The sequence below is a fragment of the Brevibacterium sp. RIT 803 genome, assembly GCF_016892625.1.
Classification (GTDB): Bacteria; Actinomycetota; Actinomycetes; order Actinomycetales; family Brevibacteriaceae; genus Brevibacterium.
The window spans coordinates 748274-804437 of record NZ_JAFEMW010000001.1; the positions used below are offsets into that span (position 1 = coordinate 748274).

The following is a 56164-nucleotide window of genomic DNA, read 5'->3' on the forward strand; positions in this document are numbered from 1 at the left end:
CTGCGAGCTCCTTGGGCGTGATCCCGAGCTTGTTCGCCGCCTGCAGCATCTTCAGACCATGCTCATCGGTGCCGGTGCTGAAGAACACATCGTGGTTGTCGAGGCGCTTGAAGCGCGCGATCGTATCGGCCGCGATGTACTCATATGCGTGCCCGATGTGGATGGCCCCATTGGGGTAAGCGATAGCTGTCGTCAAGTAATAACCCATAGGTCACTCAGTCTAAGGGACGCCAGCCCGCAGGCGCGCAAGGGTCCGCGGGAGTCGCCCCCTGAGCGCGCACGGGTGGGTACGTTGGGGCGCAGAGGTGGTGCGCAACCGCGGGGTGGTGCGTAGCCGCGGGGTGGCGCGCAGCCGCGGGGTGGGCGGAGTAGGTGCCGTTCTCCAGTCGAAGTCAGGTTGAGTTGGTTGCAACCAGCTCAACCTGACTTCGACTGGCGAGTCCCACATCCGACGCCTCTCCTGCACCTGCAACGACCTCAGATAGCCGTCTTCTTCTGACAACTCTTCTTCAGCTGCGGTGCTTGGGCAAACAGCTTCCGTGAAAAGGTCGCCACGTCGAGGACCTCGTTGAACTTGAAACGGATCACTGTGTATCCCATGGACAGCAGACGGTTGTGCTGGTGGCTCTCCTTATTCATCCGGTCGAATCCGGCAGCGACGTATTTCTGGGTCCCGTCCACATACAGTGCGACCTTGGCAGCTTTGAATAGGAAGTCCAGTCGAGTCAAGGTTCGGTACCCCTCCTTGACGTCGAACTGTTGAATGAAATCGTGTAGCCCCAGCAGGTGCAGATTCAACGACGCACGACTCTCCGCGTAGCTTTCTGACAGCGGCGAGACCAACCCGCACAGAGTCAGTGCGCGCTTCCGCCCGACGGCCATTCGAGCTCTCGCCGGACCGAACAGCTCGGAGACATTCTCGGGCAAGTGGTCCATGAGGTCTGGCGGGTAACCTCTTCGAAAGGCTGCTTCTTCGTCGTCGCCGAGCATCGACGCGCGGAGCACTTGCTCCATAGCAGCAAATCCCCCTGCGGGACCGAGGACACCAATGAGATCGAGTGCAGTTCTGGCCCGGTTCGTCACAGCAACCCCGTCCAGGATCTCCACGTCCCCACCTATGATCCGACGTTGACGGCGAACGAGTTCACCGCTTCTCGAACCGGCCCGCGGATTGATCACAGATATCGGTTGAGAGTCGATCCCGAACATCCCGAGTTGATGAAGTCGCGCAGCCGATACGCCCCAGACCACATCACCATCTCGATACGACGGATAGGTGAGGACCCGTAGGCGATCGAGGTGTTCGAGGTATTTGGGTCTCTGCGAGCGCTCCAGGTACGTGCCCTCTTCGTGATAACGAATCCACTCGTCATTCTCTGCGAAGATCAAGAAGACGCTGTGGGCAGGAACGCCACACCGCCGGACCACCGAGTACACTCCTCGGCATAATTTGAGCAGACAGCAGCCCAGTGACGAACGGATGAGCGTCGTCGTCGCACCTGCGGCTCTGAGATCACGAAAATAGACAACGTTGTACATCACGTCATGGTCAGCTGACGGAACCCACATTCACCAGACCGAAAACGAGCCCTGTGGACGAACTGCATTCGTCCACAGGACACTTACGCCGAGGTCTTTCGTTCCTTCACAGGGCTCCGCACGTAAGTGGCTGATCCCCACCTGAGCAGCTGCACGAACAGTCTGCTAGCTCGACCGCACTGTTTCCAGAGAGACGCGCCAGGATCTCCACAGTCGAAGTCAGATTGAGCTGCTTGCAACCAACTCAATCTGACTTCGACCGTGGAACACGGTGCTCGGATCTATCCACACCCTCGTACGCGCAACTCGGAGGGTCCTCGGGTCTCACTCCCGGTGCAGCCAGGCCTCGTAGATCTCACGTTTGGACAGCCCGAACTGCTTCGCGACCTGCCCCGCGGCATCCTTCGCGCGCACTCCTGACCCCACGAGTTCACCGACAGCCTCGAGGTGATCCTCCGGGGCAGTCTCGACCGCGGTTGCTCCTGCGAGTACGAGGGTCAATTCCCCGCGCAGTCCGTCGGCTGCAAGTTCACGCAGCGAGGACACAGTGCCGCGCAGTGTCTCCTCGTAGGTCTTCGTCAGTTCGCGGCTGATGCTCATCGGTCGATCAGGCCCGATGACCGTGAGAAAGTCACCCATCGTGTCGGCGATACGGTGGGGGCTTTCGAAGAACACCATGGTCCGCTTCTCACCGCGCAGCTCCTCGAGGAGGTTCTTGCGTGCCCCCGATTTGCGCGGCAGGAAGCCTTCGAAGCTGAATCGGTCGCTGGGCAGCCCGGACACTGCCAGCGCCATGAGCACGGCAGAGGGTCCGGGGGTGGAAGTAATCGGAAGTCCGGCCTCCGCGCATGCCTTGACGACACGGTACCCGGGATCGGAAACGGCCGGCATACCCGCGTCGCTGAGCAGGACGACGGTCTGGCCGGAGCGGATGAGTTCGACCAGCTCGGGCGCACGAGACTGTTCGTTGTGGTCGAAGACGCTGATGACACGTTTGGTGTGCGTGAGTTCCAGACGCTGCGTCAGCGACAGAAAACGGCGAGTGTCCTCGGCTGCGATGACATCGGCGCCGGCGATGGCGCGTTGCATGCGCTCACTCGCATCGCCGAGGTTGCCGATAGGAGTCCCGACCAGGACGAGTTTGCCGCCGGCTGAGGCTGAGGCAGGGTGGGAACCCGTTGGGTCGAAGTCATCGGTCACCTCGTCCTGCACAACCGGGGATGAGTCCGCATCCTCGGCGATGTGGTCCTCGGCGATGTGGTCCTCGGCGAGGTGATCGTCGGGGATGTGATCGTCGGGGATGTGATCGTCGGGGATGTGATCGTCGGCGGCGTGGTCATCAGTGGCATCGGCGTCCGGTCTTCCGGACGTCAACCGGCCGCCCCCGCACCGACCATGGCGACTCCGAAGACAAGAACCATGATTCCGACGTAGCCGACCCAGAACAGCACCCACAATGCGGTGCCGACGTAGCCGACCCACAGAGCGGCCACGGCCATACCGTCTCCGCGTTCACCTGACTGCCGAATCTGCTTCCGGGCGATATGGCCCATGATGATTCCGGCGATGCCCGCGAGGAAGATGCTGCTCATCACTCCGAAGATCGAGGCGACGAGGGCAATGATCGCCAGAGTGTTCGTGGGAGGAAGCGGCTGATAGGCGTAGGCCGCCCCTGGTGCCCCACCGGTGTATTGGGCGTTCTGGCCATATGCGGCGTTGGGGTTATAGCTTGCAGCGCCGTAGTTGGCATTCGCATTGTTGTAGCCGCTGCCCGTTGCGGGGCCTGACTGCGGCTGCTGGTAGTACATGTCTGGATTGTTCCAGTTGTTCTGACTGCTCATGGCGCGATCTCCTTGCGTATGCCTACAACGGTACCGAGTCGTTCTCCCGGACAAAAGGTGAGGTTGTTACAGATGCGTCTCAGTTCAGTCAGTAGCTCGCTTCTTCAGCGGCAACGCCCGCCATGATCGCCAGCACCATGACACCGATGTAGAGGCCCCAGAAGATCAGCCAGAATCCAGCACCGAGGTAACCTACCCAGAGTGCGGTCAGCGCCATCGCGTCTCCACGTTCGCCTCGCTGACGTATCTGTCTGCGAGCGATGTGGCCCATGACGATCCCGGCGAGGCCCGCGGGGACAAAGGATGTCATGGTCCCTGCAAGTGACAGCACCATGGCGATGATCGCCACCGTGTTGGTCGGCGCGATCGGTTGGTAGATGTAGGTGATGGGGCCCGCGAACCCTGGGTTGGGTCCGAACCCTGGGTCGGGTCCGAACCCTGGGCTGGGTCCGAACCCTGGTTTGGTTCCGTATGCGACCGACTGTGAGTAGGCGGAATAACCTGGGTAGCCACCGTGTGCCGAATGACTCGAAGCTGCTTTGCTGCCGCTGGCGGACAGTTGCCGAGTGTGCATATCTGGTTCGCTCCTGTTGCTGTGGCTGTTCACGGGATGATCCCTGTGGAAGGGATGCTCCCCTTGCGTCTGACGACAACGCTATCGAGCCGCACAGTTCCGACGAGGGCGAACCTGTTGCAATCCTGCACCACCGGTGTCAGGGCAGAAAATGGATCCTCATGAGCTGCGCCTCCAGAAGTCGGCTCCACAGCACTTGGTTCTCCCGACGAGGATCCTGACGATCCCTCAGTAGCCCATCCCGGCAGCGAGGACTCCAAGACCCAGAACGCCGACGAAGATGACGATCATCAGCAGAGCGAAGCCGATGCCGATGTAACCCATGACCAGCCCTGCGGTGGCCTGGCCTCGTCCGTCTTCGCCGGTTCTCTTGATCTGGCCGCGAGACACATGACCGAAGATGACCGCGAGGATCGGGGCGATCCACAGGAACATCGCCACGATTGAGAACAATATGCCGATGACAGGGACCAAGGAGAGGATGCTGCAGACCAAACCGCCGCCGAGCCCGATGATGCCCATCCACATCGCCCAGCCCGACAGAGTGTTCACTGCCGGCCGCACCATCATCGGTGCTCCGTAGGTCATCGGCTGGCTGTATCCCGTCGGCTGACTGTAGCCGTAGGCGTCCGGCTGGCTGTAGCCATACGTGCCCGGCTGGATGTAGACCGCTGGGCCGGACTGGGTCTGCTGATACGGGTTCGGGTTCGAATACGGGTTCGCGTTCGGGTTCGAGTACTGGCCCTGGTCCTGATACTGGCCCGAGCCGTGCCCTGACTGCGGCTGGGACGCGCCGTACCCATTGTTGAGCTGTTGGGATCCGACCTGTGGTGGATCGCTCGGGCGATAGTTCGGGTTGTATGACACGCTCTTCACCGTTTCATTCGTTTGCCGCCTGTTGGGGACTACCTTAGTCGTGTCAAGGGCCCGAAGGACAATACGCCGACGTCCCCCAACCCGCCGCTCGTGCTGATCTCCCGCCGCACATGAACGACTCACCCTGAGGACCAGATGGGAAGAAGCGTCTCCCCGGACCTTAAACTTGACGATAATGACTCAACCCGAAGATCCCCAGGCGCCGAGGTGGTCCACCGACCCCGCGGATGAGTCCACCGACCCCACACACTCCCACACCGACTCCCCCTCATCCGCAACGACTTCAGTCACCGACTCCCCCTCGTCTGCAGCGGCTTCGGCTGCCACCAAGCTCATCGCCCGGGAACGTCGTGCTGACCGGCGCGAATCGATCCGCGCCAATGCAGCTGCAATCCGCAGGCGCACCTTCAGCGCCGGAATGTGGGCGACGCGCGCGCCGATCTGGATGTGGCCGGCCCTGCTCATCATCACAGCTATCGGTGGTGTACTCCGGCTCTTCAACCTCGACTTCCCCCACCGTCTGATCTTCGACGAAACCTATTACGTCAAGGACGCCTACTCCGTCTTCAAGTTCGGCTACGAACGCTCCTGGCCGGAAAATGCCGATGAATCCTTCAACGCCGGTGACCCGAGCGTCATCGAGTCCACTCCTGAATATGTCGTCCACCCGCCGTTGGGCAAATGGATCATCGGTGCCGGCATCCACCTCTTCGGCGCCGACGATTCCTTCGGCTGGCGGTTCTCCGTCGCCATCGTCGGCACCCTGACGATCTTCCTCATGGGCTTCATCGCGTGGAAGCTCTTCCGCTCCGCGTTCTTCGCCTGCGTGGCCGCTGGCCTGCTCTCGATCGATGGTGAGCACTTCGTGCATTCGCGCACGAGCCTGCTCGACATCATCCTCATGGCCTTCGTCCTCCTTGCCTTCGCCTTCATCGTTATCGACCGAGAGTTCGTCACGATGCGCTTGGCCCGTTTCACAGCGTCGGTCGCTCCCCCGGCAGACTCGTCAAAAGAGCAGGCATCAGACCCAGCATCAGACCAGGCATCAGACCAGGCATCAGAGCGATCTCGCGACCGTCACCCATCGCGAAGCAAGGATCTCATCAATTTCGGGCCCCGCCTCGGCGTGCGTCCCTGGCTCATCGCCGCAGGCATCAGCCTGGGTCTGGCGATGGGAGTGAAATGGTCGGGCCTCTATGCCGTTGCCGCATTCGGGATCCTCGTCGTCGCCTGGGACGTGCATTCGCGCCACCGCGCCGGAACCGTCCACCCCTGGCTGGGCATGCTCATCCGCGACAGCATTCCTGCGTTCATCAAACTCGTGCCCGTGGCGCTGCTGACCTATATCGTCACCTGGTCCGGGTGGATCCGATCCGATGACGCTTGGGACCGGCAGTGGGCGTTCGAGAACGGCGGCTGGTGGAGCGCGCTGCCGGACTGGCTGCTGTGGCTTCCATCTCTGGCCCACTACCACTACACGGCGTATTCGTTCCATGTCGGTCTCGACTCGGAACACCCCTATATGTCGAACCCCTGGGGGTGGATCGTCCAGTGGCGGCCGACCTCCTTCTACTACGAATCCCCTGACCAGGGCAGCATGGGCTGCGCCGTCGAGCATTGTTCTGCGGCGATCACCTCGCTCGGCAATCCGGTCATCTGGGGCCTGGCGCCCATCGCCATCCTCGTCGCGCTGGTCGCGTGGATCATCCGCCGAGATGTTCGCGCCGGAGTCATCCTGGCCGGACTCGCCGCGACGTGGCTGCCCTGGTTCGCCTACCAGGAACGCACCATCTTCACCTTCTACACGATCGTCATGGTGCCCTTCGTCGTCCTCGCGTTCACCTACTGCCTGACGCTGCTGTGGGGCCGAGTCCCCACCGCTGCGACTGCCGCCCCGACTCCGGCAGGTAGCACTGCAGGCTTCTTCGACTCCGCGCCCAAACCGCGGGGTCCCGTCTTCGCCGGTCGCGGCACGCGAATCCCCTGGTCCCTGTTCGGCCGTCGGATGGCCGTGGGCCTCATCCTTGTGGCCGCAATTATGGCATTCGCCTACTTCTGGCCGATCTACACCGGCGAAGTCATTCCCTTCGACGCCTGGAACAACCGCATGTGGAACGTCACCTGGCGCTGACGGCTCGGTTCCGACTCGGGTGACAAACCCGGCCCCACGGCACCTCGACACACACCCGCCACGAAGGCGTCGCCTCGGCGACATTGATCGTTCACCTGGGGGCCACATGCCGTCGTTAGCGTCGAATCATTGTGAACTACCAATCGACTCTGACTCCCCCAGCGCCCACCGATCGCGTGGCCACAGCGCCCGCTGACAACGAAAGCGCAGCACGGCAGCATCGGGCCGTGGCGATCATTCCCGCCCGGGGCGGCTCCAAGGGAATTCCGCTGAAGAACCTGCAGAAGGTCGCCGGGGTCTCGCTTCTGGCGCGCGCGATCAACGCAGCCAACTCAACACAGAGCATCGACCGCGTGGTCGTCTCGACCGATCATGAGGGAATCGCCGCAGAAGCGATTCGCGCCGGCGCCGAGGTGTGCCACCGTCCCGCTGACATCGCCGGTGACACCGCGACCAGCGAATCGGCCCTGATCTACACGCTGGCCAACCTCGGCGAGGAATTCGACACCACCGTGTTCATGCAGTGCACCTCTCCGTTCATCGACTCTGCCTCGATCGACAACGCGGTCGCCGCCGTGCGCGACGGGGAAGCCGACGTCGTGTTCTCCGCCGTCGAGGACCACTCGTTCCTGTGGCGCCTCGATGACGGCAGATCCGCAGTCGCCGTCGGTCACGAAGCCAGCTTCCGGCCCCGCCGCCAGGACCGTGCCAAGCACTACAACGAGACCGGCGCGTTCTACGTCATGCGCACCGACGGCCTGCTTGAGCACGAGCACCGCTTCTTCGGCCGCGTCACGATCGAAGAGGTCCCACCCGAGCACGCCCGCGAAATCGACGACATGTCCGACCTCTCACTGGTCCGCGCGATCGCCTCCACGCAGGAGACCGCGCAGGTCATCGACGTCGACGCCCTCGTCACCGACTTCGACGGAGTCCACACCGACGACGGTGCCTATGTCGACGAGGACGGCAACGAACAGGTCCGCGTCCATCGCGGCGACGGCATGGGAGTCTCACGCCTCGTCAGATCAGGACTGCCTGTCATGATCCTGTCGAAGGAACGCAACCCAGTCGTCACCCGCAGGGCGGAAAAACTTCACGTAGACGTAACCCAGGGCGTCGACAATAAATCGAAGGTCCTGCAGTCGTGGATCGATGAACAGGGCCTCGACGCAACCCGAGTGGCCTACGTCGGAAACGACATCAACGACCTCGAAGCCTTCGACGTCGTCGGCTGGCCCATCGCAGTCGCGGACGCCCACCCCAAGGTGCTCGCAGCGGCTCGAGTGGTCCTCGATCGGCCGGGCGGAAAGGGAGCTGTCCGCGAAGTCTGCGACCTCATCCCCGTGCCTGACCAGGCAACGCAGCAGCTGCCGACGCGGGGCCTGACATCCGTTCTGGACTCCGACTCACACCACACCAATGCTCACCGACCATCCATCCAGCAGCAACAGCCGTTGCTCACGAATCACGCAGCAAGTTTGCGTACCAATCGAAAGCAGGTTTCATGACTGATCAACTCGCCCCCGTGGCCTTCGGAGATCACCTCGTCGGCCCGAATCAGCCCGTGTACATGATCGGCGAAATCGGCATCAACCACAACGGCGACGTCGAGATCGCGAAGCAGCTCATGGATGTCGCCGTCACCGCCGGTGCCCAGGCCGTGAAGTTCCAGAAGCGCAATCCCGATGTGGCTGTGCCCGAACACCAGAAGTCGAAGATGCGCTCGACCCCTTGGGGCGAGATGACCTACCTCGACTACAAGTGGCGCGTCGAGTTCGGCCAGGAAGAGTATGCCGAGATCGACCGCTACGCCAAGGAAGTCGGTCTGCAGTGGTTCGCCTCCCCCTGGGACACTGACTCCGTGGACTTCCTCGAAAACGAGTTCGACGCTCTGACCTACAAGGTCGCCTCCGCTTCGCTGACTGACTTCGAACTCCTCCGTGCGATCGCCGCCACCGGCAAGCCGGTCCTGTGCTCCTCGGGCATGTCCGACTGGGCCACACTTGATGCAGCCGTCGAGGTCTTCAACCGCGACAAGCTGGTGCTCATGCACGCCACCTCGACCTACCCGCTGCCTCCCGAAGAGGTCAACCTCAAGGCCATCCCCGCCATGCGTGAGCGTTACGGTGTGCCTGTGGGCTACTCCGGCCACGAGCTGGGCCTCGAGATCTCCTTCGCCGCCGCAGCACTGGGCGCCGTGACCATCGAACGCCACATCACCATGGACTCCTCGATGTGGGGCTCGGACCAGTCCGCATCAATGGAACCACGCGAGTTCACCTCGCTCGTCAAGGGCGTGCGCGTCCTCGAAACCGCCTTCGGTGACGGCGAGAAGCGCGTCATGCCGGGCGAAGAATCGAAGATCGATTCGCTGCGCAAGGTCAGCGTCTGATCTGACCTGATCCTCGGTTGATCTGATCGCGGTCTGACCTGATCAGCTGACAACGGCCCCATCACCTCGCCGAGGTGGTGGGGCCGTTGTCGTGTTCGCTCGTGTGCATCGAGCTCCTGGTGAATGTGCGTAGCGAGTTCTTTGTCGATGGGAGTGCAGGCCCGGGCGATGATCGCCGGCTCCGTCTTCTGAGGCGCGCCGTTCTTCAGCGTTTGAACGCGCGCTTGATTCTCCGTGCTCGCCACGCCAGCCCATGCGCCGTCTTGTCGATGAGGACCTTCGCTTCGGCGGTAGCTGTACGGTCATTGACCGACCTGAGCTGAGCATCGGACTTCTCGAGCTGCGACCGCAGTCCGGCGGCATCGTCGGCGTGCCGGTTCATCTCCGCAGTCTGAGTGTCGAGTTTCGTGGTCTGGGCATCAAGCTCCGCAGACTGTCGCTCGAGCAGAGTCTCCTTGTGCTTGAGTTGTGCACAGAGCTTCTCACGTTCCGCCTCGAGTGCCCTGCGCTGCGTGGCGGCATCGTCGAGTTTCAGTTTGTGCTCTCGACGGGTCTTCGAGAGTTCTCGCGTCTGAGCGGTGCTGAACTCCTCAGCCTCGGCGACTGCCGCGAGGTGGAACTCCTCGGCTCGGATGTCGGAGTCCGTCCGAGGATCCACGTCTGAGCCCGGGCCCGACGCGGGACGGAGTGCATCGCGGATATCGGCATGATTGACTGCAGTGGTGTCGAAGAGCTTCTGCCGCGTCGATGCGAGGTCGTCTTGCAGGTCATTGCCCTGCGCGTAGGCATGCTCGATCGTATCGACGATCCGTTGGGCCAACGCGTGGACCCGCCGCGTCGCGTCGCCACCGGGACCGTCAGTCCCGGCATCGTCGCCGCTGACAGTGCCGCCGCTGACGCCGGTGCCATCACTGTCTGCGCCCGCACTTTCCGCTGTCATTCCTTCCGGCCCCACCGGCACGACGAATTCCGGGTGCCCGATGTCGTGTGCGAAGTAGCCCAGCTTGGCGTGCAGGTCGAGGGAGATCGGGATCGAGCCGACTCCGAAGGGGATCATCTGCGCGTGCCCGCGACCGCCCAGCACATAGGGGATTGTGGAGAACAGATCGAAGCCGGCGAAGAACCCGACGTCGGAGCCATATAGCCTGACCTCCTCGACTTCGGGCACCTCGGCAACCAACTTCCTCGACACTTCGGCGTCATCGGGGTGGAAGGGAACGCTGAGGATGGTCCACTCCTTGGCCACAAGCATGCGGGCTGCTTCGATCGTGGCTTGGTGGATCACCTCGGCGTCATAGCCGGCAGCCTGCTGGCGCGGATGAACGAGCATCTGGATCGCCAGGACCTTCTGGCTCGGATCGGGGCGTCGGCCAAGCAGAGGTTCGTAGAGCAGACCCGCAATGGACGTCGGGCAGGGTTGGAAGCGGATCCGATCCCCACCGTCGCCCAGGAACCGCGTCATCGACTCGATGCTGCCGGTGTTGCGCAGACCGAAGAACACGGACTGATCGAGGACCTGACTGACATGGGAATGCATCAGCTCGTCGAACTCGGGCTGGCCGGGGAACCGGTTGTCGCCGAGCGCATAGACGATCAACGGCACCTCGATGGCGGCGAGCGCCTCGGCGGAGATCTTCCACTGCCAGCCCGAGAGCCGATTCGGGTTCGTGTCTTGGAGGAACAGCCCGCCACCGCCGATGACAACAGCATCGGCCGATGAATTGATCCGCTCGACCAGGGCCATGTCCACCTCGCGTCGCAGGGCCGCCGCCGAGGTGAAGTCCACCTGACCGACCGACTGCTCCGGGGAATCTGAGCCGGCCGACCCACCAGTGCCCATCACCCGGAAAGCGTCTCTGACCACGGGGAACAGGGCCTTGTCGCCATAGTTTCCCCAGGTCGGGATGTCGAAGTGGAACAGCTTCAAGTCCGGCATCACATCAGGCTATGGGTGGTCGTCAACGTGATCGTGGGCGGCAAGCGAACGCCGGGTGAATTCGCGCTGTCTGAACCGTCAACCTCGGCGCAACCCACCGTTCGCTTAGGAATTCTACGATCAATCGAATGCGAACCACACAACCCGTCCGCACAGGAGAACACGTGCATGCACCAGCGCACGCGACAAGCTCCATGACAGAAGAGCACCACCGCGAAAGGACCCAATGACAGTCCCAGTCGTCAGTGTCATCATCGCTGCGAAGAACGCCGAGGAAACGATCGGCGGGAGCCTGAAGAGCCTGGTCAACCAGCGCTTCACCCGTGACGAACTGGAAGTCATCGTCGTCAACGACGGGTCCACCGATGACACCGCAGGAGTCATTGCCGAATTCGCCGATCACCTCAACCTGGTGACCATCCACAACTCGGAGTCACGCGGAGTCTCCACCGCCCGCAACACCGCGCTGGAAGCTGCCACAGGTGAGACGATCACCTACCTCGACGGCGACGACTGGTACGCCCCTGGCCATCTGCGCTCCCTGACGGATTCGATCACCGGTCTGGGCGTGGACTTCGTCAAGACCAACTACCTCATCGTCAACGGCTTCAAACGCAAACTGCGCACGGCCCCCTGCCTCACCCACAACACGGCACTCAACCCCAGGGATTTCATCCTCCCCCACGATGCCTCGACGATGGTCGACTTCCCCGAGTGCTGGACCGGCATCTACTCCCGGTCCATGGCGCAGCGGGGTCTGCTCGAGTTCAACCCGGCCCTGCGGACCTGCGAGGATCGCCCCTGGACCTGGCGCCACCACCTCGAGACCGACAGCTTCGCCGTCGTCGACACCGCCGGCCTGTGCTATCGCAAGGGCAGCACCACCTCGTTGACGGCGATCTTCGACGAACGTCAGCTCGACTTCATCCCCGCCTTCCGCTCCGTGTTCGCGATGCTTGAGGAGAAGCCGGAGTTCCGTCGCTTCGAACGCAAGGCCGTCCGCAACTTCCTCTCCATCCTCTACTTCCAGATCCACAACCGCGGCTCCTCGATGAATCACGAGGTCAGGTCGAAGCTCAACGTGGGTGCGGTGAACACCTTGCAGGGCGTCGACAACGACATCATCGACCAGGCCCTGCACAACTACGGGGAGCACCGACTGCCCGTGATCGAGTCGATCGTCAGGAGGGCCCGCTGATGACCCAGATCATCCAGATCTCCACCCAGTACCAGCTCGCGAACATCGTTGCCCTGATCCGCGCCGGACGCCTCGGTGAGGCGAAGGAGCGGCGGATCCTCGTCATCGCCAACAACTCCTTCGCCCCTGAACTGACGCCGGCCGCCGATGACATGCCCGGCTCGGCCAGCCTGCTGACTCACTTCGATCTCATCGTCGACTGGAACGCCACCGTCTGGCCCAACCACCCGAAGGCCTTCGGCATCTCCGGCGAACGTGCCCCGCTCATGCAGCGCTCGCTGCGCTCGGGATGGGCGATCGCCGATGACGAGCCCATCGATCTCATCGTCGAGTCCCTGCCCGGTCATCCGGCCGGTGTCCTCACCCAGATCTTCACCACGGCGAGGATCTCGGTGCACTCCGATGGGCTGATGAGCTACGGCCCGATCCGCAATCCGCTGTCCTTGCCGCAGTACCAGCGGCTGTCGGCGATCTACTACACGGATCTCCTGCCGGGCATCACCCCACGTCAACTAGCCGAGCACTCCCCCGATCGCGTGGCACTGCCGGCAGCGGACCTGAAGTCGGTCATCGATGACATGGCCGCCGAGGTGGCTCCTGAGTTGGCGGCGGCGGATCTCACCGATCTGATTCCGGACTCTGCGATGGTCCTCGGCCAGTACCTCGCTCAGATCGACCTCATCACCGCCGAGGAAGAGCTGGATCTGCACCTGCAGATGATCGATGAGGTCAAGGCGCGAGGGCTCTCCACCGTCATCTTCAAACCTCACCCCACCTCGGCGAGGACGACGACCGAGCCCCTGCGCAAGCGCAGTCACGAACTGGGTCTGGAGTTCGTGCTCGCTGACGTGCCGCTGCTGGCCGAGATCGTCATCGCCACCACCCAGCCACAGCTCGTCGTGTCCTGCTACTCGACCGGGCTCGCGACCGCTCGCGCACTCTTCGGGACCGCCACGGCCGCGATCGGCACCTCGATGATGCTGCAGGTACTCACCCCGTACCAGAACAGCAACCGGATTCCCGTGACGATCGTCGATGCCCTGCATACGGGTGGATATGTCCTGCCCGGGGACCTCGCCGAGGTTACCGATGCCCCCGTGCACGCGATGTCCGCCACCGGTCAGATGGGATCCGGCGCCCCGTTCTCGGGGTCGCAGGCGTACGGCACGAAGGACCTGGGTCCGCTCATCGACGCCGTCACCTACTGCATGCAGTCCGAGACCGCTTCCTACCTGCGAGGCAACGCGATCGAGTTCCTCGAATCGGCCCTTGGTGATGAGGACATGAAGTACTTCAAACGCAAGCGCCTGTCGAAGCTGGACCTGCCCGGACAGTTGGAGATTCCACCGCATCGCAAGGGGCTCAGCTCAGCCAAACGGCGTCTACGCACCCAGGCAAAACGCGCTCAGCACACCCTGAAGGCCTACGGGATCTCCATCGATGGCCCAAAGATCGTCCCGAAGGTGAAGTCAACACTGAGCTCGAAGCTGAGTGTGAAACTCAGATCGGAGCCGGACCGATGATGTCCAAGAAGGGTTCGACGAAGAAGGACCCGAAGAAGAAGCAGAGCAAGAAGCAGCCGGATAAGCAGAAGTCAGCTGAGAAGAAGTCAGACCCGAAGGAAGACGAGGTCACCATGACTATCACACAGGATGCGCAAGCCCCCGCACAGAAGACGAAGAAGGCGAAGAAGATTCTGTTCGCTTCGATCGCCTTCGTCGAATCTCCCCTGCAGTTCCTCTCCGCCCTCGAAGCCCACGAACCGGACGAGGACCTGCTGATTCGGGCCCGAGCCAATGCGAAGGGCATGACTTCCTTCCTCGATGCCTTCGACTCCGCCTGGCTGCCGAAGAACATCACCCTCGAACGTGTCGGAGCCAAGCCCGGAGTCCTACGCAAACAGGTCTTCGATCGCATCTACATCGGCGATGCCTGCTCCGGGCAGGTCCATAAGGCACTTGCGCTGGCCTACCTGGAACGTCGCATGCCCGAGGTCGTCATCCTCGACGACGGTCTGGCCACCTACTCGACCATCGAGATCCTCACCGCCAAACGCGGACCCCTCGTGCGTCCGCGGCAGAAGCTCAAGGCCTCGCGCGCGGTCATGTCCGCACACGTCGCGGACCGGCTTCGTGGTCTGGCACCGGCAGGGAAACTGCGCTGGCACACCGCACTGCCGGTGTCGAAGACCATGCGCAAGGCCTTCCTCAAAACAGGTGCGGAGATCACCCGCCATAAGTTCGAACACCTGCAGACCCTGCCCACCGGCGGCAGCCACCCGAGGGACAACCCAGTCATCGGCTCGGCCCTGGTCGCCGACGGACTCATCCACGCCGATGCCTACCGCGCCTGGCTCGAAGAGCTCATGGCCAACGGACCGATCACCTATTACCCGCACCGCCGCGAGACCGACGAGTTCCTGGCCGAACTCGACCGTGACGAGCGCGTGCGCATCAAACACGTTGGTCTGCCGATTGAGCTGCGCCTGGTCAATCTGCCGCCGAATTCCATCATCCGCAGCCTGCCCAGCACCGCAGCGATCTCCCTGTCGACACTCAACCCGGACGTGACGATCGCCGTCACCGAGATTCCGGCAGAATGGTGGACCGGAGCCTCAGCCGATAGTCTGCGTAAGTCCCTCAATGCCCAATCGGTCAAGGCAGATGTCGACTCCTGAACCACCATCACACACGGATCGCGCCCCGCGCACTGATCCACCGGTTTCGTCGACCGCTGACGCACCGATCCGGATCGTCTCTGTCTCCGACTCCGAGTCCTACCTCAAATGGGCGACCCAGCTGCTGAGTTCTCTGCCCGGTATCGAGGCCCATGTCTACCTCATCGACAGCCCGATCCTGCCCACCTCTGAGCAGATCATCCACTCCATCGCCGGCACCGCCTGGGCTGGCCGCAGCATCCCCGTCATCAAGCGCACCGACGTAGCTCACATCATCGCCGATCATCATGCCGACATCGTGCTCGGGGCCGCCACCGGCCCGATCGTCGCTCAGCTCTTCCTCACCGCGCACCTGCTCGAACAGCGCCCTGCTCTGGTCTCGGGCCTGCCCGGCATGGGGCTGCCCGCCAGCTGCAAGGGCATGAATTATCGCCGGCTGATGGATGCGTTCATCACCCATTCCTTCGCCGAGGTGGCGCAGTACACCGAGGTCAGTGCACTCACGCAAGTGCCCTGTGAGATCTACCTGGCCCGTCTGCCGATGCTGCGCTCAGTGGGGATCCCGCAACGTGCCGGGATCCCCCAGCCAGCCGTCACTGGTGGAGCCCCCGAGCCCCTCACACAGGTCGGCGTCCCCCAGACACTCGTGTTCGCGCCGCAGGCCAAGGTGCCCGCAACACTCGACGATCGCGAGGCGATCGTTCGTTCCCTCGCCGAATTCGCCTCTCGTCACGAAGGCTCGAGCACCATCATCAAAATGCGTTCCCGGCCGGGTGAGCACGAAACTCATCACGAACAGCACTCGTACTTCGACATCCTCGAATCCCTGCGTGACCAAGGCATTCCAGGCGCCGATCGCATCGGGCTCGGCTATGGTCCTCTCGACGAGTTCCTCGTGCCGGGTGCCGCGCTGGTGACGGTGTCATCGACGGCGGCTCTGGAAGCCTTCGACCGTGGCATCTCCACTCTGTTGATCTCCGATTTCGGCTTCGACCGTCACCTGCTCAATGAGGCCTTCGCGGACTCCGGCGCTACGGGGACCCTCGCCGAGGTCGCAGCCGGGACAATCGGCTTCCCCACTTCGGCGTGGTTGGCTCAGAACTACTTCCATTCCGACGACGGCAGAATGCATCATCATCTGGCGTTGCTGGCCGCACGTGCCAGGGCCGGTCAGCTGCCGAATAGGCGCAGTGCAGTGTGGAGGCAGAAGCGACTTCTCATTCGGGCGGAACTGCGGACCATAGCTCCCGCCCCGGTCATCCGCGCCTATCGGAAGCTGCGGTACTCGCGCTGAAATCCGGGCTAACCTCAACGGACTGACTGCCGAGCAATGACTCGCCGAGGTGTCAGTGGAGGAGAGGCCTCAGGTAGATGACTTCGATGGCTTCAAGGAAGCCGGCGAGGACGAGTATGGCGATGATGACGGGATAAAGGCGTGCGTTGTCTTGGATGCCGGTCCGGTATCCGGCCCACGCTGAGAAGTATCCGTGTCGCCGGTGCCCGAGAGTCTTTCGCCAGAGAATGACAGCGCCGAGCGCGGCCAAAATGTAGGCCTGGAATTCGATGATGACTATCGGTGCGTGGGGGATGAGCGCGAGCGCTTCGCCAGAGGAACCCGGGGCGAGCCACATCCCGATGAGGCCGGCACGCCCCACCGTTGCGACGACTGCGAAGAACGGGATGATGAGAGAAGGCAAGGTAGTGGTGAGCACGGCCGCGAATAGAAGGTTCGCGGTAAAGGTGAGGAGGGCTGCCGCGATGACGTTGCCGGAGGCGTAGGCGTCGACAACGGCCGAGAGACCGGGCAGGTCAGTGAAAGCCGTCAACCCTTCGACTCCTTCTTCTCGCATTCCCGGTATGAGCGAGGTTACGGTCATCATCACGACCAGCGCGCCATAGGTTGCGACGCTGAGGAGGATGTAGGTGCGCCAGTTCTCTCGCAGCGTCGTTCGTAGGTTCCTCAGAGTTTTCATGGTGTTGTCCCTTATGTCGTCAGTCGGCGTCAGGCTTCGGCCTGGCCGAGTCGGCGGAGGCGGGGGGTCAGAAGAGCGGCGATGGCCGCGAGAATCCACAGGCCCGCGAGAGCGACGGCGGCCAGCTGGATGCCGCCGGCCTCAATGAGTACGGCCGCGGCTCCGATGCCCAATGCAGGGACCAGGACCATCAGCGCGTTCTGAGCGCCGAGCACCGTTCCGCGTTGGACGTCCGGAACGTTTTCGACGAAGGCCAGTCCAATGACAGCGTTCATGGCGCCGCCGCCGATGCCGGCCGCGACCGCTCCGGCGAAGATGGACCACACCGGGCCGAGGATGGCGATGATCGAGAAGCCTGCCGCAACAAGGATCAGACCAGCGATGAACCAGATACGGCGCGGGATGCGATGGCCGAGGGCGGCGAAGATTCCACCGCCCACAAGCAAACCGGCGGCTAGGGCGCTGAGGACGAACCCGACGAACTGCGGTTCGCCCTGGACGGCGAAGTGGACAGGCATGACCATTCCCTGAGTGGCAGCCAGCACAATCGCCAGGGCCAGGCCGAGCAGCACGAGTCCACGCAGCAGCGGCGAACGGACTATGATCCCCATGCCGCGGAACATCGACATCGCAGAGGTCGAGGAAGGGGCCTCGACGGTCTCGCCGACGAACACGGCCGCGCGAGGCGGGATGACGAGGGTGAGCAGCGCCGCGGATACCGCCAGACCTGAGGTGATCCATAGCACTGAGACCGGTTCGAGAGCGGCGACGAGGATGCCAGCGACTCCCGGTCCGAGCAGCAGCGATGCCCCGGACAGCGATTCCCGGATGCCGATCAGCCGAGAAGGGTCGAGCTTCGCCGCCTTCGCGATCGCTGGCAGCATCGCCTCTCGTGCGGTGATGCCGGGGACGTCCCCAAAAGAATTCAGAATGGCGACGGCGATGAACCAGCCTAAGTTCAACCCGATCGTCAGATGCACGATCGGCAGAATGAGCAGAGCCACCGCTGAGATGACATCGGAGAGGATGGCGACGGTTCGGCGGTTGATCCGGTCAACGAGCGCGCCCATCAGCAACCCGGCAAAGGCCGCGGGCACCGCGGAGGCTATCGCCACGACACCCGCACCCACAGGGCTGCCGGTGGTGAACAGCACCACCAGTGGCAATGCGATCGCGGTGATCGAGTTACCTAAGAGCGACATGGCGAAAGAAGCAAGGTAAAAGAAGCGAATACGTTCCATATCGTCTATCTGAAACCGTGACGCCACGTCGTGGTCAAGTCGACAGTTGTAAGATGACTACCGATGCGCATCGGAGAACTCGCGGATCTCGCCGGCGTGACTGTCCGGACTATCCGCTACTACACCCAGAAGAGTGTCCTTGCCGAGCCTGAACGCCGCGCCAACGGATACGGGGATTACACGGTTGACCACCTCGTCGCTTTGGTGCGGATCCGTCAGCTCACCCAGTCTGGTCTTTCTCTGGAGCACGCTGGCGCCGTTGTCGCTGGCTTTGGCGCGTCGGGGGACGAGACCCTCGACGAGGTTGATGCAGCACTTGGTCAGCGCATCGCGGCCCTCACCGCCCAGCGGGAGCGCCTGGCCGCAGCACGCGCTGCCGGACGCATCGGGCTGTCAAAGTTGGCCGCTGCGCTCGTCACGACACCGTCGGATGTCTCTGCCTCGACCCTCTTCGCTCACCTGTACGGAGACGACGAGCGCGCCGATCGTCTGGCCGAGACACTGCAGTGCCCCGAGGTGCGATCCCGGCTCGTTGCAGCGCAGACGCAGTTCGAGGCCATCGACGAGAACACGACTACCGCCGAACTCGACGATCTCGCAGCGGACATTGAGGGCATCGTCTCGGAGTTCCTCAGCCAGGTGCCGACCGTCACGGAAAGGGAATCCAGTCTGCTACTCACACTCGCAGAACGTGACATGAACGACCGGCAGCGCGCCTTCGTTCGTCGTTTCGCCTGAGGTTCTGCGCGGGCCGGCGCCGCTGTTCTCATCGGCAGAGAGGAGATGCTCCCCACGGGGGCGCCTACCCGCCACCTGGGGCGGTCAGCTGCCTCGCACAATCGCATCACGTTTGCCTACTCAGCGGCCAGGTCGATTTCGTCCCGGGCGTAGGAGCATTGCCATTACTCTCTGAGACTCACCCATCCGAACGGAACCGACTGGACCCAGCTCGAGATCGCCAACGGAACGACCAGCGCTGTGGCGTTGTTGACCCCATGAAGGATGACCCCGGGCCAGATCGAGCCCGACCACGTGAACAGCAGGGCCGCGAGAACTCCGACGACGAAAGCGACGGGAAAGACGGGGTTGATGCCGTGGGCAACGGCGAAGATCAGAGCGCTGAGCGGGACCGCCACCCACGCCGTGAGTCGAGCAAACAGCACGTTGGCGACCACACCGCGAAACATCAGTTCTTCACCGATCGGCGTGACAATGGAGCCAGCGACGAGCGTCAGGACGAGGAATCCGGCACTGCCCCGAGCAGCGGATTGATAGCTGGTCTGAACGTTCTGGGCGTCCCCTGTTGCCGCGATGTACACAAATGCGGCAACCACCCCCAGCAGATAGGCCGCGAGCCCGAAGCCGACACCCATCCAGAGGAAGCGCGGTCGAGCTCTACGGATCCCGAAGATACTGAGCCTGCGGCGTCGAACGAGACATGCGGCCAAGAACGCCACGATTCCCATGGCCCCGGAGACGAACAGTCCGACAACGCCCGTCACGGCATCGTCTGCGATCAGCGGCAGGAGCAGGAACACGAGCCCATACGTAGCCAGGTACGCGAGGACTGCGACGACCAGCTCGCGCCAGCCCGGCGCCACACCGGCTGCCGAGACGCGTTCTGGGACGGCTCTGTCTGGGTTGGGGCGCGGAGCAGTGTGCCGAGGAGAGGGCTCTTTGGTCGTACGGTCAGCATCTCCTGGGGAGTACACGGTCATATCTGTCCTTCCTGGCGAGAGGTTCGGCGGGTCGCATTCTTCGTCGGCGCGAACAGAAGAGTCCGGACGGTACTCTCCCCCGGCAGTGTGCATCAGCGACGAACAATCTGAATCAGAGCAACGGTGTCATAGCGACGGAACCAGGCCACGATACATACCAGCCCCAAGGTAAGTGCAGGAATGACGACCAAGTTCGGAGTGACTAGGGCACTCAGGATCGTCGCGCCGATCATGAGCGGGACTTGGCAGATCGAAGCGAGGCCGCACAACCGGGGGATCAGCAGAGCGATTGCCCCAGCGAGTTCCAGCCATCCGACGACAACCATGCCGGGGATACCGAGCCCAATCAAGTCGAACGGCGCGACGGCGATCGGGTTGCCCATCGCCTTCGGAAAAGCCATGAACCCGAAGATAAGGGCCAGCAATACTTGCATCGCCCAGAGGGTGATCGTGCCGGCGACGGGTCGAGTACGGGCGGAGGGCAATGTTGTGGTCATGTCGGCTCCATTCGTCATAGTCAGTTAGCACGTTGTGCTAATCGAAGACTAGCACAACGTGCTAGCATGATGTTGCTTCAATTCGGGGGGGGGGGGAGAAATCATGAGCACACAACGCAAGATCCTGGACGCGGCCACATCGATGGTTCAGGAGGGAAGAGAGCAACGCCTGACTGTCCGTGCAGTGGCTGCACGGGCTGGGGTCGGGATGGGAACTTTGCGACACTACTTCCCGACGCAACGAGTTTTACTCGATGCCGTACTTGCCTCGATGTATGACTCGGCAATGCCCGACGATCGCATTCACGACACGGCGCTACCGGCAAGACAACGCCTCGTCGACAATTTGGGCAGGCTCGTCGCTGCCATCGGTACAGGAGATGAGGCCCGGATTCGATGGAGCGAGCTGTACCGGAACTACATCAGTCCAGAAGCTCCTGACGACATCCGCGCGACACACATTGCCTTTGAAGAACAGGCCGCGCGCCGCGTGGAGACGTGGCTCGCAATCCTCGTTGAGCAGCGGGCGTTGGAAGAAGGTGACAACAGGGCCAGGGCGCATTTCCTTCTCAGTGTGGTCAATGGCCTCGTCGTCAGCAGAGCGCTGCCAACTGCAGAATCGGCTCTGACGCGTGAGATCGACACGCTGAGGCTTGCCACGCAGGCGTTGCCCTTCACGAAATAGTCCTCCGAGAATTCTCCAGGTCCTGGTGTGGCCAGTCGGCTTCCTGTCGAATGTCGTCGTCGCTCCGGAATTCATGCCCGACTGGCTAGGCGCGGTTGCAGCGTGGAATCCCATATCGGCAACAGCGACGGCAGCCAGGGAACTGTTCGGCAACCCCACAGGCGTCACAAGTGGATGGCTGACTGATTCAAGCCTGCTTGCTGCAATCGCTTGGCCATTGGCAATCACCGCCGTGTTCCTGCCCTTGTCGGCTCGCGCCTATCGTCGCTTGAGGAAGTAGTTGTCGACGCACCTCATCCCTGGTAGCCGAGGTGTTGCAAGTCTGCTGAGCAGGAGGCTCTCAACCAGTTTCATAGCCGGTCGCCTCCTGCTCGCCGACCATCAACATGGCCTGAGTTCTCGAATCTGTGTTCTGCCGCAGGAAGCTCGATGATCGTCAGATCACCTTTGCGCGCACGAACACTGTCGACGAACATGTCCTGAGCCCAAGCGAGGTCTTCGCATTCGTCGCCCATGGACGGCCATATGGGGATTGTTCATTGTCGGTTTTCGTCAATCTGGCGCTGGTGGAAGCACACGAGGTCCTCGATCAGGTCGGTGGGCAGCGGCTTCGCCAGCGTGAACTGAATCGCGTGCACAGTGGTCTTGTAGTCCTCTAGTCGGTCCTTGAACTCTTCGATCGCCCAAGACGAGGGGAATAGGCTCATGTGTTTCTTCGAGGCGGTGAAATATACCAATGCGCGGTCTTTGTATTTCAGTGTTGGCATGCGGTAACTTATCGACTCTTCAACGTTCGGCACGAGCTCGGTTACGAGCGCACGAATCCGTTGTAGCTCCGCTCGGAACGCCGGATCAACACCATCAAGATATTCGTCGACGGTCGTCGCCTTTTCACTCATCACATTTCCCCTCTATTTGCTCGTAGTCCCGCAAGCAACGATGCACTACTTGCTCCGTGCTCCATCGGAACGTTTGAGGACTTCAGGTCCTGCCCAAGTAGGACTCCGCTGTCTTCATTACCTGTGCCTCCACACCAGTCGCTGATGTTCCCGCTTCCTGGTTTGCCCAACTATAGGCTTCGGCTCCCAGTCGCGTCAGTCCTCGCTACGGCACAACGGTGGAGCGCCGAAACGACGGTGCCCGCACAGGAGGCTCGAAGCTCCACCGTTGTGTCGATGAAGTCAGCGCTGCAACCCTACTGACGGTCGTCGGGAACGGTGCGGGGCTCGTCCAGCTCCACAACCACCTCGGCGTCCCGGGAGGCATCCTTGAACACCCACGTCCGGTAGGCGTAGAAGCGGAAGATCATGGCCAGGCCGACACCGATGATATTCGTCGAGATGTTGTAGGTCAGCTGGTCACGCATGTCGAACAGGTACCAGGTCACGCCCAACGGGATGACGGAGATGGCCATTCCGGCCAGGTTGACGGCCGCGAAGAGCAGAATGCCGCGCAGGTTCGAATCGGTGGTCCGGTCCCCGTAGGTCCAGAGCTTATTGCCGATCCACACCACGATCATGGCGATGATGGTGGAGACGATCTTGGCCTTGATGGGGCTGCCCTCGAGCAGTGGGGGGATCGATCCCAGGCCGTAGGCGAGGACGTTGGAGAGTCCCACGTCGACGATGTATCCCAAACCACCGACAGTGAGAAACTTGAACGCTTCCGCCGCGAGGCGCCGCACACGGGCCGACAAAGACTCTTTCATTACAGTCACCGAGTCTAATCGGCCAGGTTTCGGACTCGCTGAATGTCCTCGATCGCGGCGTGCCCGGTGATCACGGGGCCTTCCCCGGATCTGAGGCGTCTGTGGCTGCAGGCGATTGCCGACCTCCAGATGTTTGCCGGGTCGCCGGTGCTCGCAGGACTGCCGGACCTCGCTGAGCCCGCCACATCGCCAGGACGAAGAGCAGTGCGGTGGTCACGGCGAGCGCCGGCCAGAACGTGTACCGAAAATGGTTCGACGGGACGATCGGAAAGTATCCGAACACATAGAACAGCGCCGAGGTGGACAGCATCGTGATCTCGGGCCAGAAGGTCCGAGCCCCGACAGCCTTCACCGACCTCGCATGTCGGGCTCGTGCGCGGTAAGCGAAGATCAGGAGGAGACCTGCGAGAAGGGTCCAGAACCAGGGCTTGAACAGCATCGGGAACGTGTCGAGTGCGAAATCCTCGACATAGGGCTTGACGATGTAGTCGGCCTTGACGCCCCCCTGCTTGAGACCGGCCTTCGCCGCGTCGAAGTGCCACTCGGCGGGCCAATACTCGAGGGCCGAAGAGAAGAAGTAGAAGGAGAATACGGCGGATCGGTACTCGACATAACGGAGCGGGTGGGTGATGACCTCGCTCAACCACAGGTCCTTCAACTCATCCTGGTGGGCGATCGGTTCGAAATCTTTCCCTGTTGCGCCCTTGCCGTAGCAGTTCCAGTAGGCGTCCCAGATCTCGCCCTTGTCCAGGCATTTGTCTCTGGCCGTGCTGATCTTGTCTTTGAGCTCGGCTGGGGCGTCCGAGGCCTGGAGATCGCCGTTGGGCACGGAGAACATGACGTCGTCGAGGAAGATCTGCGAGATCTGACCGGTCGCCGCCACGTCCTCCTGGGATTCGATGGCCGCATCCGTGGCCTTGAGGCCCGCGCCCAGGACGATGAGGACCAGCAGCGAGGCCACTGCTGTGGCCACCCCCCGCCGTGCGGCGAACCGGGCACCGGCCCCTCCTGCGAACGTGGCGAAGCGTCGACTGCTGCGCAGCCGCTTGACCATCAGGTATCCGATGTACACGGCGATCGGGACGATGGCGAAGATGGCGTTCTTCCGCAGACCGAACGCATACACGAGCAGCACCAGAGCCGGAATCCAGAGCAGCCACGTCTTCGGGATGAATCGGGTGATGATGAGGAGAACCACGGCCAGCAGTATGGCCACAGCCATCTGCGTGTCCTTCCACATCGTCGTCATCTGCGACACCACCCACGGGGCGGCCATGATCGCCGGCCCGAGCAGCGACACCCACCGAGGTGCTCCCCATCGGTGCACGATCACACCGAGGCCCCAGCAGGCGAGCGCGAGGATGCCGACTTGCAGGACGAACAGGCTTCCGGCTGCACCGGTGATGCTGATGAGACCTCGCCACACGGCGCTCATCACCGGCGGGTGCCAGTCGGAGAACGGGATATCGCCCGTGGCTTGGGCATACTGGTTGCCGATGTCGACGTTGGCCCGCCCTGGGAAGAAGAGCTTGATGAAGACCAGGGAGGGCGCAAATGTCAGCAGCGCGAGGAAGACGTCCCAGGCAAGCGCCGAGGCGAGGAAGCCTCGCAGCTTCGGTGGTTTCGGTGCCGTCATGAGGCGAGCGAGGTCCTCGTTGCTGGCGACTGCCGAAGCGTTTGCCGCGGCAGGTCTCGTTCCGAGGTGCTGGCTTCAGGCACGCTGACCGCCGGTAGCCCCAGGTAGGCCAACCGCGAAGTCTCCCGCCTAGCACGGCGCAGACCGTCCAAGGTCAGTCCCACACTGCCGAGCAGGAAGGCCAGTCCCATGAGGGCAGCGGCCAGGATAGCCGTCGGGAACCTGGGCACCAGTCCGGTCTGCCAGAACTCCCAGACCACGGGCAATCCGAACAGCAGAGACAACGCGGCCAGGATCGTGGTGATGACACCGTAGAACAGCCTCGGCCGCTCGTGTCTGACCAGTGCGGAGATGAGGCCGAGGATGCGGAACCCGTCTTTGAACGTCGAGAGTTTGGACTCGCTGCCGTCAGGACGGTCACGGAAGTCGATGGGCACCTCGGTGCTGGGCAGACGCAGCGACATCATGTGCACGGTCAGCTCCGTCTCGATCTCGAAGCGCTTGCTGATCGCGGGGAACGACTTCACGAACCTGCGGGAGAACACCCGGTAGCCGGAGAGCATGTCGGTGACCTGGGATTGGAACAGCCACCCGGTGAGCCGATTGAACATCATATTCCCGGCTTCGTGGCCTGGCCGGTAGGAGGTGGACTCCTGATTGTCCTGGCGCACCCCGAGCACATGGTCATACGGCCCGGAGACCAGGGTCTCGATCATCTCGGGAAGGTGGGAGGCCTCGTAGGTGTCATCGCCGTCGATCATCACGTAGATGTCGGCCTCGATATCGGCGAAGGCACGCCTGACGACGTTGCCCTTGCCCGGTGAGTTCTCCTTGCGAACGATCGCGCCCGCCTCGGCGGCTCTCTGCGAAGTCAGGTCGGTGGAGCAGTTGTCGTAGACGTAGACGGTGATCCCGGGGACGGCCTTCTTCAGGTCGTTGACCACCGTCGCCACCGTGATCTCCTCATTGTGGCAGGGGACGATCGCAGCGATCCTGGTGGTGTCCTCGAGCATGCGGTATTCCTATCGTCGTCCTCGCCAGACCACTGTGCCGAGACAGCAAGCGGCCATGAGCCTTAGCTACTCAGGAATACGGGCGCGAAGTGACGGTGAGGTTACGAGAACGCGAACTGCGCCGCGGCTTTCCCTCAGCTTCCGCCAACGTTCACACTCTCGTCACTTCCCCCGCCGAGGTTGTCCACCGAACCCGCCGAGGTGGCCCATCACACCGAAACCGCGTGTCCTTGGTCACGAACGGCTGGTTGTGCGTCTTTTTATGACGCCCGTGCCCGAGGCAGAGCGGCCTTCTTGACATGCTGAATCATCGGCGCTACTGAACCGTAGGCTCATGTCGCCATTCCCCCATCCCACCCACAAGAGGAGACGCCTGTGATCGAGCTGCGCAGTCTGCGGAAGGTGTTCGGAGACACCGTCGCTCTGGAGGAGATCGATCTGTCGGTCCCCGCCGGAGAGATCCATGGCATCGTCGGCCGCTCCGGTGCCGGCAAATCCACGCTCATCCGGTGTCTGACCGGACTCGAACGTCCGAGCTCCGGCACTGTCTCCATCGACGAGGTGGACATCACCGACCAGTCCGGTTCGGGACTGCGCGAGGCTCGCCGCAGCATCGGCATGGTCTTCCAGCACGTGAACCTCCTCGATTCACGCACCGCCCTGCACAATGTGGCCCATCCACTCCAGATCGCCGGCGTCTCCAAGTCCGAACGTCTGGCCAAGGCCCGTGAGCTCCTCGAGATCGTGGGTCTCGGCGACCGCGCCGACAACTACCCCGCCCAGCTCTCCGGCGGACAGAAGCAGCGCGTGGGCATTGCCCGGGCGCTGGCTGCCGAACCCAAGGTTCTGCTGTGCGATGAGCCCACCTCGGCGCTGGATGCCACCACCACGGACCAGATCCTGGGCCTCATCCGCTCCCTGCGCGATCGCCTGGGCATCACCGTCCTCATCATCACCCACGAGATGTCCGTCATCCGCGAGATCTGCGACTCGGTGACCCTGCTGGCCGATGGTCGCGTGGCCAAGACCGGCAAACTCGCCGAGGTGATCTCCGAGCCCGGCTCGACCCTGGCCAAGGATCTCGTCCCCCTTCCGCCCATCGGCCTCGATGACAAGGGTACGGCTGAGGGTTCCGAGTCCGGGGCTGTCCGACTCGTCGAGGTCTCCCTGGCCGGCACCAGCCTGCCGGATGTCCTCACCCGCGCCCAGTCCGTGGGAGTCGGTGCCGATGCGATCCTCGCCGGTGCCGTCGAGACCATCGAGGGCAGACAAGTTGGGCGGATCCGCTTCACGGTCGGCTCTGCCGCTGCGTCGAAGGAACTCATCACGGCCTTGGAAGCCGACGGAATCTATGCGGAGGTGGCAGCCTGATGAACGACCCCATGTGGTTCGACAACCCGGCGATCACGCAGCAGATGCTGCCTGCAACCATCGAGACCCTGCTCATGACCCTGTGGTCGACCGGGCTGGCCGTCCTCATCGGACTGCCGCTGGGAATCTGGCTGTTCACCAGCTCAAAAGGCGGGCTCAAAGCGCGCCCCGTGCTCTACCGAGTGCTGTCGATCATCGTCGACATCACGCGCTCGATACCCTTCATCATCCTCATCATCGCCCTCATCCCCTTCGCCCGCTTCGTCGTGGGCTCGGCCCTGGGCTGGCAGGCGACCGTGGTGTCGCTGACCATCGGTGCGATCCCCTTCTATGCCCGCCTCGTCGAGAACTCCCTGCGTGAGGTCTCGGAAGGGAAGGTCGAGGCGGCATTGATGATGGGGGCGTCGAACGGACAGGTGGTCCGGCAGGTCTACGTCCCCGAGGCGAAGCCCGGCCTGATCGGAGCGGCAACGGTCACCTCGGTGACCCTGGTGTCCTACACGGCCATGGCCGGTGCCGTGGGCGGTGGCGGACTCGGTGCACTGGCAATCTCCTACGGCTACCAGCGCTATCAGGCGGACACCATGATCGCCTGCATCATCGTCCTCGTCCTCATCGTCACACTCATCCAGTTCATCGGTGACCGCATCGCCCGCGCTGTCGACCACCGCTGAGGCTGCACCACCTGAAATCTCGTCACTGAAACGAAGCACGCCACTCTGACGACTCACTGAAATCAAGGAGAACCATGAAGACCAAGCTCATCGCCATCGCTGCGAGTGCGACCCTGCTGCTCTCGGGCTGCGGCCTCGTCGGCGGCGGTTCTGATTCCGTCGGCGAGAAGGACGGCGACATCACCAAGCTCACCGTCGGTGCCACCCCGGTGCCGCAGGGCGACATCCTGAAGTTCGTCGATGAGAATCTCGCCGAGGATGCCGGCCTCGACATCGAGGTCACCGAATACACGGACTACACGCTGCCGAACAAGGCACTGTCCGATGGTGACATCGACGCCAACTACTTCCAGCACAAGCCCTACCTCGACTCCGAGGTCGAAGGCCAGGGCTACGAGCTCACCGCATTCGACCCGATCAACCTCGAACCCTTCGCCCTGTTCTCCAACGACATCAAGGACGTGGGTGACCTGCCCAAGGGTGCGAAGATCGGCATCAACAACGATCCGGCCAACCAGGGTCGTGCACTGAAGATGCTCGAAGAGGCCAAGGTCATCACTCTCAAGGACGGTGTCGACGCGGTCGATGCGAAGCTCTCCGATGTCGAGGGCAACCCGAAGAAGGTCGAGTTCGTCGAGGCCGACGCCGCTCAGCTGGCGCGCACCCTCGAAGACGTCGATGCCTCGGTCATCAACGGCAACAACGCCCTCGAAGCGGGACTCAGCCCAGCTAAGGACGGCATCCTGTTGGAGAAGGCCGAAGACAACCCCTACGGCAACTTCCTCGCCGCGCGCACCGCGAACAAGGACGATGAGAACATCAAGAAGCTCGACGAGCTCCTCCACTCCCCCGAGGTGAAGAAGTTCATCGAGAAGAAGTGGTCCGACGGATCGGTTCTGCCGAGCTTCTGAACCCACCCCGCCTCATCTGCGATCTGAGCAGTCACTGGAATCAACGGTTGGCGCCTTCTCTTCGAAATCTTGACGATCTTCGAAGAGAAGGCGCCAACCGTTGAGCACATTTCCGAACGGATCGGGTCTGAGGTTCGGATCTGTTTTGAGTGAGCACAACCGGGACAGGTGACTCGATCAGTGATTGCATGTTGGCCGAGGACTCGCACGAGGCAGAAAGACCTCATCTGAGCGAATCGTGCAGTGCCCGAGCGGCCGCCCCAAGAGCCGCCTCCGCAGCCGGCTGCACAGCGGCCGGGTTTCTCGACTCGCTGAGGACGACGACAGCGATCGTCTGCCCATCGGCGTGCTCGACAACTCCGATCTCGTGCCGAAGGTGGAGCAGAGTCCCCGTCTTCGATGACCACCGAGCCGCATCGGACATAAGGTCAGGTGCCAAGCGGTGGCGCACGACGTTGCCTGCCATGAGCTCACGCAAGCGGGAGGCAACCGCAGGACTGATGCGATCGGGACGCCACAGCTGAGCAAGAAGTTCTGTCAGCACGGAGGCTGTGGCAACATTCGCCTGCGCAGAGTCGAGTTGCCAGATCCTATGGCCTGCTCCGGCTGAGAGACCCGCGTGCGCAAGCTCGAAGGCCAAGTGAGCCTCCGGAGACGGAAGACTCTCCAGCGGTGTCCTCACAAGAGCATCGAGATGGTGTCTGACCTGGATCTCGCCGAACCCCAGGTCCACGAGTTCGCGTTGGACCATTTCGATGGGCACAAGCTGGAGCAGAGCATCGGTGGCCGTGTTGTCGCTGAAGCACACCGAGAGCATGAGCAGGTCATCAACGGCAATCCACGCAGGATGGCGAAAGCGACTCGCGCCCGTCGAACTCGCCGGCTTGAATCGGCCAGGTTCAACGAGCACCTGATGATCAGCGTCCAGCTTCCCACTGGCGATGCGGCTGAGCACTGCGAGGGCAATCGGAACTTTCACAACGGAGGCCAGCGGCAGGGAAGCGTCGGATCCTACTGAGATCTCAGCCTGCGAGTCGAGGTCCCTGACCACGATCCGGGCCCGCAATCCGGCTGCCTCGAGCTGATCACCGACCTCCCTGACGAGGTGCGCTGCGGTCGTCATCTGGCCTCCCCTGCCGCAGTATCACCGAACGCCGGCTCAGCCTCAGACGCACGGTTCGGGGTGCCACCCAGGCAGTCTGCGATCTCCTCACCGAATTCCCCGAGCGCCGAGGCATCTTCTGCTGAGGTGGCCGAGAGCACATATCCTCGCTCCACAACGGGGTCGACCAGCGGGGACCACGAGAGACCAAGCTGCCTGGCTTCATCGATAGGGCAGATCAGCAGATCACCGTCGGCGAGGACTCCAGCGACAGCTGCGGGATCAGAGGGCCCGACGACCACCTGATAGGGAAGAAGACCGGCTTCTTCGGATGCTCTGCGGATACGACCTCGCACGTGCGGGACATCATCTTCATTGAGCAGCCTCAGCCTCTGACCGGCCAGCCTGGCTCCGCTTCCTGGAATCGGCGCGCGAGATCGTCGCAGATCGGCAACGCGCACAGCAGGCAAGCTCTCGGAACGGTGGGCGCACCCCAGCTGAACCGTCCATCTCCCCTCAGCCGCGGGAACGGATCGAAGCGCTGCTCGGACTCGTCGAGCAGAGAGGTCCTCGACTCTTCGTCTCGGCGGGCCGGGATAGAAGTCGATGCGCAGTCCACGAGTATTCGCCGAGGCGGCCAGTACAGCAAGATTTCGGGTCGAGCACGAGTCGGGCACCGCCAGAGACACCGGCCGCAGCTTCGCCCGGTCGGCATCGAGCATCATCTCGTCGGCCAGCTCGACCAGCCGAGCAGCAGAGGACAGCATGTCCCGCCCGAACGGTGTGAGACTCACTCCTCGACCGGTCCGCTCGAACAGGCGGGCTCCGAACTGTCTCTCGAGTCCGGCAATGCGACGACTGGCCACCGGCTGCGGAACACCATTCGCCGCGGCTCCGAGCGTCATACTGCCGAGTTCGCTGACCGCAGTGAATGTGCGACAGGCTTCAACGAGGTCCATCACCTCATGATATGCGTTTTTGATATGGATATGTAAGAACCGATCTTCGACAGTATGAGAAGAGTGCAGAAGAGTGGTGTCCACCCAGCCCGACAGGGCTGAAGAGACCGACGAGAGATTGGATCAATCCGATGAACGTACGACCCTGGAGACTGCTGACTGCAACGACACTGACCTGCGCGCTGGTCGCAGGCTGCTCACCTGCGGATGCGAAATCGGAACCGGGTACCCAGACACCGAATCCGAACCACACCAGCCAACAGAAGATCAACGGCGAGCTCGAATCCCTTGAAGAGGATTTCACAGCACGAATCGGAGTGAGCGCCGTCGACACGGGAGACGGGACAAGGGTCGACTACAGGTCCGATGAACGCTTCGGCTTCGCCTCAACGCTCAAGGTGTTCGCAGTCGCCGAGCTGCTGGCTCGCACCACGTCCGCTGACCTTGACGAACAGGTGACATGGACCCAGGCAGACGTCGACGAGGCCGGTTGGACTCCGGTGACGGAGAAACACGTCGATACGGGACTCCCACTGAGGGAGGTCGCCGAAAGCGCGCTGCGAGTCAGTGACAATGCAGCCATGAACATCGTGCTCGACGAGATCGGTGGACCTCAGGGACTCGACGCAGCTCTCGAAGACGCCGGCGATCCGACCACCGAGGTCATCGACGAGGAACCGGAGCTCAACGACGTCGACCCCGACAGCTCCGACAACACCACGACTCCCAAGGCCTACACCGCTGACCTGCAGGGGCTGCTCGACCCCGACCGTCTGCCCGAAGACGACCGTGAGGTGCTCCTCGAATGGATGTCGGACAATGAGACCGGCGATCCCCTCATCCGCGCCGGCGCACCGAAGGGATGGACGGTGAAGGACAAGTCAGGCCACTCGGATGGAATCCAGAACGACATCGCCGTCGTCTACCCTCCCGACGAAGATCCGATCATCATCACCGTACTCACACAGAGCGAGGACTCTGACTCCGAGGACGGCCCGGCCCTTGTCGCGGCAGCCGCTGAGGCCGTCCTCGACTCCTTCGCCTGAGCCCAGCCTCAGCGCGGCGCACTGGGCACAGCGATGACACGCTGCGAGTCGGCGCAGGCCTGAGAAATCGGTAGAGTTGCCAGCATGACCGAATCTCTCACATTCGCCGATTCCATCCTCGTTGCGGCCGACCCTGCAACCGTCTACGCAACCGTTTCAGACGTGACTCGATCCGGCGAATGGTCACCGATATGCAGGGAGTGCTGGTGGGACGAGGGCGACGGTCCTCGGATCGGAGCCTGGTTCACCGGACGCAACGTCACACCGGATCGCGAGTGGCAGACCCGCAGCCAGGTCATCGTCGCCGATGAGGGACGCGCGTTCGGGTGGAGCGTGGGACCGGGCCGGGTTCACTGGACCTACAGTATGCAGGAAGCAGAAGGCGGCACGCTGCTCACCGAATCGTGGGAGTTCCTACCGGAGGGCCAAGCCTTCTTCGGCGAGAAGTACCAGGACCAAGCCGCCGAGCAGATCGCCGAACGAACCTCAGCTGCGCGCTCAGGAATCCCCGAGACTCTCAAAGCAATCAAGAAGGTCATCGAGGCCCGCTAGAGCGTCATCGGTTCTGGACGCGGCCGGACATGAATGCTATTGAATGGACGAGGCGGGATCTCCACGCCGATCTTCTCAACGGCGTTTCCAGGAGGCAGTTCATGAGCACAAGCATCGGGATCATCGGAGTCGGCGAGATCTCCTCGGCGATAGTGCAAGGTGCGTGCTCACGCGATGACCACCCGGATTTCTTCCTCTCCCCTCGGAATGCCCAACGTTCGGCACAACTTGCCAGCGACTTCGACCGAGTCGAGGTGTGCACGAGCAATCAGGACGTCGTTGATCGCAGCGAACACATCATCCTGGCCGTGCTGCCTGAGCAGACTGAAGAGGTACTCTCCGAGCTCAGCATTCCGGCCGACCGCACCGTCGTGAGCGCGATCGCGGGGATCTCAACCGATACCCTCGCCTCGCTTCTTCCGAAGAGTCCGAGCATCGTGCGCGTCATCCCGCTGCCGCCCGTGCGCGAACGCCGCGGTGTCACCCCGGTCTACCCTGGCCACTCGGAAGTCGAGAGGTTCTTCGATTCCCTCGGCGGCACCGTTGTGGCAGCGACCGAAGAACTCTTCAGCACCTTGTCCGCCACAACAGCCACGATGTCGTCCTACTATGCCTTTCTTCAGGGCATTGCCGACTGGCTCGTCGAACAAGGATGGGAGAGAGCAGCTGCCGAACGCATCGTACGCGGCCAATTCGCCGGTTTGGGCAATACCCTCGCGACTACCGACACCGCCTTCTCTGATCTGGTCAAAGGCCATGAGACCCCTGGCGGCCTCAACGAGATGCTCCACCGGGAGTGGATGGACGCGAACAACCACGCCGCACTCTCCCGATCACTCGATCGGATCTTCGCACGCGTGAGCGGAAGCGACTGACCAGAAGCCTGCCAGGGCAGAATTGGCTAAAATCGCCCCTATGTCACACCACTCTCCGATCACTGTGTCGATCACGCGCACCGTCCTGCCCGAACATCATCGCCGTTTCAATGCCTGGGTGCACGCCGGGCAGGAGCTGGTGCGTGAACGGCGCGGCTATCTGGGGTCCGGGTGGATCAGGGCATCAGCCAATTCCGATGAGTGGCACGTGCTCTACCGGTTCGCTGATGAGAAGTCGCTGCGAGCCTGGGACGAGTCCGAAGATCGCCGCTGGTGGATCGACAGCGCGGCCGAACTCGTCGAGACCACGCGAGTTGAGCATCGCACCGGCATCGAGGGATGGTTCGAACCACAGGGAGAGGAGACCCGGACGATCCCTGAAACAGTCGTTCCCCCTCGGTGGAAGCAGGCGGTGAGCATCTTCCTCCCGTTCTTCCCGCTGAGCCTGCTCTCGACGTTGCTCCTCATGCCTCACCTCGAGAGTTGGCCGACAGTCCTCGCGGTGCTGCTCAACATCTGCATTCTCACGCCATTGATGACATACATATTCCTGCCGGTGAGCACCCGACTGCTCCGACCCTGGCTGCAGAAACCTCGCCGCTAGAGGTGCCCCGCGATGACCGAGGCCCCATCTCCTTGACACACCAACCTCGTCGGCTAGGTTGAGCTTGGCCGATCGCAGGCGTCGCTCTCCACACCATCGAACAAACACACCAGCAGGACTTGACTCTGTGCCTAGCACATGGTTTCGACTAGGGCTGTGCAGCCAAATCGGGTGGCACCTCAGTTGTCGAACTTTGGAGTTAAGTCACATGCGAGTGCTTCGCACCCCGTTCCACATCATCCGTACCGAACTGCGACCGTACTTACTTCTCAATGCCATGGCATACGGACTTCTGCTCCTGGGAGTGGCTCTGGGAATGTTGTTTCCAGGACTGAATGCGGCACTCTCGAATTCGATGGACGCCGGCGGGACAACGGACCTGGTCGTCTCACTGCTCGCGACCCCGTGGCTGTTCGCTCTGACCATCTTCTTCGTCAACATTGTGAAGGTCGCCCTGGCGTCGATCTTGCTGCCGTCCATGATCGTACCGTTCGGTGGACTCGCGGTGTTCGCGTACTTCACCGTCGAGACCGGCATCACGCTCGCTCCGGTCGATCACGCCGCGGCGATGACGCTCATCCCTCATTCGCTCACTATGCTCATTGAGTTCCAGGCGTATATTCTGTTGCTGCTCGGCTCGTTCATTCTCGGCCGTTGCTGGCTCAAACCGGGAACCGTCGATGCCGCAAACAGACGATGGGGTTACCTTCGTGGCCTGCAGCGATTCGGCTGGCTCGCACTCCCGGCACTGATGCTGCTGATCATCGGCGCGGTCTATGAGGCCTTCTCGCTGACCTACCTGGTGCCCCTGCTCTTCGCATCGTGATCGGTCTGTGTGACCGATGACGGCCAGCACCGCAGGCTCAGAGGAGAGGACCGAAATGACGTGGAGTACCCAACAACTCGCTGAAATTGCAAACACGACGGTGAATTCCATCCGGCACTATCACAAGGTCGGGCTGCTCCCTCAGCCTGATCGTGCTGCCAATGGCTACAAGCACTATGAGGTCACGCATCTGATTCGACTGATTGAGATCAAGAGGCTCACTGAGCTTGGTATCTCCCTGTCGCAGATCGCAGCCATGGATCGCTCCGATACGGACTCACTTCAGGCGATGCGCAGCCTCGACGCACACCTCGAAGGGACCATTGACCGTCTGAGCCGAGTGCGCGCTGACCTTGCTCTGATTCTCACGCACCAGGTGCCGGCGGTCACCTCGCCAGGTTTTGCCGCGATCGCTTCGGATTTCTCCGAAACCCAGAGGTCGCTTCTCGCGATCTACGCGAAAGTATTCGACGATGCTGCGCTCACAGCATTCCGACAAGCGTTGTCCGAGCCCACGGAGGCAGATAAAGAGTTCGACCGCTTGCCTGAGCATGCGGACGAAACCCGCGTCGTCGACCTCGCCCACCAGCTGGTGCCGGTGACGCAAACGATTCAGAAGAATCACCCGCAGCTGATCAATCCTCTTCGACGATCCCCACTAGGACCGAAAACGGCCGCGCGCACCCTTGGGCAAGCTCTAACGAAGCTGTACAACCCCGCACAACTGCGAGTACTTCAACTGCTGGAACACCTCCTGAAAAGCGATGAAGCTGGTTCCCACGCGGAGGGCTCACACAATGAACCTGATTCAGGTCAGGTGGAGGAATAACTGTGTCGAAGAACCAAAGAAGACAGCGGGCCGCAAAGCGCATCAAAGACGGCAACGGCCGGGCCCTGAAGCCCTTCCGTTGGTGGCAGATGTTGTCCCGGGCGCTGTTCTATCTTCCCCGGGAGGTCGACGGCGAGCAGGGCCCTGGCCAGGTCTATGCGGTCGATGTGCCCTATTGGCAGCGCATCGCAACAGAAGATGGCAAGGGCAAGGCTCATCTCTACCTTGACGGCCGACATCATGCAGTTTCGACCTTGCCTGCGGCCTTTCCCGTGGAAGCAGGATTTATCGAAGTGATGCCGTCAGCGTTCGGGATGAGGCGGTGTCACTATGTTTCGGACAATGGATCCGACCGACAGCTCGTGCCCGACGAGAAGTCCGCAGAGGGGCGACGGGCTCGAATGGACCGGGACCACCCTGTTCGCAGCCGACTGATCGGTGCTCTTTCACTGCTGGTGCTCGTCATTGCGGTTCTGTTGGTGATACCCCAGATCGTTGAGTACCTCACACAGATCCCGCCGGTGGAAGAGCGGTTCGGGAAGTTCACCTCGCCTGTCGATCTTCCATGGTGGCTGAACATCGCTCTTGGCCTCGCAGCCGCAACCGCAAGCGTGGAACGAGCGACTCGACTGCGGTACAGCTGGCTGGACTCGATGGCCCAGTAGATGCAGAATCGACACACCTTCTCGCCGATTCGCCAGAAGCAGATTCAGGCTGGCATGAGATCAGTCCATTCACCCGGCAGGCTGAATTCGATGACGTTCGTACCACGCAGAGTCTCGTAGCCCGCAACGATGGGCCGAAGCCGCCGGTTTCTAACGGCGACTGCGGATTCAATCCTCATCAAAGCTGCACTAGGACACTCCCTGTCCTCATACTCGTCTAGGGTCAGTCACGACCCGACACCGACGTTGGAAGGCTCAGACATGTCCGCTCCGATCAATCCGGTCCCCGACGGATACACGAGTGTCGCACCGTGGGTCGTCACCGACGACACCGGCGCGCTCCTCGACTTCATTGCACAGGCGTTCGACGGGAAGGAACTCGCCCGCGTGGCCACCGAGGACGGCACCATCGGACACGGTGAGATCAGGATCGGCGACACCGTGGTGCTCGCCTTCGACCGTCGCCCCGAGTGGCCGGTCATGCCGAGTCTGCTGCGCGTGTTCGTCCCCGATGCTGATGCGGCCTTCGAAAGGTCGACCGCTGCCGGCGCCGAGGTGGTCACAGAACTGGCGAACAACGCGTTCGGACAGCGCGGTGGACGCGTGAAAGATCCCTTCGGCAACATCTGGTGGGTGACCAGCCACATCGAGGACGTTCCCGAGGACGTGATGTGGCAACGCCTGCAGGATCCCGTGTACGCCGAACAGATGAGCGACGCACAGGAGACCCTGGACGCAGAGCTGAGCGGACGGAGCCGAGGACGAAGCAGCGTACCACTGCGTGACAACGACCTGGGGTGACGATCACGGCCACGCAGCCGATCACTTCGCCACTGCCTTGAACCAGGGGGGTTCAGAACAGCCCGGTGATATTCCCGTCTTCGGTGACGTCGATCTTCAGAGCAGAAGGTTCCTTGGGCAGGCCAGGCATTGTCATGATGTCTCCGGCGATGACGACGACGAAGCCCGCACCGGCCGATAGGCGCACATCCTTGACCGCGATGATGTGCTCCTTCGGCGCCCCGCGCAGTGTGGCATCGGTGCTCAGGGAATATTGGGTCTTGGCGATGCAGATCGGGGCGTCGCCGTACCCTTCGTCCGTGAATTGCCCCAGCTTGCGCTTGACCTTCGTCGGCAGGTCAACGTCGGCGGCACCGTAGATTCGCTGTGCGATCGTCCGGATCTTCTCCTCCAATGGCCGGTCGAGCTCATAGCTGTACTGGGCCCGGGACGACGCGTTCGACGAAGAGCCAGGTGGTGGAGCTTCAGCATCACCCGAGGCTGTTCCCGCGACGAACACTGAGCCATCGTCGACGGCAGCACCGGCATTTCCCACACCACCAGCAGCCTCGACGACCGCTTCGGCCAGCGCCAGCGCACCCTTGCCGCCATCGGCCCAGTGGGTCGATTCGACGGCCGAGATGCCCTGACCGTGCAGGTGCTTGATCGCGGCTGCCATCTCCTCGTCCGTGTCGGTGGGAAACCTGTTGAAGCACACAACCGGGGTGATCCCGTAGATGTTGAGGAGATTTCCGCAGTGGTGCTCGAGGTTGCTCATGCCGCCGATCACCGCATCGATGTTCGGCGTCTGCACGTCGGCCACCTCGATTCCGCCGTGGTACTTCAATGCCCGCAGAGTTGCCACGACAACCACAGCCGAGGGCCAGATACCGGCGGTGCGGCATTTGATGTCGAGGAACTTCTCGGCCCCCAGGTCGGCGCCGAATCCAGCCTCGGTCACGGCCCAATCACCTAGAGACAGCGCGGCCTTCGTCGCGAGCAGGCTGTTGCATCCATGGGCGATGTTGGCGAAGGGACCGCCGTGAATGAACGCCGGTGAGTGTTCGAGAGTCTGGACCAAGTTGGGTGCCAGGGCGCTTCGCAACAGCGCAGTCATCGCCCCGGCCGCGCCGATGTCACTGACTGTGATCGGTTCGCGACTCCGGTTGTGGGCGAGGACGATTCGCCCCAGACGCTCCTTGAGGTCGGTGAGCGAGGTGGACAGACAGAAGACGGCCATGACTTCGCTGGCGACGACGATGTCGAAGGCGTCCTCACGGGGCACTCCCCCGTTGAGTCCGCCGAGGCCGATGACGACTCCGCGCAGTGCCCTGTCGTTGAGGTCGACGACGCGGCGAATATGGATCCGACGCGAGTCGACGTCGAGTTCGTTGCCGTGGTGGATATGGTTGTCGAGCATTGTGGCGGCGAGGTTGTTCGCTGCGGCGATGGCGGCGAAGTCCCCGGTGAAGTGGAGGTTGACGTCCTCCATCGGCACGACCTGGGCGTAACCCCCGCCGGCTGCTCCGCCCTTCATCCCGAAGACCGGACCCATGCTGGGTTCACGCAGGGCCAGGACCGCCTTGCCCACCTCGGGCTTTGCCCGTGCGAGTTCGTTGAGCCCGTCGGCCAGCCCGATGCTCGTCGTGGTCTTGCCCTCACCTGCGGGTGTCGGGCTCATCGCGGTGACGAGGATGAGGTGACCCTCTGTTGTGGTCTCGGCAGCCTTGTCGAGAACGTCGATGGGGACCTTAGCCTTCGTCCATCCGAAGGGGATGATGTCCTGTGATTTCAGACCCAGGCCGGCGGCGATATCGATGATCGAGTCGAGCTCGGCGTTGAGCGCAATATCCATATCTGTGGTCATAAGGCCATCATGCCGCTTATGGTCCGTTTTGTGACCACCTTCGAGGGATGAAATTCCCCCGACACCGAGGAGGCGCTGCTGATCAATCGTGTACGCCGTATCTCGTCTTCGGCTCAGATCCTGGGCATCAGGCCTGCGAATACTGCGAACACTCCGGACATCTGGCCATGAGGTCGTGCCGGCACTGACGAACATGGAGCAGGAACCGCTCGGCTGAATCAAGTGAAGAGCGCTGGGCCCGGATGGCGGCGATCCGGGCCGCGATGGTCTCCGCACGACCCGCTTCTCCACGGTGCACGACCGCCCGGATCTCCGCCAGACTCATCCCCACCTCCTGGCAGGAGAGCACGATCCGACACCGAGCCAGATGCTCGGACCCGTACAGTCGGTGGCCTGTGGCCGTGCGGTCCGGAACTATGACCCCTTCGTCTTCCCAATGCCGCAGCACATGTGCGGCGATCCCCAGACGCTGCGCCGCTTCACCGATCTTCATGCCACCATGATGACACCTTGACTTCAGGTCGGCCTGAAGTTCTATGTTCGGATCATGAACGAGCAGACCCAGAAGCTTGAAGCTTCAGCCGAGACCACGACTCGCCGAATCGTCCTCAGTGACGGAACCGAGGCGGCAACCCAGAGCATCGGACCGGCGCCAGGGCACGACAACCTCGGCGACATCGTCATCTGCCATGGGACACCATGGTCATCGCGGATGTGGCTGCCGCTTGCCCGCGAACTCGGCCTCCACCATCGTGTGTTCCTGTGGGACATGCCCGGGTACGGTGATTCCATCGCCGAGGAGGCCGTTGCCGTTGACCTCGTCACCCAACGTCGTCGTCTGGCTGAGCTTCTGGACATCTGGGGAATTCAGATGCCGCATGTCATCGCCCACGACATCGGAGGAGCCGTCGCCCTGGGCGCTCACCTGCTCGAGAACCGCGATTTCGCTTCGCTGTACCTGCTCGACATCGTGACCTTGGACCCATGGGGCTCACCGTTCTTCCGCTTGGTGGCTGAGAACGAACCTGTCTTCGCGGCACTTCCTCCGCAGCTGCACCGCGCCCTTGTCACCGAATACATCGCCGGTGCGGGAGGCGAAGGATTGGGCCACTCGTCGGTCCAGGAACTCGCGGCTCCCTGGTGCACAGGCGCAGGTCAACCAGCGTTCTACCACCAGATCGCCAGCTTACGGCCCGAGCACACGGGCCCGATCGTCAACCGCCTCGGCGAGGTTCGATGTCCTGCACGCGTCGGCTGGGGAGAGGACGATCCGTGGATTCCTGCCGAGCAGGCGAAGTTGCTGACTCAGTTGCTGCCAGGAACGACGACCACCTCACGATTCTCGGGTGCTGGCCACCTGGTACCGCTGGAGTCGCCGGACGAAATAAGCTTCGACATCACTAAGTGGCTCAACTCAAATGCACCCGGAACCATAAGCTGAAGAAGCCTCAGCGATGGCCAGCGCTTCGCGACTGCTTTGCCTACCTCGTATGGAACTCGGCTCTGAACTGTTCGGGAACCTTCCCGCTTCCTGTTGCGAGATCGGCAGCGAATTTGCCCAACAAAGGCGCAAATTTCGCTCCGTGCCCGGAGCACGCAGAAACGACGACGATGCCTCTCGCCTCATCGATGACGAAGTCGTCTGTAGGGGTATTGGTGAAGAGACAAGTAGTTTCGGCGTAGGGTACTGGGACCAGACCCGGGAGGTAGCGTTTTGCGTACTCCACCATCCGTGTTCGCATTTCGTCTGTGATCCGACCGTCTTGGTCAAGAGCAGAGCCCAGCAATCGCCCACCGTTGAACTGGGCCAGCTTCTGCCCTCGACTTCCGGCGTCGCGACCTCCAGGCAACCCATAGGTGGAGAGTTCGTTCGACTTATGGATGAACGTCGGCCACTCGTGGATAGGATACCCATTGGCGTTGGCCTCACGATAGGGCATGTGGAACGCCTGCTCTTGCCGAACTTCGAATTTCGGCAAAGACGAAAGGAAGCCCGAGGGCAGATCTAGCTTCTGCAGAAGAACCGGCAACCATGCTCCTGCGGCGACGATGACTCGTTTGCCTTCGACCGTCTCCCCTGTCGCCGACGTGACTCTCAATCCCCCGGCTGACCTCTTGGTCACCTCAGTTGCTTCCCAGTTCTCCAGGATTCGTGCACGTCCAGTGGCACGAGCAAGGTCAAGCATCGTCGTGACGGCCCGTTCTGAGTCGATGACCCCGGCGGCCGGATGCCACAGAACATCCGAGTCGAAGTGGAACTGAGGCCAGCGTGCCTCAGCACCCGAAGCGTCGAGCACCTCGTGCTCGACCCCGGCGTGGGTGAGTGCATCGACCAATTGGGTCAGATGTCGCTCTTGGCCGTGATCGAGGGCGCCGGTCGATGAGATCAGCGTGGTCTCTCCCAGACATTGGATCTCGTCCCACAGATGGCGTGCCCTCACTACAAGTTCGGTGTAGAGACGCTCGGGGTATGCATATCGCAAGATTCGTGCCGATCCGTGGGAGCTGCCTCGTCCATTCGCTGGCGTGTGACGTTCGAGGACGGTGACGTTCTCACCCCGGGTTGCTAGAGCGAGCGCGGCAGCCGCACCCGCCAAGCCGGCTCCTACAACGACATATTCAGACATGATGCTCCCCTTTTGTCCAACTCGGCAGATTTCGAAGACGACTTCGGTAGGCGTACGTCACCAAAGCAAGTCTTAAGTCACCAGAGCGCGAGCTCGTCGATTGGCGATAATGATGACCAACGCACCTACGATTGCGGCCACTGTGATCACGCCCCAGATGCCGACCACGGCCCAGGAAGCCCCGGCAATGACAAGCAACGGGGCGAACGTCACTGCAGTGACCTCCACCGGGATAACTGGCAGGTAAGCCAACGAGAAGTCTTCGAGTGTGCGTGATTTGAGCTTGGGATCGACGATGCGAAGAAGAGCAATCCCTGTCGCCACTGCCCCCGTCGCCCAGCCCCAAGTGAAGAGCTGCCGTTCGAACCAGCCTTCGCCCATCACTCGCGGAGCCACCCACAAGCCGAGGAACAGGCATAGGGCAAGTCCGACTGCGAACAGAATGACGAGAGAGAGCCACTGGTCGGCGACGAAGCTGGGAACTACCGACGCGATTCCGCACACCATCAGAATGTCTGTCGAGGTGCCGGAAATCGAACTCTGGGTGTCCTTGTCTATGAAACGAGTGGTCTTGGTGATGCCGAGGAGACCGCGCAACACGAGCCCGACTAGGAATGCGATCGAAAAGAGCGGAAAGGCCACCGACGGGACGAGTCCGCCGAGGATGACGTTGGTGCCGTACGCGCCAGCAGACACCGCGGCGACGAGTCCGGCTTGGAACGTCAGTGATTCGATCGCGCTCCCGGAGAACTTGTGTGTACCGATGCTCGGCTGCTCATCGTTCTGGTCGAGAACGCCGGTAAGCAGGTCTTTTGGAACCCGCTTTAATCCCGCGAATTCTCGAGCGTACCCCTTTGATGCGCCGAACTTTGCTTGAATGATCCCGCCGACGACGCCTACGAGCAGGCCGACGGTGGCTGCTGTGAATGCCAGAGACTGGACTGAGGGATCGCCCGAGTCTGCGAAGACTGTGCCTATGGCCGCAGCCGACCCGAATCCGCCGGCCCACCCGGCAAACAGCAGCAGTCCGATGTGGTCGGGTGCACCCAGCAGTGGTCCGAGCAACATGAGAACGAGGCCCATGCCGATGGCAGTCTGCGCGGCATAGATGAGGACTCCATAGCTGGCGAAACCCGCAATCGACCGGCCGATCTTGAGGACGTTGAAGTCACTTGTCAGAGCCAAACAGGCAAAGACGAGGACGATGAGCAATGAGGTATACGTGCCCAGCTGGTCCGAGAACGGCAGCCAGCCGAGAACATTGGGTCCGAAGATGAGGCCGAGCGCACCTGCAATCACGCCGGCGGGGATCATCATCGTTTGGATCACTCTCACCTTCGCCCGAAGGATGGTGCCGATGACAAGCAGAATTCCGATGAGGCCGGCATCGACGAGCAGTGCATAGGGGCTGAAATCTGTCGGTTCCACGTGGCTATCTCCTTTGATGACCGGGTATTGGCTGCGTGCTGAGTGACGGGTTGGCTGTGTGAAGGGCGGAAGGTGCAGTGGTCGAGAGGGAAACGTTCTTCAAACGGTGAGCATGTGCGCTGCCGCCCAGTCCCGCAGCGCCGAGGTGAGCGGGTCGAGCAACCCCAAGGGATCGCCCGGAGCAGTGCGTATCGTCAGCGGATATGTGTGCTTCGCTCCTTCGAGCGGCACAAAGCTCACACCATTCCAGGGTTGGAGTCCCACGGACTCGGGGACGAGGCTAATCCCGGCCCCGGCAGCGACCAACCCTAATATTGCCTGTTCGTTCGAGACCTGTGCAGAGGTCGCCATCGTTCGCCCTGCCTCGATGAACACGCTGGCGACGAGATCGAAGGCAACAGGGGCTGCCATGCGATGAAAGAGGACGATTGACTCGGTGTCGATATCGTCTACTGCGATCGCTGATGCTTCGCTCAGCTGATGGCCTGCGGGCAAAGCCACGCACAATCGTTCTCGCAGTGCTATGCGTTCATCTGCCCGGTGACTGCTGAATTCGCGGACCAGGCACACGTCGATGTCTCCGTGGTCGACGGCTCGAGTGAGATCTGAACTGCTGCCATCCGAGACGACAACTGAATACGATTCCAGCGCGTCGAGAATTCCGGCCATGATGGCTGGAAACGTCGAGCTGACCCCGCCGATGCGGACCCGGCGAGTCTTCGCTCCATCCCGGGTCTCAGCAACGAGCTGACGCAACGAATCTGCTCGGCGGCGCAGCTCGAGAGCTTCTGGATAGAGGCCGCGGGCGGCTGCTGTAGGTACGACCTCTCGATTTCCGCGGTCGAAGAGTCGCTCGCCGAGATCGCGCTCCAGAGATGCGACGGCCTGGCTGACAGGCGACTGTGCCATATGCAGCGATTTCGCCGCTTTGGTGAAGCTGCGTTCTGCATAGACCGCCAAAAAACATCGCAACTGCTTGAGGCTGACCTCACTCATGTAGTTGTCTTCGCGATCATTTCCGCTCCGCATCTGCGACTGTGACCTTGTTCATGAAAGGCAACTCTATGATCGCTTTGCGATGCACACAAGATCAAAAGTAGATCAATATTTATAAGCCCTATACGTAAAATGTCTAGCTCAAGGTCAGTCACAATATCCACGCGACTTCCATTTCTCCGGCAGCATCCCCGCGGCTTCGGCAGCACTGCGATCGATCTCACGTCCAGTGGCCTCGGCGATGAGTTCTAGGGCTTCCTCTGCCCGCGTTGGGCACCCATCCCAACCGCCGCCCGCATTCAAAAAGCGTTCTGGCTGGGCAGGCTGCCCCTAAGCTGGTGGTATGGAAGATTCCACTCCCCGAACCGGCCTCCGCGCGTGAACAGACTGTCTCGAGCAGTGCTGCGCCTGTTCGCCGCGCCCCGGCTCAACATGCGTGAGGACTACGAGAAGGTCCGCCGCATGCAGCGCCGGCTCGCGGGGCTGCTGATGCCACCGTATCGGGCCTCGCGCTGGAACCACCTCGCTCGCGACGGACACCCCCATGTCCCTGTCCGGATCTTCCAGCCGAAAGTACAGCGGCGCGAGGATGTCCTCGTCTTCTTCCACGGCGGCGGCTGGGTCACCGGAGACATCGACACCTACACTCCGGCGTGTGCCAGGATGGCGGACCTCACTGGCTGCGCCGTCGCTTCTGTCGACTACCGGCTCGCGCCGGAGCACCCGTTCCCGGCGGGGCTGGAGGACTGTTACGACGTCGCCCGACTGCTGCTGGACGAACCACATCGGGTGGGTGCCGCAGACGCAGACAGGATCGTCCTGGTCGGAGATTCCGCCGGAGGGAACTTCGCTGCGGTCATCTCAATGCTGCTGAGAGAACGCGGACATCGCCCACCGAACCGGCAGATCCTGCTCTATCCGGTGACGCATTGGGACCACGACCCGAAGACCTCCCCCTTCGCCTCGGTGCGCACCCATGGCGAGGACTATCTACTCACCAACACCGAGGTCGAAGACTACTTCGACCTCTACGTTCCCGACCGTCAGCAGCGGCGCGACGCTCTTGTCGCTCCGCTGGTGGCAGACGATCTCTCCTGCCAACCAGCGACTTTAGTGATTACGGCGGAGTTGGACCTGCTGCGCGATGAGGGTGAGGCCTACGGACACGCCCTCGCCGATGCAGGGAATGCGGTGCGGATACACCGGGTAGCCGGAGCGCTGCACGGCTTCATCTCGCTGCCCCGATTCTCCCAGTCCGTCCAAGAAGCCTATGAGGTGATCAACGCGTTCCTCAACGACGACACTGTCGAGGGCGAGCAGCCTGCCCAGGAGGCGAAATGACTCACCGGGACTGGGTACGACTCGACAACGCCTCGAACATCTTCCTCGCGGCTCGCAGCGCCGCGGATCCCAAAGTCTTTCGCCTCAGTGCCGAGGTGGATCACGACGTGGATCCCGAGTTGCTGCAGCAGGCACTGGACGAGACTTATGACCGGTACCGGCTCTACCACGCGGTGCTGCAGAGCGGCCTGTTCTGGTACTACCTGCAGGACAGCGACCTGCACCCGCTGGTCACCGCAGATGAGCAGCACACGTGTGCCCCCATCTACCAGGCTGGTCGGCGCAATCTGCTGTTCCGCGTTGTCCACCATCGTCGGCGGATCAGCCTCGAGGTCTTCCACGCGCTGTCCGATGGCACCGGTGCGGCATGGTTCCTCTCCGACCTGGTGAACGCATACATCAGACTGCGGCATCCCGACTCCGACCGGAGTCCGCAGCTCGAGGACTCCACCGGAGCCCACGAAGCACCGGCCGAACCGGTACATGGGCTGAGCATCGACAGCTTCGCGGATTACTTCCACCAACGGCATCAGTCGCCCGCGTCCGGTTCCGTCTTCAGCCGTGCAGCCAGGTCGGCCACATCCTCCTTCGTCAACAGCTCCCCGTCACCTGCCGATCGCTGGAAGATCAGCCGCTTGCGTCGTCCGGCGGATAAGAAGGTCCACCGGGTCGGAGGAACCCGCACCCCGGACAATCGCACGCGCGCTGTCGAACTCACCATGCCCACGGATGCTGTGCTCGGGCTTGCTCGAGCCGCCGATGTCTCGCTCACGATGTACCTGACGGCACTGTTCTTCGAGTCCATTCGCATATCCTCGGGTGGTCTGGGACGGGCCAGGACTCTGGCCGCTTCGGTGCCGGTGAATCTGCGCCAGTTCTTTCCCTCGGAGTCTGCACGGAACTTCTTCGCAACCGTCCGTGTGGAACACACCTACGGCCGGGGCGAGGACGATCTCGGTTCGATCTGCAAACAGCTCGAGAGCCAGTTCCTGCCCCAGGCGACCCACGAGGCGCTGGAGAAGAAGCTGCGATGGTTCATCCGAGTCGAACGGATGCCCGGGTTGAGGATCATGCCGCGCCCGCTCAAAGATGTCATCCTCGGGATGGCCAACAGGCACAGCAATCGTGGTCTGAGCGTCGCCGTCTCGAACTTGGGGCGAATGAGCCTGCCCGAACCGGCTGATTCGCATGTGGGCCGCGTCCTGTTCCATGTCTCCGCAGTCCGCCCGCAATTCTGCGCGACGTCCCACGCCGGGCTTCTCGCAGTCAGCTTCACATCACCGTTCGTCGAAACCGATCACATCAGGGAATTCACTCGGATGCTCACTGCTGAGGGGGTCGATGTCACGGTCGCCGCTGAACGAGTCACCGAGCAGGAGATCGCGGAGGGGCGATCATGAGACGATGCCCCGAGTGCTCCATCGCCATTGAGGGCGCTTGGACACATTGCCCTCTGTGTGCGGCCCCCGTCGTGGGCGCGGCGGTTCCGAGTCCGCTGCCGACGGTGCCCCTCACGTTCTCGAGGCGACGGCTGCTCAAGGTATTGTTCCTGACCTCGATCGCCGTGATCGCTGGGTCCTTGGCTGCTCAGCTCCTGCTGGGCCACAAACCCGAAGGCTTCGGAGTCCTTCGCTCCGGCTGGTTGGGGGTCACCGCTATGTGGCTTGTGGTCCTCATGGCGGTTCGCAAACGACGCAATGTCGCTAAGGGCACCATCTATCTCGTCGTCCTCATCGGTCTGGTCTGCGTCTATTGGGACTACCTCACCGGCTGGCGTGCTTGGTCACTGACGTACGCGTTGCCGATCGTCTGCGCTTCGTCGATCGCTGCCCTCCTGATCACGGTCAGGGCGATGCGCTTCGAGGCGACGGAGCATATCCTCGACAGCGGTTTGGCGGCGGTGCTGGGTCTGGCACCCATCGTGTTCCTCGCATTCGGCTGGGTCACGTACCCCCTGCCGTCGGCTCTCTGCGGTGGCTTCAGCATCCTCGCTCTGGTGCTGCTGCAGCTTGCCCGGGGCCGGGAAGTCCGCCTCGAACTCGCCAGGCGCCTGCATGTCTGACCCTGGCATCGACTGGCAGTTCTTGACCGGATTCAGATCTGCTGCGCACCCAGTCGAGAGCAGCCCTCGCCGAGGCTTCGAGCTCAGTCACTGGTCTGTTCGGGCAGCATCCCCGCAGCCTCAGCAGCGCTGCGCACGATCTCGTCGAGGTCGAACTCGGCCTTCCAGCTCAACTGTGCACCGATGCGGGAGACGTCGGCGACGAGTGCGGGTGGGTCACCTGCGCGACGCTCGCCCATTTCGGGCACGATCTCACGTCCGGTCGCCTCGGCGATGGCGTCGATGACTTCTTTGACGGAGGCACCGGTGCCGGTGCCCACGTTGAACACCGTCTCCGAGGTGTCCCCGGACTTCATGTAGTCAAGCGCGGCGATGTGCGCCTCGGCCAGATCCTTGACGTGAACGTAGTCGCGGATGCATGTACCGTCAGCAGTGTCGTAGTCGTCGCCGAAGACGATGGGGGCTTTGCCGTCTGCGATGCGCCCGAGGACGATCGGGATGAGGTTCATGACTGCCGTGTCGGCGAGCTCAGGCCAGCCGGCTCCGGCGACGTTGAAGTAGCGCAGCTTCACGGCGTTGAACTTCGCACCGCGGATCCTCGCCGAGGTGATCGCATTGTCGATCATCCATTCGCCGATGAGCTTCGTCTGCCCGTAGGGGTTGATCGGTCGGCAGTCGAGGTCCTCGGCGACCATCTCGACATCGGGCATGCCGTAGGTCGCAGCCGAAGACGAGAAGACAAGGGATTCGATGTTGGTGCGTTCGGCGGCGGCGAGGACATTCGTGAGTCCGCCGATGTTCTGGCGGTAGTACATGATGGGTTCTTCGACCGACTCCCCCACCTGTTTCTTCGCAGCGAAGTGGATGATCGAGTCCACCGAGTGCTCCTCGATCGCAGCCACGAGACGATCTTCGGCATCGTCGGCGGCAAGGTCGATGCCGACGATCGGCAGGCCGGTGACGCGAGCCTCGATCCCGGTGGAAAGGTCGTCGACGACAAGGACGTCATCGCCGCGCTCGGACAGCAGCCGTACTACGTGGGAGCCGATGTATCCGGCACCTCCTGTCACCAGAACACTCATGTGCCGATCTCTCCTTCACTAGCTCTCTCACAGCGGTCGATACGCTGCGACATACCCACATCAGAATACGTGACCCGTCCAGCATCCCAGACATCAAGGCGGGCTGAATGGCCGGTGTGGAGTTGCCCGAAGTCACGACCCTGCGAACCCAGCCTCTGGTCAAACACCACCATCCCTGCGAGAGTGGAAATGTCGGCGATCCGCCCGGCCCGTGCCTGCGGAAGGCACCATGGACGAAAGCACCAGCTGCGATGCACCTGCTCCTCATCTCTGACCCCGGCCTGCCGAGCCGCCGGGTCGCGGCGATCAAGGACGAGTTCGAAGAGATCCTGCGGCAGAGCTTCGATGCCGACGTTCATGTCGACACGTGCACCGAGACCATTCGAGTGCGGACAGACCACCAGTTGGAGATGTCGACACTCGACTCGGTGGTCAGCAGATATCCCAGCGCGGACCTCGTCATCATGCTCACGGATATTCCTCGACACACCCAGGACAAACCGCTCATCGCCGAGGTCCTACCGGGTCGCAAGGTCGCCGTGGTCTCGAACCCGACCCTCGGCGCATTGACGACGAGACGTCGCCTGCTCAAGATCTTCATGAGCTGTGCGAACCAGCTGCTGCCTGACGGCAATACGGCCCCGAAACATAGTCTGCCCAGGTGGGGTCAGTGGTCGAGTCGAGCCGATTCCGGGCACCGCACCCTGCACGCGCACACCTTCACCGGCGGAACCCGCCTGGTGTTGGGAATGACGACGGCCAATGAACCGCTGCGGATGGCGCGCAAGCTGTCCCGGGCCCTGGCCGCAGCCTCGGCGACGGGGGCTTTCGGAATCTTCTACAGCTCGATCTGGCAGATGTCGCACCACCTGTCGACGGCTCGGCTGATCTCCATCGGCATGATTGCGATTGCAGTGATGGTGGGGTGGCTGCTGACCGTCAACGGCCTCTGGGACAGACCGGTCAGGGGGCGTCGTGCTCAGGTCGTCTTCTATTACAACCTATCCACTGTTCTCACCCTGATCATCTGTGTGGGCGCGCTCTATGTTCTGCTGGTTGCGGGAATTCTAGTGGGCAGCCTCATCGTCATCGACCCGGATTTCATGGCCCAGATCATCCATCGCCCGGAGGCGAAGTTCACCAATTATCTGGACATCGCCTGGCTCAGCGCCGCGATGGGCGTCGTCGCCGGTGCTCTGGGCTCGACCTTCGACAGCGATGTCGACGTCAAGAACATGACCCACGCTCAACGCCTGCGCTCACGTGTCTACGTCGCGGAAGAAGGGCGATCCTGACCGGACATGCCGGCAAACGCATCGGACATGTCGGCAAATGAGTACGGCGGCCAGGGACCGAGGAATCGGATGGAGACGGCTGGCTGCTCGTTCGAAATAGCGGTCAGCTCGGCTCCCAGATCCTGGATGCCTGGTTCAGTGACCAGACACGAGACCATGAGGATGGGGGTCTGTCCCACTTCCCGAGGCGGAGTGCGGTACTCCTCGATGCCTTGGCATTTCTCGGCGATCCGAGCTCTCAGACCAGGATAGAGATCGTCGGCCTCTCGATCTGCAAGCTCCTTCTCGGTCTTCTCCAGTCGCTTCTCCAGCAGTCGACGGACTCCAGCTGGGCGACCTTCCATGTCGTCTTTGATACGCCGAACCTCGTCATTGGCTTCGACGAAGGTGTTTCGGTCCAGCGAGATCTCGACTCGCAGCTCCGAGGTTCCGTCCAATTCGCTTAACCGCTTAGACAGCGCACCCTTCGACTCCCACAGCCATCCTTCGAGTTGAGCGGTCGAGGTTGCCCCCGATTCGGTGTCCGGGCGCACGATCACGTTGAAGGAGACCGGAAGCACGCTTCCGGCGCCCTGCCATCCGTCTTCGACGACCTCGCTATGCTGCAGAATCCATCGCTTCACGTCGTCGTCGGCGCCGTCGTAGGGTCCGCCATCATGTGTGTGGACCACCGCGCGGGGCCCCTCGGGGTCCCCGATCAGATGCACCGGTGAACCGTCGATGCCGTTGACCGTGGGTGTGTAATCTCCGGCGGGCACAATGGCGTAGACGTAGAGCTTGGGCGGCGCAGCTGCAATCGTTTCTGATTCTTCGCTGTGCCCTGCACCGCTATCTGTCACTTGATGTCCTTCGAGGTCTCTTCTGCCCATCTGGCTGGGTTGATGAGTTTATCGACCACTTCGTCGACGACGTCGTCGAGCCCGCGATGCAGATCGTCGACGGAGCCGGTGATGCCGTGCTCGGCCTTGATCTGGTCCATGGCCTCATCGAGTTCCAGAAGTGCTTCGCCGAGGCGGTTCTGTTCGTCCTCGGTGAGGTCACCGCCTTCCATGCGCCGCACGGCTTGTGTCTCCAGCGCCTCCTGAATCACCTCGACAAGGGTGACGACCAAGGTGAGAACGCCGTGCTTGAGGCTCTCCTCATCCACATTCAGTGCCATGACTCTCCTTCATCAGTCTTCTCGCGCGGATTGCCGGCAGCCGGATCCTTTTGCTCGGATGCGCTCCATTGTTCGAGTTCGTCGTACCAGCCGTCAATGTCATCCGCTGCCAGACGTATCGAAGACCGTTCGGTCTCGACGATCAGAATATGGGCCTTGCCGGTGGGGTTGTCGTGCTTCTCCCAGCGCAGATTCCGCACGTGCGAGGCAGAGGCCCTCACCAGCGCGCGGCTGTCCATCGGGGACTTCCAGGTGAGGTCGCGTCCCGTCAGGATTCCTTCGCCGCCGCGCCACGTTCCTCCGCCCGACAGCGTCTCCAGGTACCACATTCGGCCCTGCTTCAGCGGTTGCGGCGAGGAGCTCGAGCCTCGCCCCGTCGAGGGTTGCAGTGCTGCCCCTCGCTGCTCCTGAACCAGACGGATCAGACGTTCGGGCTCAAGGGCGGACAGCTTCGATTCGCTCCCGTCGTCGAGTCGGACGAGGATGCGGATACGTTCCTCTCCCCCGATCGACGGCTCCGACAACGGCGTGATGGATTCTATTGAACTCAGCTTCGCCTGCCACAACGTCTCCGCCGGATCGCGTCGGTGGATGATCAGCCGCCGCGAGGTGAGGTAGGCGCTGCCTGGTCGCCAGGTGCGATAGAAGTTGTCCTGATAATACCCACCCGCCATCTTGGCGATGATCTCCTCGTCCTCGGCCAAGGGAAGATGCGCGCGCACCGACTGCTGGACCCACTTTCGGGTGTCCTCATCCCATTGACGCATCATTCCGTATTCGAGCATCGTCTCGATTCCGGCGATGGTCGCACGCAGATTGACCCCGATGAGCGGTATGTCTGAGACGGAGATGATGAGGTCGAGATTCAGGTACACACCCTTGTTGAGGAGCACCTCAATGAGGTCAGGCAGGGTCGCACGTGGATCCCGGGTGGGCTGCATGATCGCGTTGTCGGCCATCAGCGACCTACTTGCGCTCGGATGACTTCTCGGGCTCCTCGGAGGACTGTTTAAGTTCCGCTGAGCCGCCCGACTCCACTCGCTTGGAATGAGCACTCTGCCAACCGCACCAGGGGCAGTACGCGTTCATCAGTTGGGCCAGCTCGGCGCGTTTACCGCATTCTGGGCAGGTGTCCTTCTGCTCGATGGCTTCTTTCCACGCCACAGTGTCGCGATCCGTGCCCGCAGGGAAGTCCAGTCCGTAGCGTGCTGCGGTCTCGAACGACGCCAGTGCTGCCCGGATCCGAATTCCGAGGAGTTCGACTCCTGCCACCGAGACCATGATGTCTGCGTTGAGGACCAGGCCTTTGTCCAGCAGCGTCTCCACCACGTGGAGGAGGGTCCCCTCCTGGCTGCGCTGTGGCTGCATTGCGCTGTTCGACTGGTTCGTCATGCTCATATCGTCGGCTTCCTAACGGGTGCTGTCCGAGTGTGAATGTGTGGTCGTCGGTCGGCTCCTGGCTCAGTGGACACGAGGCAACGATCCAAACCGCTTGGGCTGATCACTCGGAGGGCCGTCCCCGGACGTAGCGGTTCTGTCGACCGTACTCGAGGAGTTCACCCTGCCCGTCGAGTTGGATGTCGTATTCGGCCAGCAGATCGGCGGTGTTGGGAACGCGGCGAGATTCCACGACTTCGAGTCGCACGGCCCAATGGTCATCTACCCAACGTGCGCCGACGACCGATTCCGGGGACCGACCGGTGAGCGCGCTGAACTGTTCGACGGCCTTCTTGACCGCCTGCACAGTCGAGACCCTGGCAGGTTCCGATGCCGTCTTCGTGTCCTCGGACTTCGCAGTGCTGGCCTTCGGTGCGCTTGATTTCGTCGCGCCGGCCTTCGTCGCGCTGGATGTGGTCGAGCTGGCCTTCGATTTCACGGGTCGAGACTTGGATGACGATGCAGCGGACGACCGGCGTGGCGATTCGGAGGCGGCGGTCCGCCTCGGCCTTCTCCTTTCGTCGCTGTCCTGGCGAGTCGTGCCTTCGGACGAATCCTCGCCCCGTGCGGCCTGCTTGTCGTCGGTGCTTGTCTGTTCGCTCATGGGTTCTCCTTCGTTTTTCGTCGACGAGTCGATTCGAGTAGACGCGCGACCAGGTCTCGCTCAAGCTCATCGGCCTCGTCTTCGCTGATGGCGCCGGATTCTTTGGCCGCGGAAACCTCTTCCAGCTGCCGTCTGATCGCACTGGGATCGTAATAGCGCTTCTCAGCTTCGTTGCGAACCTGTTCGGCCACCCAGACGGTCCCTTTGAGAGGGGCCAGAGGTGCACCGAGGATCGCTGAGAAAATTCCCATGACTACTCCTACATCTCTGGAACGAAATCATAGGGAGCCTGCGGTCCGACGAGCCGGAACCTCATACGGTCCTGATTCGCTTCTGCCAACTTGTCGATGGTGTCGTCGAACTCCGCGAGCGATTCCTGGGAAAGGAGAACGGCGACCTCGAACACGTCTTCCGCCTGTCCACTCTCACGCACCGACATATCGGCGGTCAGAGGTTCGAGCTGATTGAGAATCGGTGGGCCCTCCGTGGTCTTCCAACTCTCCATCGTCTTCACCACGATTTCGCCGAGGCGGATCCGTTCGTTTCGTGTCTCGTCCTCATCCGTGCCCGCAATGTTCTCCCTCAGCTCGGCGGCCTCAGGACTATCGAGAATGATCTCCCGAAGGATGGTATCCCGGTCATACCGGACCAGAAGAGTGAACTGGGACAGTCCTGCCAATCCTTCCAGAGCCTCGACATATTCGGCTTCGCGTGGGGCCAACACTTCGCCGGCGATATCGGCCTCTGCTGGGACGACGGTCCCGAAGGCGAGAGGCAGCACTGGCTGCGTTGCTGCGAGCCCGTCGAGGACCGCGATGTGGGTCTTCAGATCGTCCGGGGTGCCCAGGATGTCGGTCTCGACGAGGTCAGACACCACCGCCGCGACCCGACCGGAGCCGACGGCATGCAGCTGACCTGCCTGCACACCGCCGGTTCCCTCCGACAAGCCCGCATCTGCGAGAACAATGCCGTAGAGATACTTGTCGCTGTCAGTATCGATGTCGTCGCTCACTCGGACTCAGAGGAGCTGCGAGCGGGACGCTTGGTCCGACGACGTGGCTTCTCATCCTCGTCGTCGTCAGGTGTCAGCGCGTTCTTGACGCCTTCCACCGCACCCTGGGTTTTGCCCTTGGCGCCGTTCTCTGCCATTCCGCCAAGCATCTCCGGCAGATCCCTGCCGCCCTGCTGCGTCAGGTCGAGTCGGTTGGTCGCCTCGGCGAAGCGAAGATACGTGTCCACACTGGCGATGACGATGCGGGCGTCGATGGTGAGGATCTCGATGCCGACGAGTGAGACTCGCACATAGGCATCGATCACGAGCCCTTTGTCGAGGATGATCTCGACGACGTCAGCCAGAGAACTCGATGAGGGACGATCGACATAACTGCCACGTGAACGTTCAGCGGTGTTGGTACTCATTTTCATTACCTACTTCCGATAGGGAGCAGACGCTCAGTTGCGTCCGCCTTCGTCTTCGGTTGCTTCTTCGTACTCTTCTGGTTCGTCCTCTTCATATTCCACAGGCTCGCCTGCGTCGTCGATCTCCTCCTCTTCGACGGGCTCTCCGTCGTCGACAGGTTCCTCTTCGGCTGGCTCATCGACGTATTCTTCTTCCGGCTCCTCGTCGACGGGTTCGTCGACGTATTCGCCTTCAGCATCTTCGTCCTCAACCGGCTCGGTTTCGTCTTCGGGCTCGCCGTCTTCACGAGGCTCTTCGTCCTCGTCAAAGGGCGCAGCGTCCTCGTACTCTTCCTCATCAGCCTCGTCGGCCTCAGCCTGAGCCTGCTCCTCTTCGAGAGCATCCTCATGTGACATGACAAGTTCGCTGTCGCGGATCTCACCGCGCCATCCTTCGACGCCGTCCTGATCGATCATGATCTCGTTCATCACGTGATGAACGAAGAACTTCAATTCGAGCCGGAATCGGCGCGGCACCGTGAACCAGAGGGCGCCGACTCCCTCGACGAAGCCCTGTTTATGGTATTCGCCGCTCGCAATGATGCGGGTGAGCCTGGGGGCCAGCTCGTGGAAGGAGACACTGCCGCTGATGTAGCCCTTCTCGCCGGTCGATTCCCAGACGATATGTGAGTCCGGGACCTGCTCGATGATCGTCGCCTCCCACGTGCGGTGGGACCAGACAGCCTGGCCTTTGACGCTGATCTTCACGTCATCCGTGCGTTCGACGTTCTCGACCTTCTTCATGAAGTCGGGCCAGTTCTCAAACATCGTGAACGCGTTGTAGGCGACAGACAACGGCACACCGACATCGGCCGTCTCGATGATGTTCGAGAACTTGAAGTCGCCTGAGCCACCGGAACCGCCGGAAGAACCTCCGCCGAAGACGCCTTTGATCTTGTCCTTGGCACCTGCGGTCGCTGCGGAGAGAGCCGCCTTGGCCGGCGACTTACCTTCCGCGATCTCTTGGGCACCGGCCTGGGCAGCCGCGCCCGTTGAATCCGACGATCCGTCAAACCGGTCAGACAACTGGTCGACCTTGTCGCCGGCGGACTTGATCGCCTTGCGGCCGAGGGTCTTGGCGTAATCTGCCGCCTGCTCTTTCAAGCCACTGAAAATGGAGTCATCACTCACCGGTGGCCTCCTTGATCTTGCGTGAGGCTGCAGGCTTCTTCGCAGCCGTCGAACGCTTCCGCGTCGGTGCCGACTTAGCTGTAGATGTCGACTTGGAAGATGCCGTCTTGCTGGCCGACCGGCGCTGGGTGCTCGAAGTCTTGGATGCTGCTCCGCTGGTCCTCTTGGTGGTCCCGCCTGTGCTCGACCTCTTCGATGTGGAGGTTCCGCTTGCCTTGCCTGCAGACCGGCTCGCTGTCGAGGCACGCTTCCGAGCTGGCTTCTCTGCAGGTGCTTCTTCCGCTACCGGCTCTTCCTCTACTTCTTCGGCCTCGTCAGCTGCTTCATCGTCGTCGACCTGTTCGTCTTCAGCGTCAGGTGTCTCAGCTTCGTCGAGGTCCTCAGGAGCATCGGTTTCCGTGCTTTCGCTGTCCGGATCCTCCTCATCAACCGAAGGGTCAAGGTCATCTGCGGCCTCGTCCAAGGTTGATTTCATCTTCTCGGTCTGGTCCTGGAGTCGACTGCTCAGCTCATCGATGCCCTTGGCTGCCAGAGCCTTAGCTGCACCTTTGCCTGAGTCGGCAAGACGTCCGGTGATCTTCTCTTGAAGCTCTTTGAGTTCGGGTGAGGCATCGGCGAATTCCTTCAAGCCTCCGAGGAGACTCTCACGGTTCTTCACCACGTTTGATCCAGCCACGGTGGAGGCGATCGTCAGTGCCATGCCTAACTTCTTCGTTCGGCCAAGCATGTAGCCCGCCAATATCAGGCCTGTGAGTTTCATCTTGTCGTTCACTGGGTTCCTCCGAATCTGCGCCTATGGCGCGTGTGGTTGATGGACCCTTGAGCGTGGCGATCTGGTATTGCTG

General features: G+C 62.1%; 58 protein-coding genes (1 of these 58 only partly in view). 25 read left to right on the plus strand and 33 right to left on the minus strand.

Translation table 11 applies throughout. The annotated features are described in order from the left end of the window. The 6 genes from metG to JTF07_RS20780 form a co-directional block, all read right to left on the minus strand. Nucleotides 1-208: the beginning of a methionine--tRNA ligase gene (metG, locus tag JTF07_RS03425; RefSeq protein ID WP_204232901.1), read on the minus strand. It extends 1388 nt beyond the left edge of the window; only the first 208 of its 1596 coding nucleotides appear in the window; its start codon is at nt 206-208; the stop codon falls past the left edge of the window. 269 nt (nt 209-477) lie between these two features. Then, nucleotides 478-1539 (minus strand): hypothetical protein, encoded by a 1062-nt coding sequence (locus JTF07_RS03430; protein WP_204232902.1) that lies wholly within the window; start codon nt 1537-1539, stop codon nt 478-480. Nucleotides 1540-1863: 324 nt separating this feature from the next. Then, nucleotides 1864-2739 carry a 16S rRNA (cytidine(1402)-2'-O)-methyltransferase gene (gene rsmI, locus JTF07_RS03435; protein WP_204233569.1) on the minus strand — a complete coding sequence of 292 codons (876 nt, stop codon included), beginning with the start codon at nt 2737-2739 and terminating at the stop codon, nt 1864-1866. A gap of 170 nt (nt 2740-2909) precedes the next feature. Continuing rightward, nucleotides 2910-3380, minus strand: a complete 471-nt coding sequence (locus tag JTF07_RS03440; RefSeq protein WP_204232903.1) for a DUF4190 domain-containing protein — start codon at nt 3378-3380, stop codon at nt 2910-2912. 88 nt (nt 3381-3468) lie between these two features. Further along, nucleotides 3469-3954, minus strand: a complete 486-nt coding sequence (locus JTF07_RS03445; RefSeq protein ID WP_204232904.1) for a DUF4190 domain-containing protein — start codon at nt 3952-3954, stop codon at nt 3469-3471. A gap of 228 nt (nt 3955-4182) precedes the next feature. Continuing rightward, complete coding sequence (locus tag JTF07_RS20780; protein WP_204232905.1) at nt 4183-4830, minus strand: DUF4190 domain-containing protein; 648 nt, start codon at nt 4828-4830, stop codon at nt 4183-4185. Between the two features lie 175 nt (nt 4831-5005). Between JTF07_RS20780 and JTF07_RS03455 the strand changes: the two genes are divergently transcribed. From JTF07_RS03455 to JTF07_RS03465, 3 genes are all read left to right on the plus strand, one after another. Further along, a complete protein-coding gene (locus tag JTF07_RS03455; RefSeq protein ID WP_213018579.1) occupies nt 5006-6961 on the plus strand; it encodes a dolichyl-phosphate-mannose--protein mannosyltransferase in 1956 nt (651 codons plus the stop codon). 131 nt (nt 6962-7092) lie between these two features. Next, nucleotides 7093-8472: a cytidylyltransferase domain-containing protein gene (locus tag JTF07_RS03460; protein ID WP_502710954.1), complete on the plus strand. Its 1380-nt coding sequence runs from the start codon at nt 7093-7095 to the stop codon at nt 8470-8472. After that, nucleotides 8469-9356: an N-acetylneuraminate synthase family protein gene (locus tag JTF07_RS03465; protein WP_204232906.1), complete on the plus strand. Its 888-nt coding sequence runs from the start codon at nt 8469-8471 to the stop codon at nt 9354-9356. The genes JTF07_RS03460 and JTF07_RS03465 overlap by 4 nt, the downstream gene beginning before the upstream one ends. 205 nt (nt 9357-9561) lie before the next feature. On the opposite strand, the gene JTF07_RS03470 is transcribed toward JTF07_RS03465, so the two are convergent. Then, nucleotides 9562-11292 carry a polysaccharide pyruvyl transferase family protein gene (locus JTF07_RS03470; protein ID WP_204232907.1) on the minus strand — a complete coding sequence of 577 codons (1731 nt, stop codon included), beginning with the start codon at nt 11290-11292 and terminating at the stop codon, nt 9562-9564. Between the two features lie 226 nt (nt 11293-11518). Between JTF07_RS03470 and JTF07_RS03475 the strand changes: the two genes are divergently transcribed. From JTF07_RS03475 to JTF07_RS03490, 4 genes are read left to right on the plus strand one after another with little or no spacing between them, the layout of a single operon-like run. Beyond that, nucleotides 11519-12490: a glycosyltransferase family 2 protein gene (locus tag JTF07_RS03475; RefSeq protein ID WP_204232908.1), complete on the plus strand. Its 972-nt coding sequence runs from the start codon at nt 11519-11521 to the stop codon at nt 12488-12490. Then, nucleotides 12490-14013, plus strand: a complete 1524-nt coding sequence (locus JTF07_RS03480) for a polysialyltransferase family glycosyltransferase (protein WP_204232909.1) — start codon at nt 12490-12492, stop codon at nt 14011-14013. Before JTF07_RS03475 ends, JTF07_RS03480 begins: the two co-directional genes overlap by 1 nt. Next, a complete protein-coding gene (locus JTF07_RS03485) occupies nt 14010-15167 on the plus strand; it encodes a polysialyltransferase family glycosyltransferase (RefSeq protein WP_252199242.1) in 1158 nt (385 codons plus the stop codon). The genes JTF07_RS03480 and JTF07_RS03485 overlap by 4 nt, the downstream gene beginning before the upstream one ends. Continuing rightward, the gene (locus tag JTF07_RS03490) at nt 15154-16461 is read left to right on the plus strand and encodes a DUF6716 putative glycosyltransferase (protein WP_252199243.1); all 1308 of its coding nucleotides are present in this window, start codon (nt 15154-15156) and stop codon (nt 16459-16461) included. Before JTF07_RS03485 ends, JTF07_RS03490 begins: the two co-directional genes overlap by 14 nt. Before the next feature lie 52 nt (nt 16462-16513). On the opposite strand, the gene JTF07_RS03495 is transcribed toward JTF07_RS03490, so the two are convergent. Beyond that, a complete protein-coding gene (locus JTF07_RS03495) occupies nt 16514-17140 on the minus strand; it encodes a hypothetical protein (RefSeq protein ID WP_204232910.1) in 627 nt (208 codons plus the stop codon). Nucleotides 17141-17169: 29 nt separating this feature from the next. Further along, nucleotides 17170-18342 carry an MFS transporter gene (locus JTF07_RS03500; protein WP_204232911.1) on the minus strand — a complete coding sequence of 391 codons (1173 nt, stop codon included), beginning with the start codon at nt 18340-18342 and terminating at the stop codon, nt 17170-17172. A 102-nt stretch (nt 18343-18444) separates the two neighbouring features. Here JTF07_RS03500 and JTF07_RS03505 point away from each other — a divergent pair, with 102 nt between their 5' ends. Continuing rightward, entirely contained in the window at nt 18445-19119 is a 675-nt protein-coding gene (locus JTF07_RS03505) for a MerR family transcriptional regulator (RefSeq protein WP_204232912.1), read from the plus strand. 164 nt (nt 19120-19283) lie between these two features. On the opposite strand, the gene JTF07_RS03510 is transcribed toward JTF07_RS03505, so the two are convergent. Further along, a complete protein-coding gene (locus JTF07_RS03510; RefSeq protein ID WP_204232913.1) occupies nt 19284-20099 on the minus strand; it encodes a CPBP family intramembrane glutamic endopeptidase in 816 nt (271 codons plus the stop codon). 92 nt (nt 20100-20191) lie between these two features. After that, nucleotides 20192-20596 (minus strand): DoxX family protein, encoded by a 405-nt coding sequence (locus tag JTF07_RS03515; protein ID WP_096157423.1) that lies wholly within the window; start codon nt 20594-20596, stop codon nt 20192-20194. A 103-nt stretch (nt 20597-20699) separates the two neighbouring features. Between JTF07_RS03515 and JTF07_RS03520 the strand changes: the two genes are divergently transcribed. After that, nucleotides 20700-21281: a TetR/AcrR family transcriptional regulator gene (locus JTF07_RS03520; RefSeq protein WP_096157424.1), complete on the plus strand. Its 582-nt coding sequence runs from the start codon at nt 20700-20702 to the stop codon at nt 21279-21281. A gap of 536 nt (nt 21282-21817) precedes the next feature. Here JTF07_RS03520 and JTF07_RS03525 read toward each other — a convergent pair. The 4 genes from JTF07_RS03525 to JTF07_RS03540 all read right to left on the minus strand — a co-directional run bounded on the left by JTF07_RS03525 (nt 21818) and on the right by JTF07_RS03540 (nt 25638). Beyond that, complete coding sequence (locus JTF07_RS03525) at nt 21818-22180, minus strand: iron chaperone (RefSeq protein ID WP_096157425.1); 363 nt, start codon at nt 22178-22180, stop codon at nt 21818-21820. Between the two features lie 296 nt (nt 22181-22476). Further along, nucleotides 22477-22989 carry a GtrA family protein gene (locus tag JTF07_RS03530; RefSeq protein WP_204232914.1) on the minus strand — a complete coding sequence of 171 codons (513 nt, stop codon included), beginning with the start codon at nt 22987-22989 and terminating at the stop codon, nt 22477-22479. Nucleotides 22990-23059: 70 nt separating this feature from the next. After that, entirely contained in the window at nt 23060-24625 is a 1566-nt protein-coding gene (locus JTF07_RS03535; protein ID WP_204232915.1) for a hypothetical protein, read from the minus strand. After that, nucleotides 24622-25638, minus strand: coding sequence for a glycosyltransferase (locus tag JTF07_RS03540; protein ID WP_252199245.1), 1017 nt, complete (start codon nt 25636-25638; stop codon nt 24622-24624). The genes JTF07_RS03535 and JTF07_RS03540 overlap by 4 nt, the downstream gene beginning before the upstream one ends. 375 nt (nt 25639-26013) lie before the next feature. Here JTF07_RS03540 and JTF07_RS03545 point away from each other — a divergent pair, with 375 nt between their 5' ends. The 3 genes from JTF07_RS03545 to JTF07_RS03555 all read left to right on the plus strand — a co-directional run bounded on the left by JTF07_RS03545 (nt 26014) and on the right by JTF07_RS03555 (nt 28594). Beyond that, nucleotides 26014-27009 carry a methionine ABC transporter ATP-binding protein gene (locus tag JTF07_RS03545; RefSeq protein WP_204232916.1) on the plus strand — a complete coding sequence of 332 codons (996 nt, stop codon included), beginning with the start codon at nt 26014-26016 and terminating at the stop codon, nt 27007-27009. Continuing rightward, nucleotides 27009-27683 (plus strand): methionine ABC transporter permease, encoded by a 675-nt coding sequence (locus tag JTF07_RS03550; protein WP_204232917.1) that lies wholly within the window; start codon nt 27009-27011, stop codon nt 27681-27683. Before JTF07_RS03545 ends, JTF07_RS03550 begins: the two co-directional genes overlap by 1 nt. 74 nt (nt 27684-27757) lie before the next feature. Beyond that, a complete protein-coding gene (locus JTF07_RS03555) occupies nt 27758-28594 on the plus strand; it encodes a MetQ/NlpA family ABC transporter substrate-binding protein (protein WP_204232918.1) in 837 nt (278 codons plus the stop codon). Between the two features lie 223 nt (nt 28595-28817). On the opposite strand, the gene JTF07_RS03560 is transcribed toward JTF07_RS03555, so the two are convergent. Next, nucleotides 28818-29717, minus strand: coding sequence for a serine hydrolase (locus JTF07_RS03560; protein ID WP_204232919.1), 900 nt, complete (start codon nt 29715-29717; stop codon nt 28818-28820). Then, on the minus strand, nt 29714-30655 hold the full coding sequence (locus tag JTF07_RS03565) for a LysR family transcriptional regulator (protein WP_204232920.1): 942 nt from the start codon (nt 30653-30655) through the stop codon (nt 29714-29716). Before JTF07_RS03565 ends, JTF07_RS03560 begins: the two co-directional genes overlap by 4 nt. Nucleotides 30656-30786: 131 nt before the next feature. Here JTF07_RS03565 and bla point away from each other — a divergent pair, with 131 nt between their 5' ends. The 8 genes from bla to JTF07_RS03605 all read left to right on the plus strand — a co-directional run bounded on the left by bla (nt 30787) and on the right by JTF07_RS03605 (nt 36853). Beyond that, nucleotides 30787-31701, plus strand: coding sequence for a class A beta-lactamase (bla, locus tag JTF07_RS03570; protein ID WP_204232921.1), 915 nt, complete (start codon nt 30787-30789; stop codon nt 31699-31701). An 84-nt stretch (nt 31702-31785) separates the two neighbouring features. Then, nucleotides 31786-32253, plus strand: coding sequence for an SRPBCC family protein (locus JTF07_RS03575; RefSeq protein ID WP_204232922.1), 468 nt, complete (start codon nt 31786-31788; stop codon nt 32251-32253). Between the two features lie 101 nt (nt 32254-32354). Beyond that, the gene (locus tag JTF07_RS03580) at nt 32355-33128 is read left to right on the plus strand and encodes an NAD(P)-binding domain-containing protein (RefSeq protein ID WP_204232923.1); all 774 of its coding nucleotides are present in this window, start codon (nt 32355-32357) and stop codon (nt 33126-33128) included. 40 nt (nt 33129-33168) lie between these two features. Continuing rightward, on the plus strand, nt 33169-33732 hold the full coding sequence (locus JTF07_RS03585; protein WP_204232924.1) for an antibiotic biosynthesis monooxygenase: 564 nt from the start codon (nt 33169-33171) through the stop codon (nt 33730-33732). Nucleotides 33733-33940: 208 nt separating this feature from the next. Continuing rightward, nucleotides 33941-34558 (plus strand): hypothetical protein, encoded by a 618-nt coding sequence (locus JTF07_RS03590; protein WP_204232925.1) that lies wholly within the window; start codon nt 33941-33943, stop codon nt 34556-34558. A 55-nt stretch (nt 34559-34613) separates the two neighbouring features. Beyond that, nucleotides 34614-35387, plus strand: coding sequence for a helix-turn-helix domain-containing protein (locus JTF07_RS03595; RefSeq protein ID WP_204232926.1), 774 nt, complete (start codon nt 34614-34616; stop codon nt 35385-35387). A gap of 2 nt (nt 35388-35389) precedes the next feature. After that, a complete protein-coding gene (locus JTF07_RS03600) occupies nt 35390-36052 on the plus strand; it encodes a hypothetical protein (RefSeq protein WP_204232927.1) in 663 nt (220 codons plus the stop codon). A 261-nt stretch (nt 36053-36313) separates the two neighbouring features. Further along, nucleotides 36314-36853 carry a VOC family protein gene (locus JTF07_RS03605; protein ID WP_204232928.1) on the plus strand — a complete coding sequence of 180 codons (540 nt, stop codon included), beginning with the start codon at nt 36314-36316 and terminating at the stop codon, nt 36851-36853. Nucleotides 36854-36905: 52 nt separating this feature from the next. On the opposite strand, the gene JTF07_RS03610 is transcribed toward JTF07_RS03605, so the two are convergent. Together JTF07_RS03610 and JTF07_RS03615 are read right to left on the minus strand one after the other, a co-directional pair. Next, nucleotides 36906-38699, minus strand: a complete 1794-nt coding sequence (locus JTF07_RS03610; protein ID WP_204232929.1) for a formate--tetrahydrofolate ligase — start codon at nt 38697-38699, stop codon at nt 36906-36908. 127 nt (nt 38700-38826) lie between these two features. Continuing rightward, nucleotides 38827-39192: a MerR family transcriptional regulator gene (locus tag JTF07_RS03615; protein WP_204232930.1), complete on the minus strand. Its 366-nt coding sequence runs from the start codon at nt 39190-39192 to the stop codon at nt 38827-38829. 54 nt (nt 39193-39246) lie between these two features. Between JTF07_RS03615 and JTF07_RS03620 the strand changes: the two genes are divergently transcribed. Beyond that, a complete protein-coding gene (locus JTF07_RS03620) occupies nt 39247-40140 on the plus strand; it encodes an alpha/beta fold hydrolase (protein ID WP_204232931.1) in 894 nt (297 codons plus the stop codon). Nucleotides 40141-40180: 40 nt separating this feature from the next. Here the strand turns inward: JTF07_RS03620 and JTF07_RS03625 are convergent, their stop codons facing one another. The 3 genes from JTF07_RS03625 to JTF07_RS03635 form a co-directional block, all read right to left on the minus strand. Continuing rightward, nucleotides 40181-41326: an FAD-dependent oxidoreductase gene (locus tag JTF07_RS03625; RefSeq protein ID WP_204232932.1), complete on the minus strand. Its 1146-nt coding sequence runs from the start codon at nt 41324-41326 to the stop codon at nt 40181-40183. 72 nt (nt 41327-41398) lie between these two features. Next, nucleotides 41399-42754, minus strand: a complete 1356-nt coding sequence (locus JTF07_RS03630) for a sodium/glutamate symporter (protein WP_204232933.1) — start codon at nt 42752-42754, stop codon at nt 41399-41401. A gap of 99 nt (nt 42755-42853) precedes the next feature. After that, nucleotides 42854-43750: a LysR family transcriptional regulator gene (locus tag JTF07_RS03635; RefSeq protein WP_204232934.1), complete on the minus strand. Its 897-nt coding sequence runs from the start codon at nt 43748-43750 to the stop codon at nt 42854-42856. A gap of 378 nt (nt 43751-44128) precedes the next feature. Between JTF07_RS03635 and JTF07_RS03640 the strand changes: the two genes are divergently transcribed. Genes JTF07_RS03640 through JTF07_RS03650 form a run of 3 tightly spaced genes read left to right on the plus strand, consistent with a single transcriptional unit; the run spans nt 44129 to nt 47153 of the window. Further along, nucleotides 44129-45091, plus strand: a complete 963-nt coding sequence (locus JTF07_RS03640; RefSeq protein ID WP_353843860.1) for an alpha/beta hydrolase — start codon at nt 44129-44131, stop codon at nt 45089-45091. Further along, on the plus strand, nt 45088-46491 hold the full coding sequence (locus JTF07_RS03645) for an alcohol acetyltransferase (protein ID WP_204232935.1): 1404 nt from the start codon (nt 45088-45090) through the stop codon (nt 46489-46491). Before JTF07_RS03640 ends, JTF07_RS03645 begins: the two co-directional genes overlap by 4 nt. Further along, nucleotides 46488-47153, plus strand: coding sequence for a DUF6320 domain-containing protein (locus JTF07_RS03650; protein ID WP_204232936.1), 666 nt, complete (start codon nt 46488-46490; stop codon nt 47151-47153). Before JTF07_RS03645 ends, JTF07_RS03650 begins: the two co-directional genes overlap by 4 nt. 83 nt (nt 47154-47236) lie before the next feature. Here the strand turns inward: JTF07_RS03650 and galE are convergent, their stop codons facing one another. Further along, a complete protein-coding gene (gene galE, locus JTF07_RS03655; RefSeq protein ID WP_204232937.1) occupies nt 47237-48235 on the minus strand; it encodes a UDP-glucose 4-epimerase GalE in 999 nt (332 codons plus the stop codon). 107 nt (nt 48236-48342) lie between these two features. Here galE and JTF07_RS03660 point away from each other — a divergent pair, with 107 nt between their 5' ends. After that, nucleotides 48343-49530 (plus strand): hypothetical protein, encoded by a 1188-nt coding sequence (locus JTF07_RS03660; RefSeq protein WP_252199248.1) that lies wholly within the window; start codon nt 48343-48345, stop codon nt 49528-49530. On the opposite strand, the gene JTF07_RS03665 is transcribed toward JTF07_RS03660, so the two are convergent. The 10 genes from JTF07_RS03665 to JTF07_RS03710 form a co-directional block, all read right to left on the minus strand. Then, nucleotides 49503-50369: a GvpL/GvpF family gas vesicle protein gene (locus JTF07_RS03665; RefSeq protein ID WP_204232938.1), complete on the minus strand. Its 867-nt coding sequence runs from the start codon at nt 50367-50369 to the stop codon at nt 49503-49505. The genes JTF07_RS03660 and JTF07_RS03665 overlap by 28 nt on opposite strands. Next, nucleotides 50366-50689, minus strand: a complete 324-nt coding sequence (locus JTF07_RS03670; protein WP_101584685.1) for a gas vesicle protein K — start codon at nt 50687-50689, stop codon at nt 50366-50368. Before JTF07_RS03670 ends, JTF07_RS03665 begins: the two co-directional genes overlap by 4 nt. Continuing rightward, nucleotides 50680-51648 (minus strand): gas vesicle protein, encoded by a 969-nt coding sequence (locus tag JTF07_RS03675; RefSeq protein WP_204232939.1) that lies wholly within the window; start codon nt 51646-51648, stop codon nt 50680-50682. The genes JTF07_RS03670 and JTF07_RS03675 overlap by 10 nt, the downstream gene beginning before the upstream one ends. A gap of 7 nt (nt 51649-51655) precedes the next feature. Further along, nucleotides 51656-52087 carry a gas vesicle protein gene (locus JTF07_RS20580; RefSeq protein WP_286672909.1) on the minus strand — a complete coding sequence of 144 codons (432 nt, stop codon included), beginning with the start codon at nt 52085-52087 and terminating at the stop codon, nt 51656-51658. Nucleotides 52088-52190: 103 nt separating this feature from the next. Further along, complete coding sequence (gene gvpO / locus JTF07_RS03685) at nt 52191-52730, minus strand: gas vesicle protein GvpO (RefSeq protein WP_204232940.1); 540 nt, start codon at nt 52728-52730, stop codon at nt 52191-52193. Then, entirely contained in the window at nt 52727-52981 is a 255-nt protein-coding gene (locus JTF07_RS03690) for a gas vesicle protein GvpG (protein WP_204232941.1), read from the minus strand. Before JTF07_RS03690 ends, gvpO begins: the two co-directional genes overlap by 4 nt. A gap of 8 nt (nt 52982-52989) precedes the next feature. Continuing rightward, nucleotides 52990-53742 carry a GvpL/GvpF family gas vesicle protein gene (locus JTF07_RS03695; protein ID WP_204232942.1) on the minus strand — a complete coding sequence of 251 codons (753 nt, stop codon included), beginning with the start codon at nt 53740-53742 and terminating at the stop codon, nt 52990-52992. Then, the gene (gvpJ, locus tag JTF07_RS03700; protein ID WP_204232943.1) at nt 53739-54149 is read right to left on the minus strand and encodes a gas vesicle protein GvpJ; all 411 of its coding nucleotides are present in this window, start codon (nt 54147-54149) and stop codon (nt 53739-53741) included. Before gvpJ ends, JTF07_RS03695 begins: the two co-directional genes overlap by 4 nt. Nucleotides 54150-54182: 33 nt before the next feature. Then, the gene (locus JTF07_RS03705; protein WP_204232944.1) at nt 54183-55319 is read right to left on the minus strand and encodes an SRPBCC family protein; all 1137 of its coding nucleotides are present in this window, start codon (nt 55317-55319) and stop codon (nt 54183-54185) included. Next, nucleotides 55312-56091, minus strand: a complete 780-nt coding sequence (locus tag JTF07_RS03710; protein WP_204232945.1) for a hypothetical protein — start codon at nt 56089-56091, stop codon at nt 55312-55314. The genes JTF07_RS03705 and JTF07_RS03710 overlap by 8 nt, the downstream gene beginning before the upstream one ends. Nucleotides 56092-56164 lie beyond the last annotated feature (73 nt).

Excerpts from the sequence above, each read along its gene's own strand:
- gvpO (WP_204232940.1), bottom strand. The coding sequence starts at position 52,730 with ATGAGCGAACAGACAAGCACCGACGACAAGCAGGCCGCACGGGGCGAG.
- JTF07_RS03505 (WP_204232912.1), top strand. The coding sequence starts at position 18,445 with ATGCGCATCGGAGAACTCGCGGATCTCGCCGGCGTGACTGTCCGGACT.
- JTF07_RS03590 (WP_204232925.1), top strand. The coding sequence starts at position 33,941 with ATGCGAGTGCTTCGCACCCCGTTCCACATCATCCGTACCGAACTGCGA.
- galE (WP_204232937.1), bottom strand. The coding sequence starts at position 48,235 with ATGAGTGTTCTGGTGACAGGAGGTGCCGGATACATCGGCTCCCACGTA.
- JTF07_RS03430 (WP_204232902.1), bottom strand. The coding sequence starts at position 1,539 with ATGTACAACGTTGTCTATTTTCGTGATCTCAGAGCCGCAGGTGCGACG.
- JTF07_RS03480 (WP_204232909.1), top strand. The coding sequence starts at position 12,490 with ATGACCCAGATCATCCAGATCTCCACCCAGTACCAGCTCGCGAACATC.
- gvpJ (WP_204232943.1), bottom strand. The coding sequence starts at position 54,149 with ATGAGTACCAACACCGCTGAACGTTCACGTGGCAGTTATGTCGATCGT.
- JTF07_RS03465 (WP_204232906.1), top strand. The coding sequence starts at position 8,469 with ATGACTGATCAACTCGCCCCCGTGGCCTTCGGAGATCACCTCGTCGGC.
- JTF07_RS03530 (WP_204232914.1), bottom strand. The coding sequence starts at position 22,989 with ATGAAAGAGTCTTTGTCGGCCCGTGTGCGGCGCCTCGCGGCGGAAGCG.
- JTF07_RS03475 (WP_204232908.1), top strand. The coding sequence starts at position 11,519 with ATGACAGTCCCAGTCGTCAGTGTCATCATCGCTGCGAAGAACGCCGAG.
- JTF07_RS03495 (WP_204232910.1), bottom strand. The coding sequence starts at position 17,140 with ATGAAAACTCTGAGGAACCTACGAACGACGCTGCGAGAGAACTGGCGC.
- JTF07_RS03615 (WP_204232930.1), bottom strand. The coding sequence starts at position 39,192 with ATGAAGATCGGTGAAGCGGCGCAGCGTCTGGGGATCGCCGCACATGTG.
- JTF07_RS03670 (WP_101584685.1), bottom strand. The coding sequence starts at position 50,689 with ATGGCACTGAATGTGGATGAGGAGAGCCTCAAGCACGGCGTTCTCACC.
- JTF07_RS03515 (WP_096157423.1), bottom strand. The coding sequence starts at position 20,596 with ATGACCACAACATTGCCCTCCGCCCGTACTCGACCCGTCGCCGGCACG.
- JTF07_RS03645 (WP_204232935.1), top strand. The coding sequence starts at position 45,088 with ATGACTCACCGGGACTGGGTACGACTCGACAACGCCTCGAACATCTTC.
- JTF07_RS03535 (WP_204232915.1), bottom strand. The coding sequence starts at position 24,625 with ATGACGGCACCGAAACCACCGAAGCTGCGAGGCTTCCTCGCCTCGGCG.
- JTF07_RS03575 (WP_204232922.1), top strand. The coding sequence starts at position 31,786 with ATGACCGAATCTCTCACATTCGCCGATTCCATCCTCGTTGCGGCCGAC.
- JTF07_RS03445 (WP_204232904.1), bottom strand. The coding sequence starts at position 3,954 with ATGCACACTCGGCAACTGTCCGCCAGCGGCAGCAAAGCAGCTTCGAGT.
- JTF07_RS03490 (WP_252199243.1), top strand. The coding sequence starts at position 15,154 with ATGTCGACTCCTGAACCACCATCACACACGGATCGCGCCCCGCGCACT.
- JTF07_RS03555 (WP_204232918.1), top strand. The coding sequence starts at position 27,758 with ATGAAGACCAAGCTCATCGCCATCGCTGCGAGTGCGACCCTGCTGCTC.
- JTF07_RS03690 (WP_204232941.1), bottom strand. The coding sequence starts at position 52,981 with ATGGGAATTTTCTCAGCGATCCTCGGTGCACCTCTGGCCCCTCTCAAA.
- JTF07_RS03455 (WP_213018579.1), top strand. The coding sequence starts at position 5,006 with ATGACTCAACCCGAAGATCCCCAGGCGCCGAGGTGGTCCACCGACCCC.
- JTF07_RS03550 (WP_204232917.1), top strand. The coding sequence starts at position 27,009 with ATGAACGACCCCATGTGGTTCGACAACCCGGCGATCACGCAGCAGATG.
- JTF07_RS03470 (WP_204232907.1), bottom strand. The coding sequence starts at position 11,292 with ATGCCGGACTTGAAGCTGTTCCACTTCGACATCCCGACCTGGGGAAAC.
- JTF07_RS03520 (WP_096157424.1), top strand. The coding sequence starts at position 20,700 with ATGAGCACACAACGCAAGATCCTGGACGCGGCCACATCGATGGTTCAG.
- JTF07_RS03650 (WP_204232936.1), top strand. The coding sequence starts at position 46,488 with ATGAGACGATGCCCCGAGTGCTCCATCGCCATTGAGGGCGCTTGGACA.
- JTF07_RS03625 (WP_204232932.1), bottom strand. The coding sequence starts at position 41,326 with ATGTCTGAATATGTCGTTGTAGGAGCCGGCTTGGCGGGTGCGGCTGCC.
- JTF07_RS03540 (WP_252199245.1), bottom strand. The coding sequence starts at position 25,638 with ATGCTCGAGGACACCACCAGGATCGCTGCGATCGTCCCCTGCCACAAT.
- JTF07_RS03440 (WP_204232903.1), bottom strand. The coding sequence starts at position 3,380 with ATGAGCAGTCAGAACAACTGGAACAATCCAGACATGTACTACCAGCAG.
- JTF07_RS03510 (WP_204232913.1), bottom strand. The coding sequence starts at position 20,099 with ATGACCGTGTACTCCCCAGGAGATGCTGACCGTACGACCAAAGAGCCC.
- JTF07_RS03485 (WP_252199242.1), top strand. The coding sequence starts at position 14,010 with ATGATGTCCAAGAAGGGTTCGACGAAGAAGGACCCGAAGAAGAAGCAG.
- JTF07_RS03605 (WP_204232928.1), top strand. The coding sequence starts at position 36,314 with ATGTCCGCTCCGATCAATCCGGTCCCCGACGGATACACGAGTGTCGCA.
- JTF07_RS03585 (WP_204232924.1), top strand. The coding sequence starts at position 33,169 with ATGTCACACCACTCTCCGATCACTGTGTCGATCACGCGCACCGTCCTG.
- JTF07_RS03660 (WP_252199248.1), top strand. The coding sequence starts at position 48,343 with ATGGCCGGTGTGGAGTTGCCCGAAGTCACGACCCTGCGAACCCAGCCT.
- JTF07_RS03560 (WP_204232919.1), bottom strand. The coding sequence starts at position 29,717 with ATGACGACCGCAGCGCACCTCGTCAGGGAGGTCGGTGATCAGCTCGAG.
- JTF07_RS03620 (WP_204232931.1), top strand. The coding sequence starts at position 39,247 with ATGAACGAGCAGACCCAGAAGCTTGAAGCTTCAGCCGAGACCACGACT.
- JTF07_RS03580 (WP_204232923.1), top strand. The coding sequence starts at position 32,355 with ATGAGCACAAGCATCGGGATCATCGGAGTCGGCGAGATCTCCTCGGCG.
- JTF07_RS03675 (WP_204232939.1), bottom strand. The coding sequence starts at position 51,648 with ATGGCCGACAACGCGATCATGCAGCCCACCCGGGATCCACGTGCGACC.
- JTF07_RS03565 (WP_204232920.1), bottom strand. The coding sequence starts at position 30,655 with ATGGACCTCGTTGAAGCCTGTCGCACATTCACTGCGGTCAGCGAACTC.
- JTF07_RS03500 (WP_204232911.1), bottom strand. The coding sequence starts at position 18,342 with ATGTCGCTCTTAGGTAACTCGATCACCGCGATCGCATTGCCACTGGTG.
- JTF07_RS20580 (WP_286672909.1), bottom strand. The coding sequence starts at position 52,087 with ATGAGCATGACGAACCAGTCGAACAGCGCAATGCAGCCACAGCGCAGC.
- JTF07_RS03525 (WP_096157425.1), bottom strand. The coding sequence starts at position 22,180 with ATGAGTGAAAAGGCGACGACCGTCGACGAATATCTTGATGGTGTTGAT.
- bla (WP_204232921.1), top strand. The coding sequence starts at position 30,787 with ATGAACGTACGACCCTGGAGACTGCTGACTGCAACGACACTGACCTGC.
- JTF07_RS03595 (WP_204232926.1), top strand. The coding sequence starts at position 34,614 with ATGACGTGGAGTACCCAACAACTCGCTGAAATTGCAAACACGACGGTG.
- JTF07_RS03635 (WP_204232934.1), bottom strand. The coding sequence starts at position 43,750 with ATGAGTGAGGTCAGCCTCAAGCAGTTGCGATGTTTTTTGGCGGTCTAT.
- JTF07_RS03610 (WP_204232929.1), bottom strand. The coding sequence starts at position 38,699 with ATGACCACAGATATGGATATTGCGCTCAACGCCGAGCTCGACTCGATC.